Below are 50,813 nucleotides of genomic sequence, written 5' to 3'. Positions count from 1 at the left end.
GCTCTCCTTGCCTGGGTCATGGATCGTGAATGATCCGGGAGCCAGGCTTATAGCGAGTGGCGTGCCAATTAATTTAATTTCAATAAAATCAGTAGCTTGTCGTGACCAGGTAGGCGTGCATGGTCATATTGAGCGGCGTCGCACAGATTGTTGCGCAACAAATTGCGCACTGCTGTGCAAGTTTTTGCGCAAAGACCTATAGCCTAGAAAAGACGCCGCTTACAGGGATTTAAGTCGCTGAAAGTCACCGTACTGGTGAGCAAAAAGCTGCGCAGCTGGGGCGATTCACATCCTGCTCGCAGCGCTATTGCTCAAGCAGCTCTCTAAGTGGATCGTAGTGCAGCGCATTAGGCACGCTACAGCGCCAGCGATGACGCTGCTATGGGGCATATACGGCACGCTGATGCGATCAATGGGTGCCGTCTCCAACCCCCGTGCAGACTGCTTTCCGGGCCAACGAAGTGCCGCCCCCTTTTATCTTGCCCTCCGCTTTTTCCGTGCCTTTGTGCTCCTGAGCAGGGTAATCAGGTTGGGGGATACTAAGGACCTCGACGTCGCTGGGCGGCAGCCGAGGGCAGACGTATCTGCAGCTCCGCGCTGCTTGAATACGCAGTCTGAGCATACGCTATCGATATCATGATCGACGCGATATTGGACAGCTCATAGACCTGAGCCCGATCACAAGAGCTGCACCCGAACGATCATCTCATCGACAGACACTGTGCCGAAGTGGCGACTGTCGAATGACTTCTGGTTGGTGCGCTTGAGCAGGAGTATTTCAGCGCCAGCCAGGCGCCGACAGGCCTGCCAGACTGGCAGCGCGCGCCGCTGTCGTTACCACCCCCAAGCGTCTGGCAGCTAGGACGCCATTGATGCGTATCGTCTCTGACGACCTTGTATGCAAACGTGCTGCGGCACCATCGTCGCCACAGCCTCCAACAACGGTGCCTTCGCCAGCAGGAAGCCGTGCTGCCAGCCATTGCATTAGGTGAACCAGCATCAGATCGCCAGGCCCCAATGAATTGGCCGGCGAAGTGCGATACCAGCCGGCAGGCACGTTATAGGAGGTTGTAGACCTGCCGTGGTGGCGACGTTGCGAGTGCTGCCCAGCCCAAGGCGAATATGCTGCCTGCGAGTAGTGTCAGCGGTCGCCATGCCTGGTGAGTCCCCAGCGTCATGACGTGGCCTGCTGCTTTAGCACCTCGCGCAGTATTTTCGCCATGGTCACGCCGGGGGCGAAGGCCGCCAGCTTGAGGCGCGTGCGCAGTGCTGGCGTCACGTCTAGAGTCAGCCGAGTGCTGTAGCGTTCGACCTTTCCGTTGTCGATGATAGCGCCCTGGCGTACCCAGACTTCGGCCCGTGGATCGGCCAGCGGATGTGCACCGAGACCGATGCGTTTGCCGCTCATGGCGACCACTTCAGCAGCTCGTCGATCAGGCTGCTGACCTAGCGCGCGGCGACGCTGTCCGGTGCCAGTTCGCACGCCAGGCGACCGGCTGCCACGCTCCCGGCGAAAGCGATGCGCTGGCATACGTCGGCCTGCAGCGCTGGCAGCGGCTGGTCGGCCAGGGCGCTGCGTGGTTCTCGGCCGATCACCTTAGTACTGACGCGGCGGTTGATGGCAAATACCGCGCGCAGCGTGGGCCTGAACACCTGCGCTTCGCGGATCAGGTTGACCATCTCCGCGCTGGCCCACAGGTCGTAGGGGCTGGGCTGCACCGGGATTAACACGCGATCTGCCGCCAGCAACGCCGAGCGGGCGAGGGAGGCGATGGCGGTGGCCCGTCGATGATCACGTGATCGGCACGACGAGCCAGCTCCGGGGCCTCCTGGTGCAGCGTCTCGCGCCAGGCCGACGGCGCTGAACAGCCTGGGCAAGCCCTGCTGGCTGCGCTGCTGTGTCCAGTCCAGCGCCGAGCCCTGCGGGTCGGCATCGAGCAAGATGACGTTCTGTCCGCGAAGGGCCAGTTTGCCGGCGATATGGGTGGCTAGGGTGGTCTTGCCCACCCCGCCTTTTTGGTTGAGCAGGGCGACGATCATGGCCGTTTCTCCCCGGCCCAATCGCCCCGTTCGGCACCTGTCCACAATTGGGCGCGGCCCCAATAACAAGTTAGAGCTTTTAAGTTAGTTAAGTTAAGGGAGGCTGAAAGCCACGCCAGCCGTGGGCTGCAGAGGAGTTCGTGCGCCTGATGGCACGTGCGGCGTGCTCCTGATAGCACGGGCCGGCGTACGCCTGAAAGCACGTCGCGATTCACAGCTTTTCCCGAAGTTATCCCCGTGCCGTTTACGGCACGCGCCGGAGACCCGGTCGCCTAGGGTGCAAGCGCTGCGATGTTTCATCGGTTTCCTAGGCTGGGGTTGGCGCCGATCCCGGAGCTGGGTGCGGGCAGGCTCGAGATAACTGCGCTCAGGAGAGGCGTCACGATCTGCGGCGCATCATTCTCGTGCTGGAGTTAGCGCCGATGGTCGCCCTCCGGGCCTGTGCGCGCTTGCCGGAAACGGTCCAGGAGCGCGTTGAGGTGCTTCAGGTGACTTGGGGGAGGGCGCAGGTGTGGTAAAGCGGCTGGAGCCTTCTAAGGGGCTCTGGAGGCGTTTCTGGCCGCTGTCGTTGAGCGTGACTCAAGGGTGAACAGGCGGGCCTCATTGGTAGCCCCTGGCCTGTTCGTGTGCGAACTCGCGTCTCGCAGTCTCGCCCAACGGGCGGCACGTGGCGTGAGTGGCTGCAGTCTCCGAAGGTGCGGTTCTACGGTTTTCCGTAAATCCGTAAAAGCGTAAATCCGCGTCCCCACCAATCCGTAATTCCGTGGATACGGATCGCCGGATTTGGGTAAAACCGTAAGACCGTAATCGTCTTAGTCAGCAGGCGGCACAACGCGGCTGCAGCAGTCTGATCGCTGGCTGCGCGCGACTTTGCATCAGTCTTGCGGGTGGGGCGCGCGGGTGGCCGGCAGGGCAGGGGCGCAAAAAACAGGCACCGGGTCGCCCTGGTGCCTTCCGCTGGGTTAGCGATTCCAGAACACGTGCACCTGCTCGAAGCCGGTCTCCAGGGTGAACACGTCGCCGTTGTACTCCATGTCGCGAGCCATGGCGCGGTAGTCGATGTACATGGCCAGGTGCTGCGGAATGCTGGTGGTTTCCTCGGTCAGTTCCTGGGCGTAGTCGGCCAGCGAGCTGTAGCAGCCGCAGTAATTTTCCTCGGCCGCCTTGCGCGCCTGCTGCAGGTCGTTGAAGTGAGCGAGCAGGGCGCCGCCGAACTCGGGGTACTCCTCGATGAAACAGGCGATCTCGTGGGCGTTATCGAGGCCCTCGTACTCGCCGAGGCGGTAGCCGTCGAAGCCCTCGAAGTCGTGGATGGCATACTCCTCCGCACCCTCGACCGGCGAGGCCGCCAGCATGGCACTGACCTGCGCCTGGATGTCGTCCAGTTCCAGGGTGGCATCGATCCAGACGCCATGCAGGTGACCGGCGTTGTAGGCGGCCAGGTCGGCAACGTAGATCCTGATTTCTTCGCTCATGACTTTCGCTCCTTCGTCTTCAGGGTTCTGCGCTTGCGCTGCGCATGAACCCCTGCCGACTAGGGCGACTAAGGCGGTCGTGAAAAAATCAGGAAAAATCGCGGAGGCTCCACCCAGCGCAGCGGTCGGGTGGAAACCGTCTATTTTTATTGATTTTGAGGGGGCAAGAACCCCTGCGTTTGGAGCAGGGAAAGCGTCACCATGGGGGGGATGGCATGCGTGTTTCGTCAGTCGACAACTGGCCGGAGGCGACCAAAAGCAGACTGATCCGCAGAGACTTAGAAGGCCGTCTTTAGAACCTGGAGGCCTCCAGAGCAGAAGGGCCTATCCAGCACGTAGTAGCGCTCCTCAAAGAAGCCTGACCCAATCGCTAAGCTGCAGCGGTGCAGCTTTTTCCGGCCCAATCTGATGGAAATGCCGCTCGCACTGCAGCTAAAGATCAGTTAAATTTTTGATTTATAAATCAAAAGAAGCATGGAACGAGTAATGCAGAGCTTGAGTCAGCTGGGAGAAGCGGTAGCACAGCGCCGGCACGCCTTGGGCGTCAAACAAGGACAGGTCGCCGAGAAAGCCGGCATAACCCAAGAGTCTCTTTCCAGATTTGAGCGTGGTCGTGCTGCTGAGTTTGGAGCTCGAAAACTACTAGCGGTACTCGCTGTATTGGGAATGGAGATTCGATTTTCTGAGACAGTCCCAAGCCTCCATGCTAGGACGGAGCAAGTAGATTGAGCATTAATGTATTTGTAGAGGATCCGCGCCTGGTTAGCGTGGATAGTCATAATAGTCCTACTAACACTGCTCCTAGTAATGCGTTTGACTACTCTTGTGCCGCTGAATCGCCTCTATATCAGCAACTGGGTTTATCCTGCCTAGACAATGATGAAGTGCTTGCTCTAATGGAGCTAAGCCCGGTAGAGCGAAAGCATCAAGGAGTTTTTTTTACACCTGCCGAATTGTCAAGGCTAGCAGTAGAGAAATTTAGCTACTCTTTGGGCGACGGTGCGATACTCGACCCAGCCTGTGGGTCAGGAAATTTACTTGTAGCGTTGGCCGAAACCTTCGAAATATCACCAAGTTTAGAAGTTACATTGTCAGAGTGGAACTCCAGGCTGTACGGAGTAGATATAAACGAAAGCTTTGTAAAGATCGCCAGGAAGAAATTAGTAAAATTGGCACTGAGCAAAGGAGCCGTACCATCTGGCGAGAAGACTCCCGGTGAAATACTATCAATACTTTCTAATGTTAAGGTCGGAGACTTTCTAAAGGAGTACAAGTCCTATTGCGGAAAAATTGGAGGGGTAATAATGAATCCTCCCTTCTGTCACATAGATGCAAGTGGCGAGATTGCCTGGACCTCGGGTAGGTTTAATGCCGCATCACTTTTTGTTGTTTATGCTGCTGAAATACTACCCGCCAGTGGTAGGTTTTTAGGCATTTTACCTGATGTTCTTCGTAGCGGGACAAGGTATGCACAATGGCGCAGTCGTTTATTGAAAACAGCTGACTGCACAATGGAAACATTCGGAAGCTTCGAGCCTGGAGTCCAAGTTGATGTTTTTATTTTGCAAGGCAAAATAAAATATGCTCAAGAAGAGGTCATTGTCGAGCAGGTGGCAGCAAAGAGCTCGCCCATCACCTTATTGATGGAAAAGTTTGATGTTTCGGTTGGTCCGGTTGTACCTCACAGAGACAAAGTTATTGGTACAGAGGCGCCATTTGCGCACGCAAAGATTCTTCCAGCATGGGAAACCGTGGACTTACTACCTGAGCGAATCTGCCACGCCGGAAGAAAAGCACAGCCACCCTTTGTGGCTATTAGGCGCACCTCAAGCCCTAAAGATAAATATAGAATAGTTGGTACTGTGGTTAACTGCTCAGAGCTTGTAGCGGTCGAGAACCATATCATAATACTCGCGCCAAAAGATCGAAGCCTGCTTTCTTGTCAGAGAATTTTAGATTTTTTTAGAACTGAGCATGTAAATAATTATATAAATGAAAAAATTAGATGCAGGCATCTAACAGTGGGTGTAGTTAAAGGAATTCCCATAGGGGGAGCGGCTGATGGAAACTAGAAAGAAGATAGGCGACCACCCATTCACTGTGGAGGCTCGAGTCGCAATTCAGCTAGGTCGTGAAAGTATATCTAGTTCGTTAGTGGCTATCAGTGAGCTTGTTAAAAACGCTTATGATGCTGATGCAGAGATTGTTGAGATATCCTTTGAAGGGCTGGATACTAAGACTCCTAAATTAACCATCACTGATGACGGTGATGGTATGGATAAAACTCTCTTGCTCACAAAGTGGATGCGTATAGGTACAACCCATAAGAGTGAATTGGGGCTAAGCAATAAAAAGCGCGTCTATACCGGTGCCAAAGGACTGGGGCGCCTAGGTATTGACCGGCTGTGCAATAACTTGAAGCTTTATACAAAGACTGAGGCTTGCAAGAGTATTTATGAGGTAGATGTAAATTGGGATAAATATAATCAAGTAAAGAGCGCGGAGTTAGACAGTATCAGGCATGATGTGTTTGAGATAGATAGGTGCACTATGCCTAGTATAAACTTTCCTATGAATGATAAAGGGAAAGGCTCAAAATACGTCTTGACAGGGCTAAAAGATTCTTGGGGTGAGGAGTTCTTAGAAGAACTTAGGAAGGAGCTTTCGCTGCTTGTTTCTCCTTTTTCAAAGAATCTAGACTTTAAGGTAAAATTCAATACAAATGGTAGGTTTCCTAGTCTAGACGGGTTTGTTTCCTCCGAGCACTTTCTTGAAGCGGCAGAGTGGCGGCTGGAGTCATCGATCTCTGCTAGTAATGAAGTTCTTGTTTCAATATATGATGGAAATGGAGAGTTGAGTGAGCCAGCGATCCCTGTTAGTTGGGAAAGCTGGATGCCGGGAGGGGAAAAAGTACCTCGCTGCGGACCGTTAAGCTTTACTTTGTATTTCATGAGAAATATAGCTAGTCGAGAGATAAATACTGACAAATTCAAACCTAAAGACATTAGAGGCTTTCTGAAGAGTAACCAAGGCGTCAGGATCTATAGGGATCATTTCCGAGTCAAACCCTATGGCGACCCTAGTGGCGAAGGGGACTGGCTGGGATTAGCCATGCGCCGGGTCATCAACCCGGAAAGTATAACTATGGACAACTGGCGTATAGGCTATAACCAGGTAGTAGGCGCAGTGTTCATTGGGCGTAATCAGAACCCCAATCTTGTTGATCAGACTAACCGAGAAGGCCTGACAGAGACACCAGCCTACTTTGAATTGCGCAAGTTTGCCTTAAAGTGCGTTGAGCTTTTCGAGAAGCATATCCAAACCAAGGCCAAGGAAGAAAAAGAAAAAAGACCACTAGTGGTTGGGTTGTCGGAGCATGTTGACAAAAGCTTCAATACATATAAAGACGTAATTGAGGCTATCAAGCGAATCAAATCAGAATCAAATCAGGTTCAAGTCAAGCAGCAGCTCGAAGAAATCGAAGCGACCTTGAGCGAAGAAAGTGAGCGCACTGCGCGTGTCAAAGAGAAAGTTGATCAACTGGAAGCAGAGAAAGACACGCTGGCAAATTTGGCGTCGCTTGGAATTCTATCTGTCTCATTTGGGCATGAAACTCTCGCAGCCATATCCAATGCAATTACCAATGGCTCACTGCTCAGAACTAGAGTCAATGATGGCTTTTTCATGCTGCCTGTAGACGTTGTTGAGTTTGCAAACAAAAGATTCGACCAGATCGAGAAATCGCTCAATTACATAAAAATTTTCGGAAATTTCTCTCTAGGTAACGTTAGGCGAGACAAAAGGACTCGCAGGACATTTAACCTGGCGACTGTCGCTTCAAATGTAATCAACAGCTTCGAAGATGTACTGGCCAATAGGAAGACAACTGCGGAATTAGTGCTGTCTAGTCCTTTGCCGCCTTTAATAAAAGCATTCGAAATTGATTGGGAAAGCATATTTGCTAACCTAATAACTAATTCTTGTTGGGCATTACAGGATACGCCAGCAAGCGAAAGGAAAATTCGTATAACTGTCGCCGTGGATGATGGTAACTGCATAGTCTTCTTCGAAGACAGCGGCTGCGGTATTGAGGCAGGAGTAGAGTCGCATATCTTCAAAGCGACTTTCTCTACGAAGCGCAACCAGAGAGGTGACACAGTAGGAACGGGTATGGGGCTTTCTATTGTCAGGACTTTTGTGGAGGAGCACTCTGGCGGAACAATTGAACTCGCTAATAAAGGAGCGCTGGGCGGGGCTCGATTCCTAATAAAAGTGCCACTTGCAAAGTCCGGAGTTCAAGAATGAAAATACTATTCGTCGATGAAAATGAAGATCAGCGCGAAACGTATGCCTTGATGCTTCAGGACTGTTTTCCCAAGGGGGAGGGAGTCCCTGAGGTTTTCGGGGTCGAGCCAAAACCTCATGTGGGTGATATGAGTTTTTTAGTTGAGGATCCAAGCGTAGTAGCCATTATCCTTGATGAGCAGCTTAAAGAATCTGGCGTGGCGCAGTATTACGGTATTGAGCTTGCGGCGTACCTTCGTACCTTAAATAACAAAATGCCCATCTATATACTCACCAGCTTTGTTGACTCTGAAGAGCTGCTGGAAGGGGAGATGCAAGTCGAGGATATTCTGAATAAGCAGGATCTTTCCGCTAAGAAACATGTAGTTGGCGCTAGGATACTTCGTAGAATAGATTCGTACCTAGAAATCATGGGTAATCGGAATGTACGCTTTGAGCTGCTCTTAAGAAAATCTGTAAGAGGAGAGTTAGCTGAAGACGAAAAGGAGGAACTCAAAGAGCTGGGTTATCTAAGAGACTCTTCATTCGAAGTGGAAGAAATAATTAGCGAGGAAAAGCTAAAGAAACTTGAGGCTTTGGAGGAAAGGATTTCTCAAATAGAAAGTGGGCTCTCTAAAAAAATATGAAGCACCTATTCTTCCCCCAAATTGTTCGAACCGAAAACTATAGAGCCAAGGCCTGTGGCGACTTCTACGCTTATGCGTCATACAGTGAAGTAATTCATGCGGACTGTCAAAATAGATGCGTTTACTGTGATGTCACATTAGAGGAAAATGGGCACGAAGGTTTTGCTCTTGATCATTTTCGCCCTCAAGAGCACTTTCCCGACCTAAAAAATAATCCTAACAATTTAGTGTTATCATGCGGGAAATGCAACAGAAATAAATCTTCTCATTGGCCTGTCGGGACGAGTACAACAGCCACTCACGACGGTGCAGTAGGGTTTATAGATCCATTTCGGTGCGATAGACACCAGTACTTTCAAGTTGAGCTAGCAGGAACTCTTTATCCTCTTCAAGGGCCATCCACCTATTTAATTGTGCTGCTTGGGTTAAATCGCGCTAGCAGGGTTCTTGTAAGAAAACATCGTATACTTCATGCGAAGATAAACACCCTCATCTCCATGGCAGAAGAAAGCATTGATTGCGCTCTATCTCTCTTGGAGGCGGGGCAGGAAATAGACAGCGCACTACAGGCATTGAGTTCTGCAAAAGCAGCAATTGCTAGTATCAAAGAGATTCGTAATGAAATTCACCCGATCTAGATAGCAGCCAGCATGCTTGTGTACGCAGACGACCTGCCTCTTTGTATCGGCTGGCTGTACTGCGCTCAGTGGGTGAGGAGAGGGCTCAGTCGATAGATTCTGCCGCCGTAGAGTTCTACAAACCACAGCGCATTGGGGGCTGTCCTCGTGTGGCCGTTCTCGGCCTGTTTTAGGGCGCCCGCGTTATCGGGGCGTCCCCAAAATTTGACGGCATGTGAAGGTTAGCGCGAGCCGGCAAGGCCGGCTCGCGAACATCCGCTTTACAGTTCCAAGGAAACAGGTTTAGCCGCCTGGCCGCAGCACCTGTGAGAGCATATGCGCTGGTGGACCCGGCTGAGGAAGCCCACTTCGAAGGCTCTTCGTTCTATCGCACATGGCAGTAAGTCACGCTCGGCGATCATGACTGCCCAGAGCCAGCCGCTGCGGGCGTTGTCGAGCCAGTTCTGGGCAAGCTTCACGCCCTGGTTGAACGCTTCCCTGCAGTCGGCAGCCCAGATGATTTCGACACCTGGGTGGCCATCGTGAGGTGGCAGGCACGTCATAACGCCCTTGCTCATCTGGCACCTCCTCGTACTTCGGAGAGAGCGCGGCGATAGAGCACCACCATCTCGTCCAGCAGATCCAAGGCTGAATATGCGGCGATCCGTACGCGTAGATCTGCCGGCTGCAGCCCATCAGGTTCAGCCAGTTGATCCAGCAGATTGCTGAGCATTACGCCGCGTAGTTCAGCCGCAGCTTCAGAGGGGTGGGGAGAGCGCTCGGATTCATGCAGCGGGCTTCGCTGCAGCGGAAAAGGTACGACGCAGGATTCGAACTCAGCCATGGCACACCTCCTGATCAGAGGTGGACAGCAAGACCAGCAGCCCAAGGCGGAGCTCTCGGGTAAAAAAGGGGTAGCGCATTTTCCTTATGCTCCTTGGTTCGATTAAGGAGCCGCCACCAATCGTTGCTACACAATATGGAGGCGGACCGCACGGGGGTAGCAACCCGGGAACCAAGGGAACCGGCCAGGCAAAAGCCTGCCCCGTACGGCCCACCATAGAGACGCGGTAACGCAGTGCCGGGGCACTGGCTACACGCTATGACGCTGCCGCATCTTGGTATCCCGGGTTGCTACACCCGGTCGTGGGATTGACCACGACGGGCGCACTCTAGCCCGAGGGTTTCAGGATGGCAACCTACTGTGGCGTAGGTGAGATTGAGGACGGGTAACTCCTCGGCCCCTGATTCGGCGACGGCATGTTCGGGCTCGTCCCGGGGGCGGGGTGCGGATAATATGAAGGCTGATTGATGATGGCGTTGCCAGTTCCGTCGCCCCACAAATCGATCTATCTCCCGCGTCAGTAAAAGCTCTGCGCGATTGACGGTAGAGGTGACGGTAATGCCCATTTCAATTTCAGCCTATCCCTTAAGCCAAGCGGGCTCGGGAGGCTTGTTGATGATCGAGTGGGTTTCCGTCTGGCCGACCTGCAGGAGCGCCAGCAACAGTTGATCTTGGTCTGCGGCGGTTTTCGCGTGCAGCTGCAGGCCGATCCCCTGCTCAGAACCAAGCTGCGCCAGGCCGACGCCGCCGGCGCCATGCTTGGCGGCCTGTGGAACGGCGCCTACTTAATCGCCGAGGCGGGGCTGCTGGACGGCTACGAGTGCGCCTTTCATCCCGATGGCTGGGTGATGATGGCCGAGCTGTTTACCAAGGTAAAAGTGACGGGGCATTCGCATGTGGTCGACCGGCGGCGGATCAGTTGCGCAGGGGCCAACAGCTCCTTGAGCATGATGCTGAAGGTGGTGCGCCGCGGCACGCGGCAGGAACTGGTGAGCGCGGTGGAGGAGGTGCTGAGTTGCGACAAGATGCGCGAAACCTTTGACGTTTCCGTGGTTTCGATCGATATCGACCCGACTTTGCCGCAATCGCTGAAAACCGCACTGGAGCTGATGAACAGCAATATCGAAGACCCTATCGGGGTCGACGAGGTCGCGCAGTATGCGGGCATTTCCAGGCGCCATCTGAAGCGCCTGTTCTGCCAACATGTGAAGGCGACGCCACCGCGTTACTACCTGGAGTTGCGGCTGACCCACGCGCGTCAGTTGCTGCAGTACACTAATAAACCCCTGCTTGAAGTCGCCATTGCCAGCGGTTTTGTGACCTCCTCGCATTTTCAGCGGCGCTTCCGCGAGATGTTCGACATCGCCCCGGGACAGTTTCGTAAGCGCACCAACCGTTGAAAATGTCAGGGCTGAGGAGTCATCTACATGTTGACAACCTCTCACCTCCGAGTCGGCCGCGCTTAAGGCCCGAGGGAGCTCGATGCCTGAGTACAATGACAGGAGCGCCTTAGCGCCTAAGCTCGAAAACCCAGGCTCTATATTGGCCTTCCGCGATGTTCGTGAGTAATGAGGGGGCAGGGCTGCCAAGTCAGTTGTCCTGGATTGGCCCTAGCCTGGCGACCCGCATCCGATTTCCGCACGCAGAGTCGCCGCAGATGGCGTCGCCGCCATGAGCGATTCCGAGCGTTTGCGCCAGAGTGACCGGGATGGCGCCTGGCTCGCACCATCCCCGCCACCTCCCGGAAGTTGCCGCTCTAGAAATGCCACTCGGCATGCAACGTCGGGGCATAGGTGTTGACCCCAGGTTTGTTAACAGCGCCGTATTTGTGCCGCCAGTATTCATAGCCGGGGCCGAACCAGAGCTTGTTCTTCTGGCCGAATGCCAGCTTGCCGACATCGACCATCAGGGCGGTGCGGATCAGGCTTTCCTCGCCGGTGTCGCGGCGGAAGTAGTCCTCACCCTTTTCCGTCTTGTAGCTGGCGAAGCCATGGAACTTGAACGGCACGTCCAGCAGCTCGAAGGGCAGCCCCCAGGCCAGGTGCACGACGTAGTAGGGATCGAACTGGATGTTCTCGGTCTGGCAGGCGGGCAGCCCGCAGTGGTTCCACTCCATGGAGTAGAAGAGGCTGAGGTCCAGGTAGCCCGGTACGTCGAATTTCAGGGTCGGGCCCAGCAGAACCTGGCGCTTGCGGGTCGAGAAGTCGGTGTTCTTGTAGTTCAGTTCGAAGCCGCTGCTGAAGGCGACTTCCTTGACCGGGCCGAAGGCGAAGGAACGGTCGAAGACCTTGCTCAGGTACAGCTGGTGGCGATAGACGAGGTAGGCCTCGAGCGCGCCGGAGTCGCTGTCCTTCTTCGGGTCGTTGGCGTCGGACTTGAGGATGTCGAGATTGAAGATGTGCTGGCCATGGGAATAGCCGCTGGCATGGCCGAGCTGATAGATCTCCTTCTGGACCTTCTTGCCCACCGCGGGTTCGGTGAAGTGTTCGCCGTAGCGGAAGCCGACGAAGGTGTCGCTCCAGTCCATGGCCTGGGCGCCCGCGGCCAAGCCGAGCGTGCCAGTGATCAGTACCTTGCAAAAGCGTTTTTGTAATTGTTGTGTGTTCATCGAGGTCTGGTTCCGAGTTGACTGGCGCCCGGAGGGGAACCCTCCGGGCGCCGAGGGGGCAGGGTGGCTGCCGGTTGCTTACTTCATGGTCGGCATGACGAAGTCGGCGCCGCCGCGGATGCCGCTCATCCAGCGTGAGGTGACGGTCTTCAGGCGGGTGTAGAAGCGCACGCCTTCGGGACCGTGCATGTGGTGGTCGCCGAACAGCGAGTTCTTCCAGCCGCCGAAGCTGTGGAAGGCCATGGGCACCGGAATGGGGACGTTGATGCCGACCATGCCGACCTGGATCTCGTGGGCGAACATGCGCGCCGAATCGCCGTCGCGGGTGAAGATGGCGGTGCCGTTGGCGTACTGGTGGGCGTTGATCAGCTCGACCGCCTCCTTGTAGGTCTTCACCCGCACCACGCCGAGCACCGGGCCGAAGATCTCGTCCTGGTAGATGCGCATCTCGGGGGTGACCTGGTCGAACAGGCTGCCGCCGAGGTAGAAGCCGTTCTCGAATCCCAGTCGCTGCATGCGGAATTCGCGGCCATCGACCACCAGGCTGGCGCCTTCCTCGACGCCGATGTCGACGTAGCTGCGCACGCGGTCGCGATGCTCGCGGGTGATGAGCGGTCCCATTTCCGCCTGGGGGTCGGTGCCCGGGCCGATCCGCAGCGCCTTCACCCGGGGGGCGAGGCGTTCGATCAATGCATCGGCGGTGGCATCGCCAACGGCCACGGCGATGGAGATCGCCATGCAGCGCTCGCCGGCGGCGCCATAGGCCGCGCCCATGAGCGCGTCGGCGGTCTTGTCGAGATCCGCGTCGGGCATCACCACCATGTGGTTCTTGGCGCCGCCCAGGGCCTGCACGCGCTTGCCGTTGGCCGCGCCGGTGGCATAGATGTGGCGGGCGATGGGGGTGGAGCCGACGAAGCTCACCGCCTGGATGTCGGGGTGGGCGAGGATCGCGTCCACCGCCTCCTTGTCGCCGTTGACCACGTTGAACACGCCGGCGGGCAGGCCCGCTTCCTGCAACAGTTCAGCGAGGAACAAGGCAGCCGACGGGTCGCGCTCGGAGGGCTTGAGCACGAAGGTATTGCCGCAGGCCAGGGCCACCGGGAACATCCACAGGGCGACCATGGCCGGGAAGTTGAACGGGGTGATGCCGGCGACGACCCCGAGCGGCTGGCGCAGCGAGTGGGAGTCGATCGAGCTGCCGATGTTCTCGCTGACTTCTCCCTTGAGCAGGTGGGGGCCGCCGCAAGCGAATTCCACGACTTCCAGGCCGCGCACCACCTCGCCCAAGGCGTCGGAATGCACCTTGCCGTGTTCCGCGGTAATCAATGCCGCCAGCTTTTCGGCGTTTAGCTCCAGCAGCTCCTTGAAGCGGTTCAGCACCCGCGAACGGCGTAACGGGGTGGTAGCCGCCCAGGCTGGGAAGGCGGCTTGGGCTGCCGCCACCGCTGCGTCGAGTTCGCTGCCTGTGGCCAGAGGCACCGTGCCGCTGACCTGGCCGGTTGCCGGGTTGCGGACATCGGCAAAGCGCCCGCTGCGGCCTTCGACCAGATGGCCATCGATGTAATGCTGCAAAGTTGTGGACATGGGTAATCTCCGAAAAATAAAGTCCCGGCCAGGTAACTGGGCGTTGCCCAAGTAGTGCCTGGTTTAAACTGAACGTTGTTTGGCTGCTATCAATCGCGCGTCATTCAAGTTCGTATGACTTGGAATTACGCGAAGCGTTAAATCATCAAACTAATCGAGTTGCCTGCCAGGCAATTAATTGCCAGCCCTCCCTGCGTTTTGCCCAGACGCCGAGGGCGCGGCTGGTCATGGCCAGGGCCTGGCCGGCGATCACGACATTCATCTGCATGAGTCCGCTGACCACGCCGCAGTCGCCTTCGATACGAACAGCCTGTGCGTGGCATTCGATCCTCTGGTAGCGCCATTTTTGTGAGCGCAGACCCTGGAGATAGGCCTGTTTGCCATCGCATGTACCATCCGAATGGATATACAGCAGATCAGGGGCCAAGAGCTGTTCCAGCGCGGCGCTGTCGGCCTCGCACATGGCCCGGTGGCGCAGGGCTTCCAGCTCCGTTATCAGCAGTTCGAGGTTTTGCTCGGTCAATTCAGGCATCTCCCATGGGCACGCTGGCGCAGTCGAAGGGGGCTCAGAGGACTTCGCACTGGCCGGTTGAGTAGCTGACGCGCACGGTCATGCTGCCTTCATTCACCAGCCAGGGACGGACGCAGTAGGTTCGCGCGCCGCTGCGGTGCATGGGGTCGGAGGCGGCGATACGTTCGGCATCGGCCAGGGATGCCGCGCGAACGATCACTAGCCCTTCGCCGAGCCAGGCACTGCCGTTATCGGCAAATATCGGGCCGGCCGCAAACATGATGCCTTCGCGTTCGAGTTCAACTTGAAAAGCCAGGTGTTCTTCAACATGTTCCATCACTTTGTCGAGGTTGCCGGCCGAATGGGTGCTGATGGAGAACAGTTGCTTGGCGAGGAATCCCTTGTTTCGGCAAAGTTCCACAATGTCCCGACTGTCAATTTTCTTGTTGTTCATGTAAAGCGCTCTCTTGTGGGGGGGGTCAACGAACCAGTGCGGTGCTGATGCCGGGTATGGCGATCATCAGGGCCAGAAGTAAGAACATGCAGCCGATGAAGGGCAGCACGCCGATGAAGATGTCCTTGATGCTGATGCTGCGATCATCCAGGGCGGCTTTCACCGTGTAGACGGAGATGCCAAACGGCGGCGTGATCAGACCGATCTCCACCGCCACCACGGTGATCAGGCCGAACCAGATCGGATCCATGCCGAAGGCCTGGGCGATGGGTAGCGCGATGGGCACCAGGATCAGCAGGATGGATACCGAATCGAGGATGCAACCCAAGATCAGCAGCACGGCGATGTACATGAGCAGAAACTGGTAGGGGCCGAGGGCATGGCCGCTCATCAATTCGGCAATGCCACCCGGCAGCCCCGTCATCGCCAGCATCCGGCTGTACAGGCTGGCCGCCATGATCAGAAACAGCACGGCCACCGAGACGTGCCCGGTTTCGACCAGCACCTGCCAGAATTTCGCCAGGGTCAAGCGCCGCCGCGCCAGCGCCAGGCAGAACGCCCCCAGCGCGCCCACGGCGCCGGCTTCGATGGGGGTGAACACGCCGCTGTACAGGCCACCCAGCACCAGCAGAATGAGTGTGGCAATGGGCAGCGCCTTCTTGCTCGCCGAGGCGACGGTCTCCGTGTTCCGCAGGCCCTCGGCGACCTGCGACTGTCCGACGAAGCTCGGCCAGTAGCGGGTCATCAGCACGATCAGCAGGCAGAACAGGAACGTCAGCAGCAGCCCAGGAATGAGGCCGGCGATGAACAGCTTGCCGATCGACTCTTCGGCCAGCACGCCATAGACGATCAGCAGCAGGCTGGGCGGAATCAGCATGCCGAGGATCGAGCTGGCGGCGACCACGCCCACCGAGAAGCGCGCGGTGTGGCCATGGCGCATCATTTCCGGCACGGCGATCTTGGTGAACACGGCAGCCGAGGCGATGCTGACGCCGGTGATGGCGGCGAACGTGGCGTTCGAGCCGACAGTCGCCATGCCCAGGCCACCGCGAATCCGTCGCAGCAGCCATTCGGCGACGTCGAAGGAGTCCTTGCCGACGCCGCAGATGGCCACCAGCATGCCCATCAGGACAAACAGCGGCACCACCCCGAACAGGTAGTCGCTGATCGAGTCGTTGACCGCCGCGCCGACCATGCGGGTGGCGATTTCCGGGTCGCGCAGCACCGCCACGCAACCGAACGAGATCATGATCAGGGCGATGCCGATATGCATGCCAAGGTAGATCGCCACCAGCATCAGGGCGATTGCGAGCAGGCCTATCTCAATAGGTGTCATGGCGCGGTTACTCCTCTTGTGCCTTGCCGACGACCAGGCAGGCTCGGCAGTCGGCAATGAGATGCAGCAGGTATTGAAGGGCCGTGACCAGCGCGCCGATCAGTACTATCAGGCGGATCGGCCAGATCGGGGCGGTGAACAGGCCCTGGACGCCGAGGTACTCGCCTTCGCTCCAGGCGGCGAGCAGCAGCGGCCCCGTCGCCGCGAACATGGCCCCACAAGCGGCCAGGCCGAGCAGGTTGAACAGCGCCTGCAGCAGGTGCCCGAGACGGGGTGAGCGCGCGATGAAGCCATCGATGAAGATGTCCGCGCGTGCCATCCTCTGGTGCCGCAGGGTGCTGCCCAGTTGCAGGAAGACAATCGCCACGATGGTCAGCGAGACGATCTCCGCGACCCCGTAAATGGGTTGGTTGAACAGCCAGCGTGCGCCCACGTCGCCGCAGATCAGCAGCATCATCGCGAAGATCAGCAGCGAGCCCAGGCCGTTCAGGCCGTCGACCAGGCAGGCGAAGAGCGAGGGCTTGCGCTTGGCCGCATGGCCGATAGCCGTCTGGTCGGGCGCGGCGACCATCTGCCGGGGATTCAAGGTACTCATAGTTCCTGATCCCAGTTGCGCAGCGGCTGTGCCCCGCGCTGACGCATGGCATTCATGTAGGCGCTCAGCACTTCGCGGGCGGGCAAGCCTTTGGCCTCGTTGTCGCGGACCCACTCGGCGGCAATGTTGGGCATCTGGCTGATCCAGGCCAGGCGCTGTTCGCGGGTCCACTCGCTGATCACCAGTGGCGGCTGGCTGCTGGTCGCGTTGGCCTGCATCTGCTGCATGCCCTGCGCATACAGACCCAGCACGGCCTCGCCCATTTTCTGCGAATACTCGCGGCCGACGTCTTTCAGAATCTGGCGAACCTCTGGTGGCAGGCGCTTCCAGCTGTCCTTGTTGATGGCAAGGGCGCCGAAGTAGGTCGAGCCGAGGTTGACCTTGGTGACGTAGGGCGCCACCTCATAGAGCTTGATGCCCATCACGCCCGAGGTGAGAGACAGCGCGCCCTCGGAGAGGCCGGTCTGGATGTCGGTGTAGTAGCTGGGCAGTGCGCCTTGCACCGCGACCCCGCCGGTGCCGCGCATCCATGAGGCGAGCACGCCGGGCGTCGATATCTTGCGGCCTTTGAGATCCGCCACCGAGTTGAGCGGGAAGGTGGTGAACAGGTGGTAGGGGTCGCCACTGCAGGCCCCGAGAAACACCAGGTTGTTCTTCTCCCATTCGGCCTTGAGGGCGGGCAGCGTTTCGTTCAGCTCGTTGAACACCGCCATGACCAGTTGCGGGTCGTCACTCACGGCGGGGGTGTAGATGGTCACCTGGCTGAGCGGCTGCTTGGAGCCTTCGAGGTTGCTGAACACCCAGCCTATGTCGACGATCCCGTCGGCGACCGAGCTCAGCGTGGCATTGGCCTTGTACAGCTGGCCGCCGTAGGTTTCGTTCCACTGAATGGAATAGCCCTTGCCGAGGGCCTCGACCCGGCGATTGACTTCGGGAATGAAGTGCTCGGGAATCACACCTACCCAGGGCAGGCTGGTGGGGTGGCTGGCACCGACATTCAGCTTGAAGGTTTCCCCGGCCTGGGCGGGGAGGCTCTGGGCGATGACCAGGCAAGCGGTCAGGCCGACGGACAGCAGCGATTGATGCCACATGGTGTTCTCCTTTTGTTCTTGTTGGCCTGGCGGGTGGTCGGGAGCGGCGGGGCCGCAGCCGATACAGCGGGCCAGGTGGATCGATTGAAGCAATGGCTTTGCACGGGTTCTCAGAGCAGCAGGCAGGCCTCCTCGAAGGAGAGCCGCGGGCTGCGCGGGAACAGCTTGTCGGGGTCGCCGTAACCCAGGTTGCAGAGGAAGTTGGCTTTCACCTGCATGCCGGGAAAACAGCCGTCGTCGGCGAAGAACTCGCGGTCGACCAACTGATGGTCGAAGCCGGACATGGGGCCGCAATCCAGCCCCAGGGCACGGGCGGCGAGGATGAAGTAGCCGCCCTGCAACGAACTGTTGCGCAGGGCCGTGGGTTCGATCAGCTCGGGCTGCCCGGCGAACCAGTCGCGGACCTCCGGGTTGTGCGGAAACAGCTTGGGCAGTTGCTCGTGGAAGTTGGCGTCGTAGCCGATGATGGCGGTCACCGGCGCGCCCAGGACCTTGCCCACGTTGCCCGGGCTGAGGGCGGGCAGCAGGCGCTGCTTGGCGGCGGCGCTGCGCAGGAAGACGATCCGTGCCGGACAGCTGTTGACGCTGGTCGGTCCCCAGCGCACCAGGTCGTACAGCGCCGCCAGTGTCTCGTCGTCCACTGCCCGGTCGCGCCAGCCGTTCTGGCTGCGTGCCTGGCGGAACAGCAGGTCCAGGCCCTGCTCGGAAAGCCGTTGGTTGTTCATGTCGTGGTCCTCGTGGTTACTGAACGCTGCGTTTGCGCAGGGAGTCCGGGCGCGGGGCAAGGGTTTCCCTCTCGCCGCAGCCGCCGAGGAAGTACTCCACGGACATCGGCGGCCCCCACTGATAGAGGCTGGAATCGCAGGCCTGGATGTGGTTCATCGGCGAGGCGTGGTTGAACAGGTCGCCGTCGGTGAAGTGCTCGATCAGGTTGCCCGAGGGGTCCCTCCAGTAGTCGAAGATCTGGCTGCCGAGCACATGCCGGCCGACGCCCCAGAACGGGTTCCAGCCCCGCTCGGTCATCCACTGGTGGCCGATGCACTGGGCGTCGAAGTCCTGCACCTCGAAGGAGGCGTGGTGGACGACGTCCTTGCCCGCCTGGAACAGCGCGATGGTGTGGTGGTCGGTCCATTGGCTACCGCGATCCAGGCGCAGGAAGGCGGCGGCCGGGCAGCTGTCATCGTCCCCTTCGACGATCAGGTCCGATGGCAGCATGCCGAGCACGCTGCGGTACCAGCGCAGCATCCTGGCCATGTCGGCCACGCCGATGGCGACATGGCCGAGGCGCATCACCTGGGCCGGCCCCTTGGCTGGGCGCTGCACGTCGCCGAAGCGCCGTTTCTCCTCGGCGGAGTTGAGGGTCAGGGCGGCGCGCTGGGGCAGCGCTTCGACGCTTTCTATCCCGTGCACCAGGTCGATCCTGCGCCCCGCCGGGTCGTGCAGCGTCACGCAGTACCCGCCGCCCGGATGCGCCAGCGGCTGGATAGCGGACGCCCCCGGAAAGCGTGTGGCGGTCTGCAGGTCGTCCAGGCTTTCCACGGCGAACGCGATGGCGCTGAGCCCGGTCGATGCGGCCCGCTCGACGATGTACACATAGGGCAGCGGACCGGTGCCGCGCAGGTAGATGCGGTGCTCGGTGCGATGAGCCACGACCAGGCCGAAGTCGGTCAGGAAATGCTCGATGGCGTCGAGGTCCTGGTGCTGGTAGATCACGTGGTTGATGTCTTTGATGCGCAGCATGGCTGCTCCTCCTTGGCCGGGCGCGGCAGGTATCCGGCAACGAATGCGTTGATCTGGCGTTCGCCGGGAAGGACGGGCTGGCTCTTTTCCGGGACGGCCGGGCCCGCGGGCCCGGCAGCGGGGCCCGAACGGGTGTCGGCGGTCAGCGGGTGTCGAGCCGGCCGGCACCCCCAGGGGTGCCGGCGCGATCAGTCTTCCTCGTGCGAACGGCGCGGAAGGTCGTCAGGCCTGCGGGGCTTCGTTGGCAATGGGATTGCTCAGCATGCCGAGGCCTTCGATCTCGACCGTGCACAGATCGCCGGCCTGCATGAACAGCATCGGGCGCCTGGCCCAGCCGATGCCGGCCGGGGTGCCGGAGACGATGACATCGCCCGGTTCCAGGGTGACGGCTTCGCTGAGGGTGGCGATCAGCTCGGCGACGTCGAAGATCAGGTCGGCGGTGTTGCCCTGCTGCTCGATCTTGCCGTTGAGGCGGGTGGTCAGGCCGAGGCCGCGCGCGCCGGGCGGCAGTTCGTCGGCGGAGACGAAGGTCGGGCCGAAGGCGCCGGTGGCATCGAAGTTCTTGCCGATGGTCCATTGCGGCGACTTGAACTGGTAATCGCGCACCGAGGCCTCGTTGAAGATCGAGTAGCCGGCGACGTGCTCCAGGGCGCGGGCCTTGCCGATATGACGGCCGCCGCGACCGATGATCACCGCCAGTTCGCCTTCATAGTCCAGCTGCTCGGAAACGTTCGGGCGGATGATGGGTTCGCCGTGGCCGACGAGGGTGGTGGAGAAGCGCGGGAAGAAGGTGGGATAGGTGGGCTGCTCGTACGGGCTTTCCTTGGTGTGATCGGCGTAGTTGAGCCCTACGCAGACGATCTTGCCGGGGCGCTCAATGGGGGGCAGGTAGCGGATCGCAGCCGGGTCCAGCTCGCGGGCCTGGCTCAGGCACCGATGGGCGGCCGCTAGGGCGTCCGGACCGGCCTTGAGCAGGTCGTGCAGCGTGCCGGGAAAACCGTCCTCCTGTTCCGCGAGGCCATACAGCTTGCCGGACAGTTCGACGGCCAGCCCCTTGTGGGACCCTTCCAGGAATTGGGTGAAACGCATGGCGAGTTCCTCTGTTGTTCTTGTTTGTTGGAGAGGTACGGTACGGTACCGTACCCTTTGAGTGAAATTTGATCTCTAAACCCCACTCGGTCAAGAGGGAAATCAAGATTCATGAGGAATAAAAATTCTGATATTTATGCTCATTCGTCGAATAAGCTCGCTGGAAGCCTTGAGTGGCGCGGGTTAGGCTATGGCGCCCCGCAGCCTTGGAAACGCCCATGACCCAGTTGGAAAGCCCCCGCCAGGCCGCCAAGCGACGGCACATTCTCGATGTCGCCACCGAGATGTTCCTGGAGGACGGCTACGCAGGCGTGAGCGTGGACGGCCTGATCGCGCGGATCGGCGGTTCGAAGCGCACCTTCTACGCCTACTTCGGGGGAAAGGACGGCCTCTTCGCGGCGATCATCGCGCGACTGTGCGAAGAGATCGTCAACCCGCTGACCCATATGGATCTCAAGCGCAAGCCCCTGCGCGCAGCCCTGGCGACCATCGCCGAGACCTTCCTCGATGTGGTGCTGGCGCCTCGCACCACGGCGTTGCACCGCTTGATCGTCGCCGAGGCGCCGCGCGCGCCCGAGGCGGCCAGGTCGTTCTTCGACGCCGCGCCGGGCACCGCCTACCGATGCCTCGCGGAGTACTTCAGCTGGGCCGAAGGCGCCGGCCTGGTGGCGCCCGGCAGTGCCGAGCGGCGGGCCGTGATCTTTCTCGATGCGCTGACCGGGAAGTTCCAGTTGCAGTGTCTGCTCGGCCTGATCGAGTCCCCCTCGCGCGCGGAACGGCAGCAACTGATCGACGAGGCCATCGCCATCTTCATCGACGGCCTGGAGCCCTGAGAAACCCGTCGATGGCTATGGCCTGATGTGCTCAGCCAGGAAGTCGATCAGCGTCCGAACTAATGGCAGCAGGCCCCCGGCGGGACGGGAAGAAGGCGTGGACAATGTCGCTGCGGGGCGATCTGGCGACTGCAGAAGCACTTTCCATTGGCCTTCCCGGTCAATCCGGCCCCCAAGGTTCCGCTGAAGAAGGGGCATTCTCAACGATGCCGAGCAACACCTGGAGCTGCTCGGAATATCCAGCGAACAGCTCAAGTAGGGCATCGCTACCTGGTGCTGAGGAAGTCGGTACTGGGCATACATGACAGAGAATGCGCCGCGCTTGAACTTGAGCGGCCAGGCAGTTGGCATGGTGACGGCGGCTCAGACGCTGCATGCGAAGCAGCAGGCTAAGCGGCAGCGCGGACAAGCACGGCGTAATCAGGCAAAAGCAACCTTTAATCGAGTCGATGATTCCATCTGGCATATGCTCTAGAGATGGGCAAAGCGCAGGCATCCCGCCAAAAGTGCAGGGTGGATCAGGAAGCGGTACTTCCAGACGATCGGAGACCGAAATGGTGACTTCTCCACGAAAGGCTCTGCTGACGGCAAGACTGTCGGCCTTCTGCTGTTTCGTGCGATGACGGTGGCAATCACTCGCCACGTCAAAGTCCCTGGAACGGCCAATCCGTTCGATCCGACATGGGCCGAATACCTGGCCCGCCGTCGAGCCTCGAAACGCTCTGTCAAACTGTTCGGTGCCAAGCTCTGGTACTGAAGAATGGCTTGAGCCGGATGCGGGGTGACTCGCACGTCCGGTTCTCAGGGGCGGCGGCGCAGCAATGCGCCGCCGCTACTCGAGGCCATGATAGGGCGGGAGGAAACAGCAGGACCGTTATTCCGCTGATCTCACAGGCGTTACCAGCAAGCGGGGCGCGCAGGCTTCTGTTGTGTCAGCGGTAAACGCCTTCAATACATTACACGCCACGCTTTGCTCCTGATTGCGAAGCGATTTCGTGGGGTAAATTTGGGGTAAATCACCCGCCAAAACACGCTATTTCAGGCCCGATTCGCGCTATGTCGCAGGTCAGCGTTATTGATTTAAGTTTTTGATTTTTAAGAGTTTTATTATGATTTTGTGGCTGCGCGCCAGCAGTCTAATTACACAATCGGGGTGTGCTGGGAGAGGTCCGTCATGGTCTCGACTGTCCGGCTTAAATCGCAAAAGCGCCTAGTGTAGGGTATCGGCCTGGCCCGTTTCACCCCGGAGAGCATATGGATTCCATCAGTCACCTGGCCGCGCAGCTCGGCCGGCAGTTGCAAGCCGCCGGTGCCCAGGTCAGCACCGCCGAGTCCTGCACTGGCGGCGGCATCGCCGAGGCAATCACCCGTATCCCCGGCAGTTCGGCTTGGTTCGAAGCCGGCTACGTCACCTATTCCAACGCACAGAAGAGCAAGCAGCTGGGCGTGCCGGCCGAGTTGTTCGGCACCGTCGGCGCAGTCAGCCGCGAGGTGGTCGAGGCCATGGTGCGCGGCGCCCAGGCCCGCAGTGGGGCGCGCTACGCGGTGGCGGTCAGCGGCGTGGCGGGGCCCGACGGCGGTTCGGCAGAGAAACCGGTGGGCACCGTATGGCTGGCCTGGGGCGACGGCGAGCGCCTGTACAGCATGCGCAAACACTTCCCCGGTGATCGCGGCGAAGTGCGCCGACAAACGGTCGAGGCCGCACTGGCGGGGCTTTTGCGCTTGCTGGCCGAGGAAAATCCGGTAATGGGGTAGGCGGGCGACTTGCCCTGTGGAATAATACTGTCTACTTATACAGTTGTCGGCGGCCGCTGAGGCCTTGAGCACGTGAGGATACAAATGGACGAGAACAAGAAGCGCGCCTTGGCGGCTGCCCTGGGTCAGATCGAGAAGCAGTTCGGCAAGGGCGCGGTAATGCGCATGGGCGACCATGAGCGCCAGGCCATTCCGGCCATCTCCACCGGCTCGCTGGGCCTGGACATCGCCCTGGGCATTGGCGGCCTGCCGAAGGGCCGGATCGTCGAGATTTACGGGCCGGAATCCTCCGGTAAGACCACCCTGACCCTGTCGGTGATCGCCGAAGCGCAGAAGATGGGGGCCACCTGCGCCTTCGTCGACGCCGAGCACGCCCTCGACCCCGACTATGCCGGCAAGCTCGGCGTGAATGTCGACGACCTGCTGGTGTCGCAGCCGGATACCGGCGAGCAGGCGCTGGAAATCACCGACATGCTGGTGCGTTCCAATGCCGTCGACGTGATCATCGTCGACTCCGTGGCAGCCCTGGTGCCCAAGGCGGAAATCGAAGGCGAGATGGGCGACATGCACGTCGGCCTCCAGGCCCGTCTGATGAGCCAGGCGCTGCGCAAGATCACCGGCAACATCAAGAACGCCAATTGCCTGGTGATCTTCATCAACCAGATCCGCATGAAGATCGGCGTGATGTTCGGCAGCCCGGAAACCACCACCGGCGGTAATGCGCTGAAGTTCTACGCCTCGGTGCGCCTGGACATCCGCCGCACCGGCGCGGTGAAGGAAGGCGAGGAAGTGGTGGGCAGCGAAACCCGCGTGAAGATCGTCAAGAACAAGGTGGCGCCGCCCTTCCGCCAGGCCGAGTTCCAGATCCTCTACGGCAAGGGCATCTACCGCAACGGCGAGATCATCGACCTGGGCGTGCAGCAGGGCCTGGTAGAGAAGTCCGGTGCCTGGTACAGCTACCAGGGCAACAAGATCGGCCAGGGCAAGGCCAACGCGGCCAAGTACTTGGAAGACAACCCGGAAGTGGCGCGCGCCATCGAGGGCCAGGTTCGCGAGAAGCTGCTGGTCGGCGGTGCACCGGTGAAAGCCTCGGTCGATGACCTGGCCGACGCCGAAGTCGACTTCTAAGCCTACGCAGCATGTCCGTGGTGCTGGATAACCCGCTCGCCGTCAGGCGGGCGGCCATGGATCTGCTGGCGCGGCGCGAACATGGACGGGTAGAGCTGACGCGCAAGCTGCGCAAACGCGGCGCCCCCGAGGCGCTGATCGAGGCTGCGTTGCAGCGTTTGGCCGAAGAGGGCCTGCTCTCGGAGGCGCGTTACCTGGAAAGCTTCGTCGCCTACCGCGCCCGCGCCGGCTATGGCCCGCAGCGCATTCGCGAAGAGCTGGGCCAGCGCGGTCTGGCGCGCGGCGACATCGACCAGGCGCTGCGCGACAGCGGCATCGACTGGTTCGAACAGCTGCGCGAGACCTGGCAGCGCAAGTACGGCGGCCAGCTGCCGGGCGATGTTCGCGAGCGCGCCCAGCAGGGGCGCTTTCTCGCCTATCGCGGTTATTCCCTGGAGATGATCGGCCGTCTGCTGCGCGGCTGCGATGAGTAAGTCAGTGACCCGTTCGCGTGGTGGCGCACCCTATGAGGCGACAATCCCATGGTGCGTAACCCATGATCGGGACAATTCGGTGGATCCCTTGGTGTGTTACGCGGTGCACGACTTTCGTCTGCGCCCGCGCAACCAAGGTTCGGCGCCGCTAATCCAGTCTGCGGCGAAGTGACACTTATGGTTGCGCCTGGCTGAAACGCTGCCCGGACAGCGCCGGGTGGTACAGCGGCTGCACCTTGTTGCCGGCCGGATCGAGCAGATGGAAGCTGCGCGCCCCGTCGCCGTGGTCGAAGGGGCGATCCAGCAGGGTCACGCAGCGGGCCTTGAGGTACTGGTACCAGGCTTCCAGCTCCTCGACGCTGTCGACGATGAAACCGTAATGATCGACCAGCGGCACGCCATGGCTCTCGGCATAGGCGCGGCCGAGCGACAGGTTGTCGTTGCCGCAGGTCAGGTAGACCAGGTCCTGGTTGGCGCGGTGCAGCACCTGCATGCCCAGCACCTCGACGTAGAAGCGCTCGCATTCCTCCAGATTGGGCACCAGGAGCGCCAGGTGGCGCAGGCCATTGAGGCGGGAAGGACGTTCGAGCATGTGCGGGCACTCCATTATGTATACAATTTGTCTATCAATATAAGACATAAAGGAGTTCGCTGTGTACTGCCTGCTGCTCAAGACCCAGCTCAAGCCGGGTAGCTTCGCTGCCTTCATGGACGCCATGCGCGTCAACGCCGCCGCCTCGGTGCGCGACGAGCCCGGCTGCCTGACCTTCGATGTGCTGCGCGACCGCAGCGACCCGGATCTGGTCTGGCTGTACGAGGTCTACGTCGACGAGGCGGCTTTCGAGGCGCATATGCGCACGCCGCATTTTCTCGCCAGCCGGCCGCTGGTCGAACCGCTGATCGAACGCCAGGACGCCATCGAGGCCGACCTGCTGGCGCTCAATCCGTTACGCTGACGGCGCGGCGGCCGGGTGCGCCGCGCGCCGACCCCGGCGGGCTCAACCCAGATGAAAACCGCCGTCGATGGGGATGATGGCGCCGGTCATATAGGCCCCGGCGCTGCCGGCCAGACTCAGGGCCAGCGCCGCCATCTCGTCCTCGCGGCCCCAGCGCTGCATGGGAATGACCGCGGTATCGGCGGCCAGCGCCGCCTCGTCCTCGGCGATAAAGCGGGTCATCTTGCTCGGGAAGCGGCCGGGGGCGATCACGTTGACGTTGATGTGCTCGCCCACCAGCTCCTTGGCCAGCATCCGCGACAGCTGGTGCAGCGCCGCCTTGCTCGGGCCGTAGGCATAGGCCTGCTCGCCCATGGCGCTGATGCCGGCCACCGAGCCGATATTGATCACCCGCGCCGGGCAGTCGGTCGAGCCGGCCTTGCGCAGCAGCGGCAGCAACTGCTGGATGCAGCCGAACACCGAGGTGACATTGAGCTGCATGACCTTTTCCCAGCCCTTGGCCGGGTAGCTTTCCAGCGGTGCGCCCCAGGTGGTGCCGGCGTTGTTGACCAGGATGTCCAGGTGCTCGATACGTTCGCCCAGCTCGCGGGCCAGCGCCTGCACGCCTTCCTCGCTGGCCAGGTTGGCGGCGAGGCCCTGGCAGTGGCCGAACGCCGACAGCTCGGCGGCAGTCTGCGCGCAGGCCTCGCCGTCGCGGGCGCAGATATAGACCTGGGCGCCGGCCTCGACGAAGGCCTTGGCGATCATCAGGCCGATGCCGCGGGTGCCGCCGGTGACCAGGGCGGTACGCCCGGCAAGGGAGAAATAGCGATGCATGGAGGAGGCCTCGGAGTTGGCTGATCGGGTCTCCAGCCTAGGGCCGCGCGTGGCAGAACGCAGGCATCATTGCCGGGCGAAATGCTGCCCTATGCGCAGGCTGCGTCGTGCGTGCGGATCGAGGCGCGCTGCAAGCCTGTCCCCGATGCGCTCCGACGCGCCCATCGTGCGGACAGAAAAAAGCCGGGCAGGCGCCCGGCTCTCGTGTTTCGCTCGAAGTCAGTCGCGGCGGCCTTCGACCGGCTTGCCGTCGACCGTGCCTTCTTTGAGCATGATCTGGTATTCCTTGCCGTCCTTCTCCACCTGGTGCAGGCGCACCAGCAGGTGGCCCCAGTCCTTGGCGAACCACAGCACGGTCTTGCGCGCGCTCTGGGTGGGGTCGCGCACCCGCTCGACCTTGATCGCGTCGATCAGGCCGGCCTTGGTGCGCACCACTTCCTCGCCGAGCACGCGGAAGTCGTAGGTCTCGATCTCGTCGCCGTCCACCACCTGGTAGCTCATGCTCTGCTTGCCGGCGGCGACGTCCTGCTGCAGGGCGAGCTGGTAGGTCGACTTGTCCTGCAGGCCGCGGTTGAGCGGGAAGCGCACCGCGTCGCCGCGGTCGTTGCCGAGCACCTGCTTCTGTTCCCAGTCGAAGTCCTGCTCGACGGTCTTGCCCTTGCCCAGGCCGCTGCGGTTGAAGCGGTAGGTCAGCGGCAGCAGGGCCTGGTTGTCGACGCGGAAGGTGCTTTGCTCGGTGAGGCTGGCGACCAGCATCGAGGCCTCGAAATTGAGGGTCCAGCGGCCGTCGTCCTCGCGCTTGAGGCTGCGCTCGGCGCTGCCGCTGACCGGCAGCTGCTTCCAGTCCGCGGTGTAGCTGGCGGAGAAGGGTTGCAGCTCGCTGGCGAGGGCGGGCAGGCTGAGCAGGGTCAGGGCGAACAGCAGGGCACGACGCATAGAGTCTCCTAGGTTCGAATCAGGTGGCCGCTGGCGGGCAGCGGCTGGCCATCCAGCATTGCGCCTTGGGCGCCAAGACGCAAGCGGCCCTCGGCGAACCAGCGCACGGCCAGCGGATAGATCTGGTGCTCCTGGCGGTGCACGCGTTGGGCCAGGCTGTCGGCGCTGTCGTCTGCGGCAACCGGCAGCACAGCTTGTACGACCAGAGGGCCGCCATCGAGTTCCTCGGTGACGAAGTGCACGCTGCAGCCGTGCTCGGTGTCGCCGGCCTCCAGCGCCCGCTGATGGGTGTGCAGGCCCTTGTGTTTGGGCAGCAGCGAGGGATGGATATTCAGCAGGCGGCCGGCGTAGTGCTGGACGAAGCCCGGGGTGAGGATGCGCATGAAACCGGCCAGCACCACCAGCTCGGGCTGGTGGGCGTCGATGGCCTGGATCAGCGCCGCGTCGAACGCCTCGCGGCCGTCGAACTGCTTGTGATCGAGCACCGTTGTGGCGATCCCGGCGGCCTGCGCGCGCTGCAGGCCGTAGGCATCGGCGCGGTTGGAGATCACCGCGGCGATGCGCGCCGGATTGCCGTCATCGGCGCTGCTGTCGATCAGCGCCTGCAGGTTGCTGCCCGATCCGGAGATCAGGACGACGACGTTGCAGGGCATCAGTGGGCTTTCAGGTTGTTCAGCTGAACCTGGGCCGCGCCTTCGCCGGCCACGGCGATCTGGCCGATCACCCAGGGCGCTTCGCCGCTGGCGCGCAGGCTGGCCAGGGCGGTCTCGACCTGGTCCTGGGCGACGCAGATGACCATGCCGACGCCGCAGTTGAGCACGCGGTGCATCTCGTGCTCGTCGACGTTGCCTTGCTGCTGCAGCCAGTCGAACACCGCCGGGCGCTGCCAGCTGGCCACGTCGACCACGGCCTGGGCGCCTTGCGGCAGTACGCGCGGGATATTGTCGAGCAGGCCGCCGCCGGTGATGTGGGCCATGGCCTTGACCGCGCCGGTGTCCTTGATCAGCTTGAGCAGCGGCTTGACGTAGATGCGCGTCGGCGTCATCAGCAGGTCGGCCAGGGCCTTGCCGTCCAGTTGTACCTGTTCGATGTCGGCACCGGAGACTTCGATGATCTTGCGGATCAGCGAGTAGCCGTTGGAGTGCGGGCCGGAGGAGGGCAGGGCGATCAGCGCGTCGCCGGCGACCACCTTGGAGCCGTCGATGATCTCGCTCTTCTCCACCACGCCGACGCAGAAGCCGGCCAGGTCGTAGTCTTCGCCTTCGTACATGCCCGGCATCTCGGCGGTTTCACCACCGACCAGGGAGCAGCCGGCCAGCTCGCAGCCGGCGCCGATGCCGGTGACCACGGTGGCGGCCACGTCGACGTTGAGCTTGCCGGTGGCGTAGTAGTCGAGGAAGAACAGCGGCTCGGCGCCGCACACCACCAGGTCGTTGACGCACATGGCGACCAGGTCCTGGCCGATGCTGTCGTGCTTGTTCAGGTTCAGCGCCAGGCGCAGCTTGGTGCCGACGCCGTCGGTGCCGGACACCAGCACCGGCTGCTTGTAGCCGGCCGGGATCTCGCACAGGGCGCCGAAGCCACCCAGGCCCCCCATGACTTCCGGACGCGCGGTGCGCTTGGCCACGCCTTTGATGCGTTCGACCAGGGCCTCGCCGGCATCGATGTCGACGCCTGCGTCCTTGTAGCTGATGGAGGGTTGCTTGCTCATAGATCCGGGCCTTTGGATGGGGAGTTCGTGTAGGCGCCGATGTGGCGGGGCCCGTGCAGGGGCCCGGCGCATGCACCGGCTGGCGAAGGCGCGCGATTTTATCAGGCTTGCCCGGTAGCGGCCACTCGCGTGCATGCGCTTCGTCGCGGGCAAGCGCTCAGGTTGCCGGGGCTGGAGCGGCTGTTTAAGGTATACGCCTTTGCGCACGGACTCCGTGCCATCACCCGTCTGCGAGAGCCCGTCATGCGCCTGTCCGTCCGCCCGATCCTGTTCTGTCTGTCGCTGCTGTGCCTGCCGGCCCTGGCCGCGCCGGTCGCCGGCCTGTATCAGGTGCGCGAGGCGGTGGCCGACCAGCAGCCGGAGACCCGCGACGCGGCCATGCAGCGTGCCCTGCAGACCCTGGTGCAGCGCCTGACCGGCGATGCCGAGGCGCTGCAGAGTGCCAAGCTGGAGGGCCTGCGCCAGGATCCGCAACAGATCGTCAGCCAGTACGGCTACGAGGGCGATGTGCTGCTGGTGGAGTTCGACCCGGCCAGCACCGAGCGCCAGCTGCGCCAGGCCGGGCTGGCCCTGTGGGGGGCCAATCGCCCGGCGATTCTCACCTGGTGGCTCGCCGAGTCGGCCGAGGGCAGCCAGTTGATCGGCGAGAGCCAGGGTCCCGCGACGATGCTGCGCGACGCCGCCCAGCACCGCGGCCTGCCGCTGCGCCTGCCGCTGGGGGACCTCAGCGAGCAGCTGCTGGCCACGCCGGAGGCCCTGGCGGCCAACGATCCGCAGGCGCTGCGCGAGGCCTCCGAACGCTACGCCGCCGACGCCCTGCTGGCGGTGCAGGCGAGCGAGAGCGGCGGCACCTGGCAGGCGACCTGGCGCCTGTGGCTGGGCGACGAGCGCGAGCAGGGCAAGGCCGAGGCCGCCGATCCGGCAGCGCTGGCCGATGCGGTGCTGCTGGCGGTCAGCCAGCGCCTGGCCCCGCGTTTTCTGGTCAAGCCGGGCGCGGCCGAGAGCCTGACCCTGGTGATCGAAGGCGCCGACCTGAGCCGTTTCGCCGCCCTGGAGCGCCTGCTCGAGCCGTTCGCCGCGCGCCTGCAGTCGATCGACGGGCAGCGCCTGACCTACCAGGTCAGCGCCAGCCCGGAACAACTGCGTGCGCAACTGGCCTTGGGCCAGTTGCAGGAGGTGGCCGAGCCGCAGGGCGCCGCTGTGCCGGTCGACAGCGCCGACGCCGGCACAGCAGCGGCGCCGCAGGTGCTGCCGCGCAGCAACCAACTGCGTTTCCGCTGGTAAACTGCAGCGCCCTGGCCATGTGCCGCGCCAGGGCCCCATCCGCGGCGCCGGTCGGGCGCCGTTTCGCATCGAGGAAGCGAGCATGACCGATTCCACCCGCTGGCTATGGATGGCTGGGCTGTTCCTGCTCGCCTGGCTGCTGTACCTGCTGCAACCGATTCTCTCGCCCTTTCTGATCGGCATCCTGCTGGCCTACCTGGGTGATCCGCTGGTCGATCGCCTCGAACGGCAGCGCCTGTCGCGCACCGCCGGGGTGACGGTGGTGTTCGCCCTGTTCGGCCTGGCGCTGCTGGTGCTGCTGTTGGTGCTGGTGCCCATGCTCGGCCGCCAGCTGGCGCGGCTGTACCAGCTAGCGCCGGAAATACTCGACTGGCTGCAGGGCACCGCCTTGCCCTGGACGCAGGCACATTTCGGCCTGAACGACGACTTCTGGCAGTTCGACCAGCTCAAGGCGGCCTTCTCCGAGCACCTGGGCAAGACCACCGACGTGCTCAAGACGGTGCTGGCCCAGGCCACGTCCTCGGGCCTGGCGCTGCTCGCCTGGCTGGGCAACCTGCTGCTGATCCCGGTGGTGAGCTTTTACCTGATGCGCGACTGGGACCTGCTGGTCGAGCGCTTGCGCCGCCTGCTGCCGCGCCAGCGCGAGGCGCTGGTGGTCAGGCTGGTGGGCGAGTGCCACGAGGTGCTCGGCGCCTTCCTGCGCGGTCAGTTGCTGGTGATGCTGGCGCTGAGCGTCATCTACGCCGCCGGGTTGATGCTGGTGGGTCTGGAACTGGGCCTGCTGATCGGCGTGCTGGCCGGTCTGGCCAGCATCGTGCCCTATATGGGCTTTATCGTCGGCATCGGCGCGGCGGTCACCGCGGCGCTGTTCCAGTTCGGCCTGGAGCCCTATCCGCTGCTCGGTATCGCCGCCGTGTTCATGGTCGGCCAGTTGCTCGAAGGCATGCTGCTGACCCCGCTGCTGGTGGGCGACCGCATCGGCCTGCATCCGGTGGCGGTGATCTTCGCCATCCTCGCCGGCGGCCAGCTGTTCGGCTTCACCGGCGTGCTGCTGGCCCTGCCGGTGGCGGCGGTGATCATGGTTCTGCTGCGCCATGCCCATGATTTGTATAAACTTTCCGGCCTTTACGGAGAGTCCAACAGCGGTTCCGACGAACCGCCGAGCCCGGCATGAAACCAATCCAGCTTCCCCTCGGCGTACGTCTGCGTGACGACGCCACCTTTGCCAACTACTACCCCGGCGCCAATGCCGCGGCGCTGGGCTATGTCGAGCGGCTGTGCGAGGCCGACGCCGGCTGGACGGAAAGCCTGATCTACCTCTGGGGCGCCGAGGGCGTCGGCCGCAGCCATCTGCTGCAGGCCGCCTGCCTGCGCTTCGAGCAGCGCGGCGAGGCGGTGGTCTACCTGCCGCTGGGCGAGGTGGTGCAGCACGGGCCTGAGCTGCTCGACAACCTGGAACTGTGCGAGCTGGTCTGCCTCGACGATCTCGACGCGGTGGCCGGGCGCAGCGACTGGGAGGAGGGCCTGTTCCACCTGTTCAACCGCCTGCGCGACAGCGGTCGGCGCCTGCTGCTGGCCGGCACCGTGTCGCCGCGCGAACTGCCGGTGCAACTGCCGGACCTGAAGTCGCGGCTGACCCTGGCGCTGGTGTTCCAGCTGCACGAGCTGGCCGACGAGGACAAGCTGCGCGCCCTGCAACTGCGCGCCTCGCGCCGCGGCCTGCAACTGAGCGACGAGGTCGGGCGCTTCATCCTCACCCGTGGCGAGCGCAGCATGAGCGCGCTGTTCGAACTGCTCGAACGCCTCGACCAGGCCTCGCTGCAGGCCCAGCGCAAGTTGACCATTCCCTTCCTCAAGGAAACCCTGGGCTGGTAGACGCCCTGGCCCGGATGCATTCCGCGGCCAGGACCCCGTCATTCCCGGATTGCATCCGGGCTACGCCTCGAGTTGCGCCTATTCCCCGGCCAGCTTGCGGTCGTACTGGAAGCGCCAGCGGGTGTAGAGCAGGGCGCTGCAGAACAGGCCGAGGCTGATCACCGCTTCCAGGGCGCCGAACACTGCGCGGGCCGGGTCGATGGCGGCCAGCACGCCCTGGATGAAGTAGAGATTGACCACGAAGCAGGCCCAGGCGTGGGTGCGGGCGTTGCCCAGCAGCAGGCCGGGGGCGAGCAGCGCCAGCGGCAGCAGCTGGATCGCCAGGACCACGCCGATGCGGGCGCCGTGCAGGTCGGCGAAGGCCAGGTTCCACACCAGCAGCAGCGCCAGCAGGGCGAAAAAGCTCAGCAGGCTGAGGGCGCGGCTGAGCTTCAGCCGGGGTTGCAGCCAGTCGAGGCTGGGCAGCGGTTTCTTCGCGCGGGCCACATCAGTTCTCCAGTTTGCCGGCGGTTTGCGCCAGGCGTTGGCCGAGTGCGCGGCACAGGGCGATCTCGTGTTCGTCCAGCGGCCGCTTGCCGTCGCCGCCGGCGTGGTGGCTGGGGCCGTAGGGGGTGCCGCCGCCGCGGGTATCGAGCAGCGCCGACTCGCTGTAGGGCAGGCCGCAGACCAGCATGCCGTGGTGCAGCAGCGGCAGCAGCATCGACAGCAGGGTGGTTTCCTGGCCGCCGTGCAGGCTGGCGGTGGAGGTGAATACGCCGGCGGGCTTGCCCACCAGTTCGCCGGTCAGCCACAGGCTGCTGGTGCCGTCGAGGAAGTATTTCAGCGGGGCGGCCATGTTGCCGAAACGGGTCGGGCTGCCCAGGGCCAGGCCGGCGCAGTGCCTCAGGTCGTCCAGGGTCGCATAGGGCGCGCCCTCGTCGGGAATGGCTGGGGCCACCGCCTCGCATTCGCTGGACACCGCCGGCACCGTGCGCAGGCGTGCCTCCAGGCCGGCCAGCTCGACGCCGCGGGCGATCTGCCGGGCCATCTGCGCGGTAGCGCCGTGGCGGCTGTAGTAGAGCACCAGGATATAGGGCGCGCTCATGCCAGCAGCTCCAGCACCTTCTCCGGCGGACGGCCGATCACCGCCTTGTCGCCGGCCACCAGGATCGGCCGTTCGATCAGTTTCGGATGGCGCACCATGGCCTCGATCAGCTGTGCCTCGCTGAGGCTGGCATCGGCCAGACCCAGGGTCTTGTATTCGTCCTCGCCGCTGCGCAGCAGCTCCCGCGCGGCGATGCCCAGCTTGTCCAGCAGGGTCTTAAGTTCGTCTGCACTGGGCGGGGTTTCCAGGTAGCGCACCACGGTCGGCTGCAGGCCGCGGGCTTCGAGCAGCTCCAGGGCGCCGCGGGATTTCGAGCAGCGCGGGTTGTGATAGAGGGTCAGGTCGGTCATGGTGGGTCGCATCCGGCTTGAAGTGGCGGCTATTCTAACCGGGTCGGTTGGCTGTGGTTAGCTAAGGAGAGGGCATGCACCATCGCGTGAAGGATTGGCTGGAGTTCTGGCTGACCCTGTCTCGGCGTTTCGTCCAGAATCGCGGTGCCGGCAGCGCCGCGGCGTTGACCTACACCACGCTGTTCGCGGTGGTGCCGATGATGACCGTGACCTTCGCCATGCTCTCCGCCGTCCCGGCCTTTCAGAACGTCGGCGAGGATATCCAGGGCTTTATCTTCCGCAACTTCGTGCCCTCCACCGGCGAGACGGTGCAGCAGTACCTGCGCGAGTTCACCGTGCAGGCGCGGCAGTTGACCTGGCTCGGCGTGGGGCTGCTGGCGGTGACCGCCTTCCTCATGCTGGTGACCATCGAGAAGACCTTCAACCACATCTGGCGGGTGCGCCAGCCGCGCCGCGGCATGTCCAGCTTCCTGCTGTACTGGGCGATTCTCAGCCTGGGCCCGCTGCTGCTCGGCGCCGGCTTCGCCGTCAGCACCTACATCACCTCGCTGTCGCTGATCTCCGGGCCGGATGCGCTGCTCGGCGCCAAGACGCTGCTCGGCTTCATGCCGCTGCTATCCAGCGTGGCGGCCTTCACCCTGCTCTATGCGGCGGTGCCCAACACCCGCGTGCCGCTGCGCCATGCCCTGCTCGGCGGATTGTTCAGCGCGCTGCTGTTCGAGCTGGCCAAGTCGCTGTTCGGCCTCTATGTCAGCCTGTTCCCCGGCTACCAGTTGATCTACGGCGCCTTCGCCACGGTGCCGCTGTTTCTGCTGTGGATCTACCTGTCCTGGTTGATCGTGCTGCTCGGCGCCGAGCTGGTCTACGGGCTGTCGCAGCCGCGTCACTGGCGGCGTCAGCCGTTGCCGCGCACATTGGTGCTGCTGGGCGTGCTGCGCCTGTTGCTGCAGCGCCAGCAACGCGGCGAGGCGCTGCGCCATGCGGATATGCAACGCGCCGGCTGGAGCTTGCCGGAAGACGAGTGGGGCGAGGTGCTGGATTTTCTCGAGCGCGAGCAACTGGCCTGTCGCGCCAGCGGCGGTTGGGTGCTGTGCCGCGACCTGCATCGCTTCAGCCTGCAGCAGCTGCTGGAGCGCAGCCCCTGGCCGCTGCCGCGCCTGGCGCAGTTGCCGGCGCAGCTCGACGAGCCCTGGTTCCCGGCGTTGCGTCAGGCGCTGGAGCGCTTGCAGGCCGAGCGCGCCGAGCTGTTCGGCGCCAGCCTGGCGGACTGGCTGGCAGGGCCGGGGTGACAAAAATGCCGGGAGCATTTTTGCGCGCAAGCCCCGCAGGGGTGAGGCACATGGGTGTGCCGAACACAAAGAATTTCCGGGAGAAATTCTTGGCGTCGCGCAGCGACGGCCCGAAGGGGCACCGCCAGGGATGGCGGGTGACAAAAAACGTCAGTTTGCGGCGTCCGTCTTCCGCAGCGCTGTCATGGCGATGGCCTGGACGCCAGGCGATGGGGCTAAGGATGGGCTGGCACGCTTCTGGCTAAGGCAGTATCAGTTGCTATCGAACTGCCAGCAGGGCAGGGGTCGCTAAGGGTATTGGCAGTAATGACGGGTCGCAAAGACAAGGTAATCCATCTGCATCGGCGTGACCCGCAGGGGGCGCTGACGCGGCTCAACCGCATCACCGGGCTGCACTTCGCGCGCTGGCCGGAGTCGCTGCTGGCGCATGCCGAGCAGGATGCGCAGCCACCGGCCGAGGCGTCGCCGCCGTTACCGGCCAGCCCCGGGGTTTCCTCCGGTTGAAACGAAAACCCCGCGACTGAGCGCGGGGTTCGGCAGCCATTCGTCAGGCGCTCAGGCCATGGCCTGGCGGTTCTCGCTGCTGGCCAGTTCGACGGCCTGGACGAAGAACTCCTCGACCACCAGGCTCTGTGCCGGCACCGCCGAGCGCAGGCGTACCTGCATGTCCTCGATCTTCTGCTTGACCGGCATGCGGGCGATGCCCGACAGCAGGATCTTGCCCTGGGCGCTGACCTTGCCGTGGTCGACGTTGACCTCGCGGCGCTTGTCGCCGTCGCGGTAGCTGACCAGCAGCGACACCGGCAGGTTGGCCAGGCCCGGCAGTTGCAGCCAGGCCGCGACATTGTATTCGGCCACCCGGCCCTCGTAGGGCGTGACCTGCAGGCGGGCGACGTCGACGATGCGCGAGGGCACGGAGCCGATCAGCTTGTCTTGTGCTTGGGACATGACGGGATTCCAGGCTGATAGCGAATTAAATGAAACACCAGTGCCATGAATTATAAGCAGGCCGCCACGGCCGAAACTGTGCACTCTGCAGACAGGCGGCGTGACTGGCCTCGCAGTTTCGCGTATCGGAACCTGCTCAAGGCCTCGCGAGCCAGAGGCATGCAATACCGATGGCGGCCCCGCAAGAACAGGCGAGATCCGCTCGGAGTCGCGCTCGACTTTCCGAGTAAGCAGTCCGAGCCTGTTTTTAACGCAGCAGGCTTTGCGCTGGTTTTCAGGCCAGTTTCAAGGGATGACGGCTGACCGAGGGCGTCTCCAGGTTGCTCGCCGGCAGCGGCAGGATCGCCTGGTTGTGCACGCTGGCCAGTTGCAGCCAGAGGTGCTCGCCGGCGGCGAACTGGCCGTTGGGCAGCCACACCCCGTGGTGCCAGCCGTTGCCCGGCGCCGGGGTGCTCTGCAGCACGCCGGGGTGGGTCTGGGCATTGGGCGCGCGGCGCAGCCAGACCGGGCGCGGCAGGCCCTTGAGATAGCGCAGGCCCAGGTGCAGACCCTCGCTGTTGAGGTGGCGCCAGCGCACCAGGGCCAGGGTCGGGGTGCCGTTGGTGAGCAGCAGCACCAGTTGGCCGACCTGCAGCTGACCGCCCTCGTCGGCATTGCACAGCAGACGCGCGCCGCCGGGACTGGCGTCGAGGATATGGGCTTCGGTGCGCTGCGGCAGCTTGTCCAGCAACTGGGCGTGGATGGCCGGCAGGCCGATCACCAGGCTGCACTGGCCGTCGAGCTCGGCGCGTTCGTGGCGGCGTTGCTGGCGCCCCAGCCAGTGCTGGCGCACCTGTTCGAGCAACTGGCGCTCGGCCTGGCTCTGCAGCGGTGCCGGCTCGTGCAGGGCGATCAGCAGGGCGCCCAGCTCGAAGCGGCGCAGGTAGGCCTTGTCGCCCTCGATGCGCTGCTCGAACGCCAGGCAGGCCTGCGACTCGCTGAGATCGACTATCGGGCCCTCGGCCTCGTCCTCCTCGTCCCAGGACAGCAGGCGTGCCAGGCCGGCCAGGGGTGCGAGGGCGGCGAACAGGGTGGCGCACTCGCCTTCGGCCAGGTGGAAGGGGTTGCTCAGGGCCAGCAGCAGCATCTGCTGGTACAGGCCGCGCAGGGTGTTGGCCGGCCTGGGCTGGAAGGCGGCGGCGACCGGTTCGTCCAGGCACTGCTGGTGTTCGCCGATCCAGTACAACAGATGGCTGTCGCGCCACAGCGCCGTCGGCGGCTCCCGGTACAGCTGGAAGTGGCGCAGCAACTGCTGGGCGAGGAAGTGCTGGGCCATGTACAGGCACCAGGCCAGGTGCGGGCGCGATGGCTGGCGCCCCTGGAGGATCTGCAGCAGCAGGCGCTTGAAGCCGATCGCCAGCTCGCCGCACAGGCGCACGAACAGTGTGCTCGGCGCGTAGCCGCGGCCTAGCAGGGCGGCGTAGTGGCGGTATTCGTCGCTGAAATTTTGCAGCGCGCGCTGCCTTTCCAGTAAGGTCAGGCCGCTGCGGTTGAGCGTGAACAGCAGGCCGAGCACCTGTTGCAGGCCGTGTTCGGGCTCCAGGTGGCGGGCGGCGGCGAGCTGTTCGGCGATTTCTGCCGGCGCGGCGGCGCCGTCTTCTTGGATGTCGGGTACTTCCAGGCGCAGGGCATCCAGCGTCATATCAACCCCGGGTGGACGAGGATCGAATACATGGGCTTACGGCTCCGGATGGTCTGCAAGGCTGTTTCAGGTATCTGCGCCGGTCTGCTGCTGGCTGGCTGCGCCGAGGACTTCGGCCTCGACCAGCATGGACGAAAGGTACCGGCTGACAGTCTCGATGGCCAGTGGCTAGTCATTAATTATTGGGCCGAGTGGTGCGCCCCCTGCCGCACCGAGATTCCCGAACTCAACGCCCTGGCCAAACAGCTCGAGGGGCGCTCGGCGCGGGTGCTCGGGGTCAACTTCGATGGCCTTGCGGGCGAGGATCTCAAGCGCGTCTCCGAGGCCTTCGGCATCGCCTTCACCGTGCTCACCGTCGACCCGGCGCCGCGCTTCCAGTTGCCGCGCAACGACGTGCTGCCGGTGACCTATATAGTCGACGCCGACGGCAAGCTGCGCGAGCGCCTGGTCGGCGAGCAGACCGCTGCCGGCCTGCTGGCGCATCTCGAGCGCTTGCGCGGCGAATAAGGGCGCGTTGCCCCAAGCAACTTGGGCGCTGGTCGTAGGTTGGCGCTGAGCGCAGCGAAGCCCAACAGGGAGCACGCAGTGCTCCGCACGACGCTCTTTGACTCGTTGGGCTTCGGCGCTGCGCGCCTCAACCCAACCTACGGCTCGGTGCGCGGTGCGCGCGGCCCCGCGCGCCCCAGGTTGTGGCCGGCTCGTCGGTAGGTTGGCGCTGAGCGCTGCGAAGCCCAATGGGGAAACACGCAGTGCTCCGCGCGACGCTCCTTGATTCGTCGGGCTTAGGCGCTACGCGCCTCAACCCAACCTAATCGAAATATTGCGCCCGCTCACCAACCCGGCACCCCGCTCATGTCCGGCAGCTGGTGGGCGATGCCCTTGTGGCAGTCGATGCAGGTGGCGGAGCCGTCGGCCAGGGCGCTGGAGTGCATCTGCCGGGCGCGCGGGCTCTGCTTGGTGAAGTCCATGTAGTCGAAGTTGTGGCAGTTGCGGCACTCCAGCGAGTCGTTGGCCTTGAGCCGCGCCCATTCGTGCTCGGCCAGCTCGCGGCGCATGGCGAGGAACTTGTCGCGGGTGTTGATGGTGCCGAAGATCTTGCCCCAGACCTCCTTCGACGCCTGCATCTTGCGCGCGATCTTGTCCGTCCACTGGTGCGGCACGTGGCAGTCCGGGCAGGTGGCGCGCACCCCGGAACGGTTGCTGTAGTGGATGGTGTCCTGCAGCTCGACGTAGACGTTGTCGCGCATCTCGTGACAGGAAATGCAGAACTGCTCGGTGTTGGTCGCCTCCAGCGCGGTGTTGAAGCCGCCCCAGAAGATGATCCCGGCGATAAAGCCGCCGAGGGTCAGAAAACCCAGGCTGTAGTGCACGCTCGGGCGACGCAGGATGCCCCAGTAGTCCTTGAGCAGGGCCAGTAATGACTTCATGAATTCTCCTCAGGGCTGCGCCGCGCCGGCCGCTTCACCCTGCAGCAACTGGTCGATGTTCTGGAAGCTGTTGCCCACCAGCGGCTGCACTTCCTTCTGCGGCACATGGCACTGGTTGCAGAAGTAGCGCCGCGGCGACACCGCCGCCAGTGCCTGGCCGTCGCGATCCATGTAGTGGGTGATGCTGATCATCGGCGCCTGGCTGCGCGCGCTGTTGGCGCGGCTGTGGCAGGCCAGGCACTTGTTGCCGTTGGCGTCGACCTGGTAGCCGCGGATGCTGTGGGGGATGGTCGGCGGCTGTTCGGGGTAGTTGCGCTCGCGCTTGAGGTCCTTGTTTTCCTCGTTGGCGATCACCGGTGCCGGTAGCGTCTGGCTGAGGGTGCCGCCGGGACGGCGGCCGTCCGGCGCCGGGGCGTCGAGGGGGTAGTCGAGCTCGGCCGCGACGGCCAGGCCGAAGGCGGCGAGCAGTAGCAGGGGCAGATGACGCAGGCTCATGGCGATGCTCCTCAGGCCAGGCTGACCAGTTCGATCTTCACCGCACACTTCTTGTAGTCGGTCTGCTTGGAGATCGGGTCGGTGGCGTCCAGGGTGACCTTGTTGATCAGCTTGTTGGCGTCGAAGAAGGGCACGAACACCAGGCCGCGCGGCGGTTTGTTGCGCCCGCGGGTTTCCACCCGGGCGCGTATCTCGCCGCGCCGGCTGACCAGCTTGACCTCGCTGCCGCGCCGCGCGCCGAGGGTCTTGGCGTCGTCCGGGTGCATGTAGACCAGGGCGTCGGGCACCGCGCCGTGCAGTTCCTCGACGCGCTGGGTCATGCTGCCGGTGTGCCAGTGCTCCAGCACCCGGCCGGTGCTGAGCCAGAACGGGTAGTCGCTGTCCGGTGCCTCGGCCGGCGGCTCGTAGGGCAGGGCGAAGATGATCGCGCGCTTGTCCGGGTGACCGTAGAACTGCACGCCGCTGCCTTTCTCGACATAGGGATCGAGGCCCTCGCGGTAGCGCCAGCGGGTTTCCGCGCCGTCCACCACCGGCCAGCGCAGGCCGCGCTCGGCGTGATAGGCGTCGAACGGCGCCAGGTCGTGGGCGTGGCCGCGGCCGAACTGGGCGTATTCCTCGAACAGGCCCTTCTGCAGGTAGAAGCCGAAGGCCTCGGCCTCGTCGTTGGCGTAGCCGGCCTCGATCTGCTCGCGCGGGAACTGGTCGACCTGGCCGTTGGCGAACAGCACCTGGTACAGGGTCTTGCCTTTGTAGGCCGGCGCCTTGGCCAGCAGCTCGGCGGGCCAGACCTCGTCGGTGGTCAGGCGCTTGGAGAATTCCACCAGCTGCCAGAGATCGGATCTGGCCTCGCCCGGCGCCTTGACCAGCTGGTGCCAGAACTGCGTGCGGCGCTCGGCGTTGCCGTAGGCGCCTTCCTTCTCCACCCACATGGCGCTGGGCAGGATCAGGTCGGCGGCCTGGGCCGAGACGGTGGGGTAGACGTCGGAGACCACGACGAAGGCCTGCGGGTTGCGCCAGCCCGGCAGCACCTCCTGCATGATGTTCGGCCCGGCCTGCATGTTGTTGCTGGCCTGGGTCCAGTAGACCTTGAGCACGCCGTCCTTCAGCTTGCGGCTCTGCTCGACGGCGTGGAAGCCGACCTTCTCCTGGATGGTGCCCGGCGGCAGCTTCCAGATCTTCTCGGCGGTTTCGCGGTGCTTGGGGTTGCTCACCAGCAGGTCGGCCGGCAGGCGGTGGGCGAAGGTGCCCACCTCGCGCGCGGTGCCGCAGGCTGAGGGCTGGCCGGTGAGCGAGAAGGGGCTGTTGCCCGGCTCGCTGATCTTGCCGGTGAGCAGGTGCAGGTTGTAGATCAGGTTGTTGGCCCACACCCCGCGGGTGTGCTGGTTGAAGCCCATGGTCCAGAACGACATGACCTTGCGCTTGGGATCGGCGTACAGCTCGGCCAGGGCCTTGAGCCGCTCGGCCGGCACGCCACTCTCTTTGGCGGTGCGCTCCAGGGTGTAGGGCTTGACGAAGGCGGCGAAGGCCTCGAACGACATGTCGCTCCAGGTGTTGGCCTTGGCCGCGTTCTTGGCCTGCTGCTCCAGCGGATGGTCGGCGCGCAGGCCGTAGCCGATATCGTCGGTGCCCTTGGCGAACCTGGTGTGCCGGGCGACGAAGTCCTGGTTCACCGCGCCGCTTTCGATGATGTGATTGGCGATGTAGTTGAGGATCAGCAGGTCGCTCTGCGGGCTGAACACCATGGGGATGTCGGCCAGGTCGAAGCTGCGGTGTTCGAAGGTCGACAGCACCGCCACCTGCACATGCGGATGGCTCAGGCGGCGGTCGGTGACCCGGCTCCACAGGATCGGGTGCATCTCGGCCATGTTCGAGCCCCACAGGACGAAGGCGTCGGCTGCCTCGATATCGTCGTAGCAGCCCATCGGCTCGTCCATGCCGAAGGTGCGCATGAAGCCCATCACCGCCGAGGCCATGCAGTGGCGCGCGTTGGGGTCGATGTTGTTGCTGCGCAGGCCGGCCTTCATCAGCTTGTTGGCGGCGTAGCCTTCCCACACCGTCCATTGCCCGGAGCCGAACATGCCGACCGCCTCGGGGCCGTGCTCGGCGATCGCCTGCTTGGTCTTCTGCGCCAGGATGTCGAAGGCCTGCTCCCAGCTCACCGGCTGAAATTCGCCCTGCTTGTGGTAGGCGCCGTCCTGCATGCGCAGCAGCGGCTGGGTCAGGCGGTCGACGCCGTACATGATCTTCGACAGGAAGTAGCCCTTGACGCAGTTCAGGCCGCGGTTGACCTCGGCCTTGACGTCGCCGTGGGTGGCCACCACGCGGTTGTCCTTGGTCGCCACCATCACGCTGCAGCCGGTGCCGCAGAAGCGGCAGGGCGCCTTGTTCCAGTCCAGGCGGGTCATGTCCGCCTCGGTGACCAGGTTGCTCGCCGTGCTGGCGAGCGGCAGGCCGGCGGCGGCCGCGGCGATGGCGGCGGCATTGGCCTTGGCGAATTGACGGCGGGAAAGCTTCATTGTTGGTCCCCTTCGGCGGCGAGGAGTTCGTGATAGACCAGGGCGGCGTTGAGCACGCCGGGCAGGGCGTTGATCTGCTCGATGCGTTCGAGAATCTGCCGCTCGTGCTCGGCCTCCAGCACCACCACCAGCTTGCCCAGCGGGCTTTCCTGGTGCAGTTCGAGGCCGTCGAGGCGGCGCAGGTTGGCCTTCACCGCCTCGAACAGTTCGGGGCGGACCTGTACCAGCAGGCTGGCGATGTGCAGGGCTTTGGCCATGTTCCGTGGCTCCAGGGGTAGTCGGGGTCAGCTGGGCGGGCCGGGCGGCCCCAGCAGCATCTGCATGAACCAGATGAAGAAGCCGTAACCACCGACCAGGGCGATGGACAGCAGGGGAAAGAGGCAGACGACCAGGAACAGGAACAGGCGGGTTTCCTTGCCCTTCGGGGTGGCTTGGGCGGCGGGTTTGCGCATGCGGTCGACTCCGTTCTCGCGTCGCTTTCAGGCTAGACCCTACAAGCAGTGCGGGCAAAAGCCGTTGAGCTGGATCAAGGCAGATGGCTTGCGTCCGCCCGCGCGGCGCGCAGCGCTTGTGCCAGTGCGGCGCAGCCAGGTTGATAGGTAGCGTGCTAAGCTTTTTACCGGCCGTTCCGGCGCCCTGCTTCCTGAGTCCGTTCCATGTCCGCTACCCATCTCGCTCGCGGCACCGCCGCCTACCGGCGTGCCACCCTGGCGCTGTTCTGCGCCGGCTTCGCCACCTTCGCCATGCTCTATTGCGTGCAGCCCCTGCTGCCGCTGCTGGCGGCGCATTTTCGCGTGTCGGCGGCCAGCAGCAGCCTGGCGCTGTCGCTGACCACCCTGAGCCTGGCGCTGTGCCTGCTGGTGTCCGGCGCGCTGGCCGAGAGCTGGGGGCGCAAGCCGGTGATGGCCGGCGCCCTGGGCCTGGCCGCGCTGCTCGGCATCGCCTGCGCGCTGGTGGAGAGCTGGAACCACCTGCTGTGGCTGCGCGCCTTGCTCGGCCTGGCCCTGAGCGGCCTGCCGGCACTGGCGATGGCCTACGTCGGCGAGGAGTTCGACCCGGACGCGCTGCCTGCGGCCATGGGCCTGTACATCGGCGGCACCGCCCTGGGCGGGCTGCTCGGGCGTCTGCTGGCCGGCCTGCTCAGCGACCTCGGCGGCTGGCCCTGGGCGCTCGGCGGCATCGCCGGCCTCGGTCTGCTGGCGCTGGCGCTGTTTCTCTGGCTGCTGCCGCCGTCGCGGCATTTCCGCGCCCAGCCGCTGTCGCTGCGCGGGCTGCTCGGCAACTTCGCCCTGCACCTGGGCAACCCGCGGCTGCGCCTGCTGTTCGCCCTGGCCTTCCTGCTCATGGGCGGCTTCGTCGCCCTGTTCAACTACGTCGGCTTTCGCCTGGCCGCGGCACCGTTCAACCTCTCGGCCACGGTGATCGGCCTGCTGTTCACCGTCTACCTGCTGGGCATCTTCAGCGCCGGCTGGTCCGGCCGGCTGGTGCCGCGTTTCGGCGCGCGTCAGGTGCTGCTCGGCGGCATCGCGCTGATGCTGCTCGGCGTGGCTCTCTGCGCAACGCCCTGGCTGAGCGCCGCGGTGGCCGGCCTGGCGCTGTTCACCCTGGGCTTCTTCGCCGCCCATGCGGTGGCCAGCGGCCAGGTCGGCGCCCACGCCCAGGGCGCCAAGGCGCAGGCCTCGGCGCTGTACCTGTGCGCCTACTACCTGGGTTCCAGCCTGGTCGGCTACGGCGGCGGCTACGTCTGGGAGCACGCCGGCTGGCTGGCGCTGCTGGCCGTGCTGGCGACCCTGTTCCTCCTCGCCGCGGCCCTGGTGCGGCGGTTGTAGGCGCTCTGTGAGTCGTTCAGGCGAGGTTCAAGGAGGGTTCAGTAGGGGTTCAGTGGCCCTCGGGCAGACTGCCTGTCGAGTCAGTCAACAACCGATCCGCGAGGCAATCCCGATGAAACCCACCCTGAACCGCATCGCCCTGGCCACTCTGCTTTCCTGCGCCGCCGTCGGCACCCAGGCCGCCGACAGCTTCGTCGGCCTGAGCTGGGGCCAGACCAGCAACAACATCCAGAAATCCAGCGCGCTGAACGCCAACCTCAACGATCCCAAGCTCGACAAGGCGATCCACGACAGCGGCACCTGGGGCGTGCGCGCCGGCCAGCAGACGGCCGACAGCCGCTACTACGCCACCTACGAAAACGTCTCCGACAGCCACGGCGGCTACAAGCTGCGCCTGCAGAACCTGCTCGGCAGCTACGACCTGTTCGTCCCGCTGGGCGACAACAATACCAAGCTGTTCGGCGGCGTCAGCGCCGGCCTGGTCAAGCTGGAGCAGGAGAGCCGCGGTTTCTCGCGCGACAGCGACATCGGCTACGCCGCGGGCCTGCAGGCCGGTATCCTGCAGGAACTCAACCGCAATACCTCGATCGAAGCGGGTTATCGTTACCTGCGCAGCAACGCCAGCACCGAAATGGCGCCGCACGGCGCGGCCAAGGCCGGCTCGCTGGACCTGCACAGCAGCTCGCAGGTCTACCTCGGCGCCAACTATGCCTTCTGAGGTTCACGCCATTAACCGCGGCCGGGCCTCTTGCCCGGCCCGTCAACCAATAGGGGATGCGTCATGAAATTGTTGGTGGTGGAAGACGAAGCGCTGCTGCGCCACCATCTGTTCACCCGTCTCAGCGAGCAGGGCCACGTCGTCGACGCCGTGCGCACCGCCGAGGAGGCGCTGTACCGGGCCGAGTCCTACAACCACGACCTGGCCCTGGTCGACCTCGGCCTGCCCGGCATGAGCGGCATCGACCTGATCCGCCAGCTGCGCAGCCAGGACAAGAACTTCCCGATCCTGATTCTCACCGCCCGCGGCAACTGGCAGGACAAGGTCGAAGGGCTGTCCTGCGGCGCCGACGACTACGTGGTCAAGCCGTTCCAGTTCGAGGAACTGGAGGCGCGCCTCAACGCCCTGCTGCGGCGCTCCTCGGGCTTCACCAAATCGACCATCGAGGCCGGCGGCCTGGTGCTCGACCTGAACCGCAAGCAGGCCTCGGTGGACGAGCAGCCGTTGCAGCTGACCGCCTACGAGTACCGCATCCTCGAATACCTGATGCGCCATCACCAGCAGGTGGTGGCCAAGGAACGGCTGATGGAGCAGCTCTACCCGGGCGACGAGGAGCGCGACCCCAACGTCATCGAAGTGCTGGTCGGACGCCTGCGCCGCAAGCTGGAGGCGGCCCTAGGCGGCAAGCCGATCGAGACCGTGCGCGGCCAGGGCTACCTGTTCAACGAGCGCTGCAAGTGAGCCGCAGCCGCGCCTACCTGCGCCGGCTGCGGGCGCGCCTGGGCTCGCTGCGCCTGCGCCTGATGCTGGGCACCGCCGTGCTGGCGGTGCTGTTCATGCTGGTGCTGCTGCCGGTGCTGCAGGGCGTGTTCAACATGGCCCTGGAGCAGACCGTGGAAAAGCGCCTGGCCTCCGACGCCGCCGCGCTGATCTCCGCCGCGCGTATCCACGACGGCCAGCTGCGCATGCCGGAGAAGATGCCGGACGAGGAGTTCGACAACCTCGACTCGCACTTGCTCGGCTTCATCTACGACCGCGACGGCCGCCTGCTGTGGCGCTCGCGCTCCTCCGAGGACGAGGCGATCCGCTACCAGCCGCGCTACGACGGCCGCGGCCACGAGTTCGCCCGCGTGCGCGACGAGCACGGCGAGGAATTCTTCCTCTACGACATCGAGGTCGACCTGCTGCGCGGCAACGCCGCCGCCTTCAGCATCGTCACCATGCAGCCCACCAGCGAGTACCAGAAGCTGTTCGACGGCTTCGTCTGGCGCCTCAAGCTGTGGCTGGGCATCGCCCTGCTGGCGCTGCTCGGCCTGCTCTGGTTCGGCCTGACCTGGGGCTTTCGCAGCCTGCGCGGCCTGAGCGACGAGCTGGACGGCGTCGAGGCCGGCACCCGCCAGCACCTGAGCGACCAGCACCCGCGCGAACTGCTGCGCCTGACCGGCTCGCTCAACCGCCTGCTGGACAGCGAGCGGCGCCAGCGCGAACGCTACCGCGACTCTCTGGAAGACCTGGCGCACAGCCTGAAAACCCCGCTCAGCGTGCTCCAGGGCCTCGGCGAAACCCTCGCCGGCCAGCCGGCCAACCGCGACCAGGCGCAACTGATGCAGGCGCAGATCGAACGCATGAGCCAACAGATCGGCTACCAGCTGCAGCGCGCCAGCCTGCGCCGCAGCGGCCTGGTGCGCCACCGCGAGGCGGTATGGCCGCTGCTCGACGGCCTGTGCCTGTCGCTGGACAAGGTCTACCGCGACAAGCGCGTGCAGGTGGACGTGCAGGTGGCCGAACACAGCCAGATCAGCATGGAGCGCGGCGCGCTGATGGAACTGCTCGGCAACCTGCTGGAAAACGCCTACCGCCTGTGCCTGCACCGCGTGCGCGTGAGCCTGGAGGAACTGCCCGACGGCTGCCGCCTGACCATCGAGGACGACGGCCCTGGCGTGCCCGCCGACCAGCGCGCCCGCGTGCTGCGACGCGGCGAACGGCTGGACGCGCAAAACCCGGGGCAGGGCATCGGCCTGGCGGTGGTGCAGGACATCATCGACAGCTACGACGGCGAACTGAGCCTGGAGGATTCGCCGCTGGGCGGGGCCTGCTTCAGGGTGCGTTTATATGACTGAGGCAGATCCAGAGCGCCGCCGTACGCAGCAGCTGCCAAGAATGGTGGGTGCCTATGGCGCACCTCTCGGCTTGCCCTGCTTAACAGCGTTCTCCGCCCAATAGCACCCGGCCGAAGCTCGCCCCGTCGTCCTGCGGGGTGATCGCCAGCAGGCGATCCAGGCGCAGGCGCCGCTCGCCATCGGCGCAGCGCAGGAGCAGAAATTCCTCCTTGCTCGCCGTGGTCTCGGTGGTCAGCGCCTGGCCTTGCAGGCGCGTGCCGTCGAGCAGTTCGATCTCCAGGCGGTAGCGGTGCAGGCAGGCGATTTCCAGGTAGTCGTACAGGTCGCAGGCCAGGGGTTGGTAGTCGCTGTCCATCGAATCGTCCTCCGCGTCGATCTGAGCCTAGCCGAACGCCCAGACCAGCAAAAGCGCCGCGACTCCGTAAGCAGAGTGGCAGCGCTTGGGGGCTCGCAGGCGGCCTTACATCAGCGGGATGGTGTAGCTGACGATCAGGCGGTTTTCGTCGAGCTCGCCCAGGGCATCGGAACGCAGGGTGGCGTTGCGCCACTTGAAGCCCAGGTTCTTGAAGGTGCCCTCCTGGACGACATAGGTGATGTCCATGTTGCGCTCCCACTCTTTGCCGTCCGAGACGCCGGGGCCGCGGTCGATATTGTCGCCGTTGAGGTAACGGGTCATGAAGCTCAGACCCGGCAGGCCGAAGGCGGAAAAATTGTAGTCGTAGCGCACTTGCCAGGATTTTTCGTCCTTATTGGCGAAGTCGCCGATCTGCACATAGTTGACCAGGAAAGGATCGGTGCCGTTGATGTAGGCGTAGCCGGTGTCGCCGCTCATGCTCTGGTAGCCCAGGCCGAACGCATGGCTACCCAGGGCGTAGGTGAACATGGCGCCAAAGGACTTGTTGTCGATATTGCTGTGGCCGTCGTCGGTGGTGCGTGCATAGCGCACGTCCGATTTCAGCGATTGCTTGTCGGCGATCGGCAGGACATGGACCAGGTTGAAGATGTGCTGCTTGTACAGGTCTTCCAGCTCGCCGTAGTGGTAGCTGGCGGTCAGGTCCTTGGTCAGTTGATAGGACAGACCAGCGAAGTTGAAGTCATCGCCGACGTTGCCCTTGCCGTTGAACGTGAAGCCGCGAATGCCGCCACCTGCGTTGACGCTGAGGTCTTCGAAGTTGGTGGAGTCGCGCTGGTTCTGTTCCTTCAACTGGCCGGCGTGCAGGGTCAGGCCGTCGATTTCGTTGGAGGTCAGATGGCCGCCAAGAAAGGTCTGCGGCAGCAGGCGCGCGTCGTTGGAAGAGACGCTGGGTAGCTTCGGCATCATGCCGCCGACCTTGGCGACGGTCTTGGATATCTTGACCTTGGCTGCGCCGGTGGCCTCGGAATACTCGCCCGGGCCCTCGTCGCCGAAGGCATTGGGCAGCAGGTTGGTGCCGGCGCGCTCGTCCGAGGAGTCGAGCTTCACGCCCAGAGCGGCATAGGCGTCGAGGCCGAAGCCCACAGTGCCCTCGGTAAAGCCGGATTCGGCCTTGAAGATAAAGCCCTGGGCCCATTCTTCGCGTTTGGACTGCTGCGCCGAGGTGGTATGGCGCAGGTCGCGGTTCATATAGAAGTTGCGCAGCTCCAGGGTGGCCTTGCTGTCGCCGATGAAGTCGGCCTGAGCCATGCCTGGCAGGGTGAGGCTGGCGCCCAGCGTGGCGAGGGCCACGGCGCGGGCGAGGGGAGTCTTACTCATTATTGTTGTCTCCTCGTTCTTATAGTTGGGTCGGCCACGATGTGACCGGCCAGTTACGGCGTTGTGAAATAAAGCATTTCAGTGGCGAGTCGACTGTAAGACTTTAGTCTGGACGGACGAGCGGTAGCTGGCGCCTGGCCGTCTATTGCAGCCACTGCGGGTAGACCGGCAGCGCCTGCTGGGCGAGCGCATCGTGCGCTGGCAGCACCTTCAGCTCGGGCTGTTGCTGCATCAGCCGGTGCACCTGCTGCAGGACGTCGGTGGTGGCGGCGCGGTCGTGATCGACCAGTCGGCGGCTGATCCAGAACTTCTCCCGCGGTCCGGTGAAGCCCTCCAGGCGCCAGCTGGCGTCGCCGGTGAAGAACAGGCGGCGACCGTCCTCGAGGGTGACGAACAGGCCGACCGAGCCGGGGGTGTGGCCACGCAGCGGCACCAGCACCAGGGCGCCGTCGCCGAACAAATCCAGGCTCTCGGCGAAGCCGAGAAAGGGCTGCGGCGCGAAGTCGTACGGCACCCAGCGCACGCCGTGCTCGAACTGGCTGGGCAGGATCGCCGGCGGTGCGGCGATGCGGCTGAACTCGATTTCCGCGTAGGGCGCCCAGACCGGCACTTCGGGGAAGTCGGCCAGGCCCGAGGCATGATCCCAGTGAGCGTGGGACAGCAGGATGCGATCGACGCGGATGCCGTCGCGCTGCAGTTGGTCGCGCACCGGCCGCACCGCGCCGTACTGCATCAGCTGCCGGCTGTGCCAGGGCATCTCGGCGAACTGGCGGTCCACCTGGCGGCCGAGGCCGGTGTCGAACAGCAGGGTGGCGGCATGGTGCTCGATCAGCACCGCCACATGGTTGGCGGTGGCGCTCTGCGTCCACTTGCCGCCGGCCACGGTGAAGGCGTCCAGGGTCGTGGTCGCGGAGGTCTTGACCAGGCTCAGGCGCAGCTCGGCCTGGGCGCCGAACGCGAGGCCGGCCAGCAGCAGGGCGAAGGCGTAGCGGCAGCGGCGCACAGGTTCGCTGTCCTTGGGGGCGGGAAGGGACTGATCATGCCGCCGTCCAGGGGTAGCGCGGCGCAGCAGCGCGCGGCCGATCAGGCTGGCGAACGAGCGCCCCTGGTAGCCGTTGGCGGGCAGGTTGAGTTCGAACCGCGTCATGGCGAATGCTCCAGGGCTGGGGTGAATGGATGTTAGACAGACAGGTCTGTATATTTCAAGCGACGATTTTCTCCCCGCCGCGGTCGACCTTTGCCGCACCTTGCGCATAATGGCCGCCTCTGGAGGTTGCACATGGCTTCGAACAAACGCGAACAGCTGCTCGCCACCGCGCTGCAGCTGTTCTACCGCGAGGGTTACCACGGTACCGGCATCGACCGCATCCTGGCCGAATCCGGGGTGGCGAAGATGACCCTGTACAAGCATTTCAAGTCCAAGGACGAGCTGATTCTCGCGGCCCTGCAGCTGCAGCATGAGCAGCTCGGTGCGCGCATGCAGGCGGCCCTGGCCGGTCTGGCGCCGCGCGAGGCGATCCTGGCGACGTTCGACGGGCTGCAGCAACTGCTCGGCGAGGCGGATTTCTGCGGCTGCCTGTTCCTCCATGCCACGGCGGAGTTTCACGACCGCGCGCACCCCATCCACCGCCAGGCGGCGGCGCACAAGCGCGCCTTGCTCGAGCACTTCCGTCGGGCGCTGCAGGCTCTGGGGGCGACGGATACCGATGCGCTCGCCGCGCAGCTGCAGTTTCTCTTCGAGGGGGCGTTGAGCATGGCCCATGTCTACGGGCCGGGCGATCAGGCGCGCCAGGCGCGGGCGGCGGCCGTGCGTCTGCTGCAGACGGCGGGGCATTGACTGGCAGACCGTTGGTCGTGTGCGACTAAAGCTTGCGCGGCGGCGGCCGCTAACCCGGCAGATGTCCTGCCCCGGTACCCTGCCATGAACAGCCTGGCCTCGCTC

General features: G+C 63.5%; 57 protein-coding genes and 1 pseudogene (1 of these 58 running past the window's edge). 24 read left to right on the top strand and 34 right to left on the bottom strand.

All coding sequences use genetic code 11. The annotated features are described in order from the left end of the window. Window positions 1-678: 678 nt before the first annotated feature. The 4 genes from EA796_RS23435 to EA796_RS10990 form a co-directional block, all read right to left on the bottom strand. A complete protein-coding gene (locus EA796_RS23435) occupies window positions 679-771 on the bottom strand; it encodes a hypothetical protein (protein ID WP_256679206.1) in 93 nt (30 codons plus the stop codon). 403 nt (window positions 772-1,174) lie between these two features. Continuing rightward, window positions 1,175-1,408, bottom strand: a complete 234-nt coding sequence (locus EA796_RS11000) for a hypothetical protein (protein ID WP_122108648.1) — start codon at window positions 1,406-1,408, stop codon at window positions 1,175-1,177. Window positions 1,409-1,446: 38 nt separating this feature from the next. After that, window positions 1,447-2,040, bottom strand: a complete 594-nt coding sequence (gene parA, locus EA796_RS10995; RefSeq protein WP_256679204.1) for a ParA family partition ATPase — start codon at window positions 2,038-2,040, stop codon at window positions 1,447-1,449. A gap of 962 nt (window positions 2,041-3,002) precedes the next feature. Further along, window positions 3,003-3,515: an antirestriction protein ArdA gene (locus tag EA796_RS10990; protein WP_122108647.1), complete on the bottom strand. Its 513-nt coding sequence runs from the start codon at window positions 3,513-3,515 to the stop codon at window positions 3,003-3,005. Window positions 3,516-3,989: 474 nt separating this feature from the next. Here EA796_RS10990 and EA796_RS23715 point away from each other — a divergent pair, with 474 nt between their 5' ends. Genes EA796_RS23715 through EA796_RS23710 form a run of 5 tightly spaced genes read left to right on the top strand, consistent with a single transcriptional unit; the run spans window position 3,990 to window position 9,084 of the window. Continuing rightward, a complete protein-coding gene (locus EA796_RS23715) occupies window positions 3,990-4,244 on the top strand; it encodes a helix-turn-helix transcriptional regulator (protein WP_122108646.1) in 255 nt (84 codons plus the stop codon). Then, window positions 4,241-5,587, top strand: coding sequence for an N-6 DNA methylase (locus tag EA796_RS10980; protein ID WP_122108645.1), 1,347 nt, complete (start codon window positions 4,241-4,243; stop codon window positions 5,585-5,587). The genes EA796_RS23715 and EA796_RS10980 overlap by 4 nt, the downstream gene beginning before the upstream one ends. Next, window positions 5,577-7,820, top strand: coding sequence for a sensor histidine kinase (locus EA796_RS10975; RefSeq protein WP_122108644.1), 2,244 nt, complete (start codon window positions 5,577-5,579; stop codon window positions 7,818-7,820). The genes EA796_RS10980 and EA796_RS10975 overlap by 11 nt, the downstream gene beginning before the upstream one ends. Then, window positions 7,817-8,446, top strand: coding sequence for a hypothetical protein (locus EA796_RS10970; RefSeq protein ID WP_122108643.1), 630 nt, complete (start codon window positions 7,817-7,819; stop codon window positions 8,444-8,446). The genes EA796_RS10975 and EA796_RS10970 overlap by 4 nt, the downstream gene beginning before the upstream one ends. Further along, window positions 8,443-9,084, top strand: coding sequence for an HNH endonuclease (locus tag EA796_RS23710; RefSeq protein ID WP_122108642.1), 642 nt, complete (start codon window positions 8,443-8,445; stop codon window positions 9,082-9,084). Before EA796_RS10970 ends, EA796_RS23710 begins: the two co-directional genes overlap by 4 nt. 260 nt (window positions 9,085-9,344) lie before the next feature. Here the strand turns inward: EA796_RS23710 and EA796_RS10960 are convergent, their stop codons facing one another. Both EA796_RS10960 and EA796_RS10955 read right to left on the bottom strand, forming a co-directional pair. Then, window positions 9,345-9,641, bottom strand: a complete 297-nt coding sequence (locus tag EA796_RS10960) for a LasR-specific antiactivator QslA (RefSeq protein ID WP_122108641.1) — start codon at window positions 9,639-9,641, stop codon at window positions 9,345-9,347. Then, a complete protein-coding gene (locus tag EA796_RS10955; protein ID WP_092377142.1) occupies window positions 9,638-9,907 on the bottom strand; it encodes a hypothetical protein in 270 nt (89 codons plus the stop codon). The genes EA796_RS10960 and EA796_RS10955 overlap by 4 nt, the downstream gene beginning before the upstream one ends. A gap of 623 nt (window positions 9,908-10,530) precedes the next feature. Between EA796_RS10955 and EA796_RS10950 the strand changes: the two genes are divergently transcribed. Next, window positions 10,531-11,307, top strand: coding sequence for a GlxA family transcriptional regulator (locus EA796_RS10950; protein WP_305955989.1), 777 nt, complete (start codon window positions 10,531-10,533; stop codon window positions 11,305-11,307). 356 nt (window positions 11,308-11,663) lie between these two features. Here the strand turns inward: EA796_RS10950 and EA796_RS10945 are convergent, their stop codons facing one another. From EA796_RS10945 to EA796_RS10900, 10 genes are all read right to left on the bottom strand, one after another. Then, window positions 11,664-12,515, bottom strand: a complete 852-nt coding sequence (locus EA796_RS10945; protein ID WP_122108639.1) for a hypothetical protein — start codon at window positions 12,513-12,515, stop codon at window positions 11,664-11,666. A gap of 78 nt (window positions 12,516-12,593) precedes the next feature. Next, the gene (locus tag EA796_RS10940) at window positions 12,594-14,099 is read right to left on the bottom strand and encodes a CoA-acylating methylmalonate-semialdehyde dehydrogenase (protein ID WP_122108638.1); all 1,506 of its coding nucleotides are present in this window, start codon (window positions 14,097-14,099) and stop codon (window positions 12,594-12,596) included. A gap of 145 nt (window positions 14,100-14,244) precedes the next feature. Beyond that, entirely contained in the window at window positions 14,245-14,631 is a 387-nt protein-coding gene (locus EA796_RS10935) for a nuclear transport factor 2 family protein (protein WP_122108637.1), read from the bottom strand. 34 nt (window positions 14,632-14,665) lie between these two features. Then, window positions 14,666-15,064: a YciI family protein gene (locus EA796_RS10930; protein ID WP_122108636.1), complete on the bottom strand. Its 399-nt coding sequence runs from the start codon at window positions 15,062-15,064 to the stop codon at window positions 14,666-14,668. 25 nt (window positions 15,065-15,089) lie between these two features. After that, the gene (locus EA796_RS10925) at window positions 15,090-16,400 is read right to left on the bottom strand and encodes a TRAP transporter large permease (RefSeq protein WP_122108635.1); all 1,311 of its coding nucleotides are present in this window, start codon (window positions 16,398-16,400) and stop codon (window positions 15,090-15,092) included. Window positions 16,401-16,407: 7 nt separating this feature from the next. Next, window positions 16,408-16,986, bottom strand: a complete 579-nt coding sequence (locus EA796_RS10920; protein ID WP_158603096.1) for a TRAP transporter small permease subunit — start codon at window positions 16,984-16,986, stop codon at window positions 16,408-16,410. Window positions 16,987-16,991: 5 nt separating this feature from the next. Beyond that, a complete protein-coding gene (locus EA796_RS10915) occupies window positions 16,992-18,086 on the bottom strand; it encodes a C4-dicarboxylate TRAP transporter substrate-binding protein (protein WP_122108633.1) in 1,095 nt (364 codons plus the stop codon). 110 nt (window positions 18,087-18,196) lie between these two features. After that, the gene (locus tag EA796_RS10910; RefSeq protein WP_122108632.1) at window positions 18,197-18,811 is read right to left on the bottom strand and encodes a malonic semialdehyde reductase; all 615 of its coding nucleotides are present in this window, start codon (window positions 18,809-18,811) and stop codon (window positions 18,197-18,199) included. A 16-nt stretch (window positions 18,812-18,827) separates the two neighbouring features. After that, window positions 18,828-19,826, bottom strand: a complete 999-nt coding sequence (locus EA796_RS10905) for a 2,4,5-trihydroxytoluene oxygenase (RefSeq protein ID WP_122108631.1) — start codon at window positions 19,824-19,826, stop codon at window positions 18,828-18,830. A 222-nt stretch (window positions 19,827-20,048) separates the two neighbouring features. After that, window positions 20,049-20,915, bottom strand: a complete 867-nt coding sequence (locus tag EA796_RS10900; protein WP_122108630.1) for a fumarylacetoacetate hydrolase family protein — start codon at window positions 20,913-20,915, stop codon at window positions 20,049-20,051. A 218-nt stretch (window positions 20,916-21,133) separates the two neighbouring features. Between EA796_RS10900 and EA796_RS10895 the strand changes: the two genes are divergently transcribed. From EA796_RS10895 to recX, 5 genes and pseudogenes are all read left to right on the top strand, one after another. Continuing rightward, window positions 21,134-21,748: a TetR/AcrR family transcriptional regulator gene (locus EA796_RS10895; RefSeq protein ID WP_122108629.1), complete on the top strand. Its 615-nt coding sequence runs from the start codon at window positions 21,134-21,136 to the stop codon at window positions 21,746-21,748. 117 nt (window positions 21,749-21,865) lie between these two features. Next, window positions 21,866-22,223: pseudogene (locus tag EA796_RS10890) on the top strand (ProQ/FinO family protein); the annotation flags it as partial. 779 nt (window positions 22,224-23,002) lie between these two features. Beyond that, window positions 23,003-23,503, top strand: a complete 501-nt coding sequence (locus EA796_RS10885) for a CinA family protein (RefSeq protein ID WP_122108628.1) — start codon at window positions 23,003-23,005, stop codon at window positions 23,501-23,503. Window positions 23,504-23,587: 84 nt separating this feature from the next. After that, on the top strand, window positions 23,588-24,631 hold the full coding sequence (gene recA, locus EA796_RS10880) for a recombinase RecA (RefSeq protein ID WP_122108627.1): 1,044 nt from the start codon (window positions 23,588-23,590) through the stop codon (window positions 24,629-24,631). An 11-nt stretch (window positions 24,632-24,642) separates the two neighbouring features. Continuing rightward, window positions 24,643-25,104, top strand: coding sequence for a recombination regulator RecX (gene recX / locus EA796_RS10875; RefSeq protein ID WP_021441849.1), 462 nt, complete (start codon window positions 24,643-24,645; stop codon window positions 25,102-25,104). A 175-nt stretch (window positions 25,105-25,279) separates the two neighbouring features. Here the strand turns inward: recX and EA796_RS10870 are convergent, their stop codons facing one another. After that, window positions 25,280-25,696, bottom strand: coding sequence for a VOC family protein (locus tag EA796_RS10870; protein WP_122108626.1), 417 nt, complete (start codon window positions 25,694-25,696; stop codon window positions 25,280-25,282). A gap of 61 nt (window positions 25,697-25,757) precedes the next feature. On the opposite strand from EA796_RS10870, the gene EA796_RS10865 reads away from it, so the two are divergent. Next, window positions 25,758-26,060, top strand: a complete 303-nt coding sequence (locus tag EA796_RS10865; protein ID WP_122108625.1) for a putative quinol monooxygenase — start codon at window positions 25,758-25,760, stop codon at window positions 26,058-26,060. Between the two features lie 42 nt (window positions 26,061-26,102). Here EA796_RS10865 and EA796_RS10860 read toward each other — a convergent pair whose 3' ends face one another. The 4 genes from EA796_RS10860 to purM form a co-directional block, all read right to left on the bottom strand. Beyond that, the gene (locus EA796_RS10860; protein ID WP_122108624.1) at window positions 26,103-26,876 is read right to left on the bottom strand and encodes an SDR family oxidoreductase; all 774 of its coding nucleotides are present in this window, start codon (window positions 26,874-26,876) and stop codon (window positions 26,103-26,105) included. 219 nt (window positions 26,877-27,095) lie between these two features. Beyond that, on the bottom strand, window positions 27,096-27,812 hold the full coding sequence (locus EA796_RS10855) for a DUF3108 domain-containing protein (protein WP_122108623.1): 717 nt from the start codon (window positions 27,810-27,812) through the stop codon (window positions 27,096-27,098). 8 nt (window positions 27,813-27,820) lie between these two features. After that, window positions 27,821-28,465, bottom strand: coding sequence for a phosphoribosylglycinamide formyltransferase (gene purN / locus EA796_RS10850; RefSeq protein WP_122108622.1), 645 nt, complete (start codon window positions 28,463-28,465; stop codon window positions 27,821-27,823). Continuing rightward, window positions 28,465-29,523: a phosphoribosylformylglycinamidine cyclo-ligase gene (purM, locus tag EA796_RS10845; RefSeq protein ID WP_122108621.1), complete on the bottom strand. Its 1,059-nt coding sequence runs from the start codon at window positions 29,521-29,523 to the stop codon at window positions 28,465-28,467. The genes purN and purM overlap by 1 nt, the downstream gene beginning before the upstream one ends. A gap of 243 nt (window positions 29,524-29,766) precedes the next feature. Here purM and EA796_RS10840 point away from each other — a divergent pair, with 243 nt between their 5' ends. From EA796_RS10840 to hda, 3 genes are all read left to right on the top strand, one after another. Continuing rightward, the gene (locus EA796_RS10840) at window positions 29,767-30,807 is read left to right on the top strand and encodes a DUF2066 domain-containing protein (protein ID WP_122108620.1); all 1,041 of its coding nucleotides are present in this window, start codon (window positions 29,767-29,769) and stop codon (window positions 30,805-30,807) included. Between the two features lie 82 nt (window positions 30,808-30,889). Beyond that, the gene (locus EA796_RS10835) at window positions 30,890-31,981 is read left to right on the top strand and encodes an AI-2E family transporter (RefSeq protein ID WP_021446438.1); all 1,092 of its coding nucleotides are present in this window, start codon (window positions 30,890-30,892) and stop codon (window positions 31,979-31,981) included. After that, entirely contained in the window at window positions 31,978-32,682 is a 705-nt protein-coding gene (gene hda / locus EA796_RS10830) for a DnaA regulatory inactivator Hda (RefSeq protein ID WP_031304327.1), read from the top strand. The genes EA796_RS10835 and hda overlap by 4 nt, the downstream gene beginning before the upstream one ends. Before the next feature lie 78 nt (window positions 32,683-32,760). Here hda and EA796_RS10825 read toward each other — a convergent pair whose 3' ends face one another. Genes EA796_RS10825 through arsC form a run of 3 tightly spaced genes read right to left on the bottom strand, consistent with a single transcriptional unit; the run spans window position 32,761 to window position 34,116 of the window. Beyond that, the gene (locus EA796_RS10825; protein ID WP_122108619.1) at window positions 32,761-33,168 is read right to left on the bottom strand and encodes a DUF2069 domain-containing protein; all 408 of its coding nucleotides are present in this window, start codon (window positions 33,166-33,168) and stop codon (window positions 32,761-32,763) included. Between the two features lies 1 nt (window position 33,169). Beyond that, window positions 33,170-33,766, bottom strand: a complete 597-nt coding sequence (wrbA, locus tag EA796_RS10820) for an NAD(P)H:quinone oxidoreductase (protein ID WP_021446435.1) — start codon at window positions 33,764-33,766, stop codon at window positions 33,170-33,172. Next, complete coding sequence (gene arsC, locus EA796_RS10815; protein WP_122108618.1) at window positions 33,763-34,116, bottom strand: arsenate reductase (glutaredoxin); 354 nt, start codon at window positions 34,114-34,116, stop codon at window positions 33,763-33,765. Before arsC ends, wrbA begins: the two co-directional genes overlap by 4 nt. A 74-nt stretch (window positions 34,117-34,190) precedes the next feature. On the opposite strand from arsC, the gene EA796_RS10810 reads away from it, so the two are divergent. Both EA796_RS10810 and EA796_RS10805 read left to right on the top strand, forming a co-directional pair. Further along, a complete protein-coding gene (locus EA796_RS10810; protein WP_122108617.1) occupies window positions 34,191-35,405 on the top strand; it encodes a virulence factor BrkB family protein in 1,215 nt (404 codons plus the stop codon). Between the two features lie 306 nt (window positions 35,406-35,711). After that, the gene (locus EA796_RS10805; RefSeq protein WP_021446432.1) at window positions 35,712-35,909 is read left to right on the top strand and encodes a hypothetical protein; all 198 of its coding nucleotides are present in this window, start codon (window positions 35,712-35,714) and stop codon (window positions 35,907-35,909) included. Between the two features lie 51 nt (window positions 35,910-35,960). Here EA796_RS10805 and EA796_RS10800 read toward each other — a convergent pair whose 3' ends face one another. Together EA796_RS10800 and EA796_RS10795 are read right to left on the bottom strand one after the other, a co-directional pair. Further along, window positions 35,961-36,353 carry a hypothetical protein gene (locus tag EA796_RS10800; RefSeq protein ID WP_122108616.1) on the bottom strand — a complete coding sequence of 131 codons (393 nt, stop codon included), beginning with the start codon at window positions 36,351-36,353 and terminating at the stop codon, window positions 35,961-35,963. Window positions 36,354-36,627: 274 nt separating this feature from the next. Beyond that, the gene (locus EA796_RS10795) at window positions 36,628-38,034 is read right to left on the bottom strand and encodes a PilZ domain-containing protein (RefSeq protein WP_122108615.1); all 1,407 of its coding nucleotides are present in this window, start codon (window positions 38,032-38,034) and stop codon (window positions 36,628-36,630) included. Window positions 38,035-38,082: 48 nt separating this feature from the next. Between EA796_RS10795 and EA796_RS10790 the strand changes: the two genes are divergently transcribed. Continuing rightward, the gene (locus tag EA796_RS10790) at window positions 38,083-38,541 is read left to right on the top strand and encodes a TlpA disulfide reductase family protein (protein WP_021446429.1); all 459 of its coding nucleotides are present in this window, start codon (window positions 38,083-38,085) and stop codon (window positions 38,539-38,541) included. Between the two features lie 323 nt (window positions 38,542-38,864). Here EA796_RS10790 and EA796_RS10785 read toward each other — a convergent pair whose 3' ends face one another. The 5 genes from EA796_RS10785 to EA796_RS10765 are packed head-to-tail and all read right to left on the bottom strand — an operon-like array spanning window position 38,865 to window position 42,924. Beyond that, the gene (locus tag EA796_RS10785; protein WP_021446428.1) at window positions 38,865-39,461 is read right to left on the bottom strand and encodes a cytochrome c3 family protein; all 597 of its coding nucleotides are present in this window, start codon (window positions 39,459-39,461) and stop codon (window positions 38,865-38,867) included. Window positions 39,462-39,470: 9 nt separating this feature from the next. Further along, window positions 39,471-39,956, bottom strand: coding sequence for a nitrate reductase cytochrome c-type subunit (locus tag EA796_RS10780; RefSeq protein ID WP_021446427.1), 486 nt, complete (start codon window positions 39,954-39,956; stop codon window positions 39,471-39,473). Window positions 39,957-39,967: 11 nt separating this feature from the next. Then, window positions 39,968-42,472, bottom strand: a complete 2,505-nt coding sequence (gene napA / locus EA796_RS10775; protein ID WP_122108614.1) for a nitrate reductase catalytic subunit NapA — start codon at window positions 42,470-42,472, stop codon at window positions 39,968-39,970. Beyond that, window positions 42,469-42,729, bottom strand: coding sequence for a chaperone NapD (locus EA796_RS10770; protein WP_122108613.1), 261 nt, complete (start codon window positions 42,727-42,729; stop codon window positions 42,469-42,471). Before EA796_RS10770 ends, napA begins: the two co-directional genes overlap by 4 nt. Window positions 42,730-42,756: 27 nt before the next feature. Next, window positions 42,757-42,924, bottom strand: coding sequence for a periplasmic nitrate reductase, NapE protein (locus EA796_RS10765; RefSeq protein ID WP_122108612.1), 168 nt, complete (start codon window positions 42,922-42,924; stop codon window positions 42,757-42,759). Window positions 42,925-43,128: 204 nt separating this feature from the next. Here EA796_RS10765 and EA796_RS10760 point away from each other — a divergent pair, with 204 nt between their 5' ends. From EA796_RS10760 to EA796_RS10745, 4 genes are all read left to right on the top strand, one after another. After that, the gene (locus EA796_RS10760) at window positions 43,129-44,301 is read left to right on the top strand and encodes an MFS transporter (RefSeq protein WP_122108611.1); all 1,173 of its coding nucleotides are present in this window, start codon (window positions 43,129-43,131) and stop codon (window positions 44,299-44,301) included. A 112-nt stretch (window positions 44,302-44,413) separates the two neighbouring features. Beyond that, on the top strand, window positions 44,414-45,019 hold the full coding sequence (locus EA796_RS10755; protein ID WP_122108610.1) for an outer membrane beta-barrel protein: 606 nt from the start codon (window positions 44,414-44,416) through the stop codon (window positions 45,017-45,019). A gap of 63 nt (window positions 45,020-45,082) precedes the next feature. Beyond that, window positions 45,083-45,760, top strand: coding sequence for a response regulator (locus EA796_RS10750; protein ID WP_021445708.1), 678 nt, complete (start codon window positions 45,083-45,085; stop codon window positions 45,758-45,760). Further along, on the top strand, window positions 45,757-47,139 hold the full coding sequence (locus tag EA796_RS10745; RefSeq protein ID WP_021445709.1) for an ATP-binding protein: 1,383 nt from the start codon (window positions 45,757-45,759) through the stop codon (window positions 47,137-47,139). The genes EA796_RS10750 and EA796_RS10745 overlap by 4 nt, the downstream gene beginning before the upstream one ends. A gap of 79 nt (window positions 47,140-47,218) precedes the next feature. Here EA796_RS10745 and EA796_RS10740 read toward each other — a convergent pair whose 3' ends face one another. From EA796_RS10740 to EA796_RS10730, 3 genes are all read right to left on the bottom strand, one after another. Continuing rightward, window positions 47,219-47,494: a Rho-binding antiterminator gene (locus tag EA796_RS10740; RefSeq protein ID WP_122108609.1), complete on the bottom strand. Its 276-nt coding sequence runs from the start codon at window positions 47,492-47,494 to the stop codon at window positions 47,219-47,221. Between the two features lie 105 nt (window positions 47,495-47,599). Beyond that, a complete protein-coding gene (locus EA796_RS10735) occupies window positions 47,600-48,871 on the bottom strand; it encodes an OprD family porin (RefSeq protein WP_122108608.1) in 1,272 nt (423 codons plus the stop codon). Window positions 48,872-49,013: 142 nt separating this feature from the next. Continuing rightward, on the bottom strand, window positions 49,014-50,018 hold the full coding sequence (locus EA796_RS10730) for an MBL fold metallo-hydrolase (RefSeq protein WP_122108607.1): 1,005 nt from the start codon (window positions 50,016-50,018) through the stop codon (window positions 49,014-49,016). Window positions 50,019-50,150: 132 nt separating this feature from the next. On the opposite strand from EA796_RS10730, the gene EA796_RS10725 reads away from it, so the two are divergent. Then, window positions 50,151-50,708 (top strand): TetR/AcrR family transcriptional regulator, encoded by a 558-nt coding sequence (locus tag EA796_RS10725; RefSeq protein ID WP_122108606.1) that lies wholly within the window; start codon window positions 50,151-50,153, stop codon window positions 50,706-50,708. An 84-nt stretch (window positions 50,709-50,792) separates the two neighbouring features. Continuing rightward, window positions 50,793-50,813, top strand: partial view of a DUF5610 domain-containing protein gene (locus EA796_RS10720; RefSeq protein ID WP_122108605.1) — the 5' portion only. The gene runs 1,116 nt beyond the window's last position; 21 of the gene's 1,137 nt are visible here — the first part of the coding sequence; the start codon lies at window positions 50,793-50,795; its stop codon lies off the right edge, out of view.

Origin of the sequence: Pseudomonas sp. AOB-7 (genome assembly GCF_003696305.1) — a bacterium.
Taxonomy (GTDB): domain Bacteria; phylum Pseudomonadota; class Gammaproteobacteria; order Pseudomonadales; family Pseudomonadaceae; genus Aquipseudomonas.
This window is presented reverse-complemented; position numbering and strand designations above follow the sequence as displayed.

Excerpts from the sequence above, each read along its gene's own strand:
- EA796_RS10930 (WP_122108636.1), bottom strand. The coding sequence starts at position 15,064 with ATGAACAACAAGAAAATTGACAGTCGGGACATTGTGGAACTTTGCCGA.
- EA796_RS10970 (WP_122108643.1), top strand. The coding sequence starts at position 7,817 with ATGAAAATACTATTCGTCGATGAAAATGAAGATCAGCGCGAAACGTAT.
- EA796_RS10805 (WP_021446432.1), top strand. The coding sequence starts at position 35,712 with ATGACGGGTCGCAAAGACAAGGTAATCCATCTGCATCGGCGTGACCCG.
- wrbA (WP_021446435.1), bottom strand. The coding sequence starts at position 33,766 with ATGAGCGCGCCCTATATCCTGGTGCTCTACTACAGCCGCCACGGCGCT.
- EA796_RS10990 (WP_122108647.1), bottom strand. The coding sequence starts at position 3,515 with ATGAGCGAAGAAATCAGGATCTACGTTGCCGACCTGGCCGCCTACAAC.
- EA796_RS11000 (WP_122108648.1), bottom strand. The coding sequence starts at position 1,408 with ATGAGCGGCAAACGCATCGGTCTCGGTGCACATCCGCTGGCCGATCCA.
- EA796_RS10790 (WP_021446429.1), top strand. The coding sequence starts at position 38,083 with ATGGTCTGCAAGGCTGTTTCAGGTATCTGCGCCGGTCTGCTGCTGGCT.
- EA796_RS10910 (WP_122108632.1), bottom strand. The coding sequence starts at position 18,811 with ATGAACAACCAACGGCTTTCCGAGCAGGGCCTGGACCTGCTGTTCCGC.
- purN (WP_122108622.1), bottom strand. The coding sequence starts at position 28,465 with ATGCCCTGCAACGTCGTCGTCCTGATCTCCGGATCGGGCAGCAACCTG.
- EA796_RS10960 (WP_122108641.1), bottom strand. The coding sequence starts at position 9,641 with ATGAGCAAGGGCGTTATGACGTGCCTGCCACCTCACGATGGCCACCCA.
- EA796_RS10780 (WP_021446427.1), bottom strand. The coding sequence starts at position 39,956 with ATGAGCCTGCGTCATCTGCCCCTGCTACTGCTCGCCGCCTTCGGCCTG.
- EA796_RS10885 (WP_122108628.1), top strand. The coding sequence starts at position 23,003 with ATGGATTCCATCAGTCACCTGGCCGCGCAGCTCGGCCGGCAGTTGCAA.
- EA796_RS10940 (WP_122108638.1), bottom strand. The coding sequence starts at position 14,099 with ATGTCCACAACTTTGCAGCATTACATCGATGGCCATCTGGTCGAAGGC.
- EA796_RS10770 (WP_122108613.1), bottom strand. The coding sequence starts at position 42,729 with ATGGCCAAAGCCCTGCACATCGCCAGCCTGCTGGTACAGGTCCGCCCC.
- EA796_RS10870 (WP_122108626.1), bottom strand. The coding sequence starts at position 25,696 with ATGCTCGAACGTCCTTCCCGCCTCAATGGCCTGCGCCACCTGGCGCTC.
- EA796_RS10755 (WP_122108610.1), top strand. The coding sequence starts at position 44,414 with ATGAAACCCACCCTGAACCGCATCGCCCTGGCCACTCTGCTTTCCTGC.
- purM (WP_122108621.1), bottom strand. The coding sequence starts at position 29,523 with ATGAGCAAGCAACCCTCCATCAGCTACAAGGACGCAGGCGTCGACATC.
- EA796_RS10750 (WP_021445708.1), top strand. The coding sequence starts at position 45,083 with ATGAAATTGTTGGTGGTGGAAGACGAAGCGCTGCTGCGCCACCATCTG.
- EA796_RS23710 (WP_122108642.1), top strand. The coding sequence starts at position 8,443 with ATGAAGCACCTATTCTTCCCCCAAATTGTTCGAACCGAAAACTATAGA.
- EA796_RS10740 (WP_122108609.1), bottom strand. The coding sequence starts at position 47,494 with ATGGACAGCGACTACCAACCCCTGGCCTGCGACCTGTACGACTACCTG.
- EA796_RS10730 (WP_122108607.1), bottom strand. The coding sequence starts at position 50,018 with ATGACGCGGTTCGAACTCAACCTGCCCGCCAACGGCTACCAGGGGCGC.
- EA796_RS10855 (WP_122108623.1), bottom strand. The coding sequence starts at position 27,812 with ATGCGTCGTGCCCTGCTGTTCGCCCTGACCCTGCTCAGCCTGCCCGCC.
- EA796_RS10905 (WP_122108631.1), bottom strand. The coding sequence starts at position 19,826 with ATGCTGCGCATCAAAGACATCAACCACGTGATCTACCAGCACCAGGAC.
- EA796_RS10900 (WP_122108630.1), bottom strand. The coding sequence starts at position 20,915 with ATGCGTTTCACCCAATTCCTGGAAGGGTCCCACAAGGGGCTGGCCGTC.
- parA (WP_256679204.1), bottom strand. The coding sequence starts at position 2,040 with ATGATCGTCGCCCTGCTCAACCAAAAAGGCGGGGTGGGCAAGACCACC.
- EA796_RS10975 (WP_122108644.1), top strand. The coding sequence starts at position 5,577 with ATGGAAACTAGAAAGAAGATAGGCGACCACCCATTCACTGTGGAGGCT.
- EA796_RS10860 (WP_122108624.1), bottom strand. The coding sequence starts at position 26,876 with ATGCATCGCTATTTCTCCCTTGCCGGGCGTACCGCCCTGGTCACCGGC.
- EA796_RS10725 (WP_122108606.1), top strand. The coding sequence starts at position 50,151 with ATGGCTTCGAACAAACGCGAACAGCTGCTCGCCACCGCGCTGCAGCTG.
- EA796_RS10895 (WP_122108629.1), top strand. The coding sequence starts at position 21,134 with ATGACCCAGTTGGAAAGCCCCCGCCAGGCCGCCAAGCGACGGCACATT.
- EA796_RS10925 (WP_122108635.1), bottom strand. The coding sequence starts at position 16,400 with ATGACACCTATTGAGATAGGCCTGCTCGCAATCGCCCTGATGCTGGTG.
- EA796_RS10835 (WP_021446438.1), top strand. The coding sequence starts at position 30,890 with ATGACCGATTCCACCCGCTGGCTATGGATGGCTGGGCTGTTCCTGCTC.
- EA796_RS10945 (WP_122108639.1), bottom strand. The coding sequence starts at position 12,515 with ATGAACACACAACAATTACAAAAACGCTTTTGCAAGGTACTGATCACT.
- EA796_RS10955 (WP_092377142.1), bottom strand. The coding sequence starts at position 9,907 with ATGGCTGAGTTCGAATCCTGCGTCGTACCTTTTCCGCTGCAGCGAAGC.
- EA796_RS10800 (WP_122108616.1), bottom strand. The coding sequence starts at position 36,353 with ATGTCCCAAGCACAAGACAAGCTGATCGGCTCCGTGCCCTCGCGCATC.
- EA796_RS10795 (WP_122108615.1), bottom strand. The coding sequence starts at position 38,034 with ATGACGCTGGATGCCCTGCGCCTGGAAGTACCCGACATCCAAGAAGAC.
- EA796_RS10915 (WP_122108633.1), bottom strand. The coding sequence starts at position 18,086 with ATGTGGCATCAATCGCTGCTGTCCGTCGGCCTGACCGCTTGCCTGGTC.
- recX (WP_021441849.1), top strand. The coding sequence starts at position 24,643 with ATGTCCGTGGTGCTGGATAACCCGCTCGCCGTCAGGCGGGCGGCCATG.
- EA796_RS10735 (WP_122108608.1), bottom strand. The coding sequence starts at position 48,871 with ATGAGTAAGACTCCCCTCGCCCGCGCCGTGGCCCTCGCCACGCTGGGC.
- hda (WP_031304327.1), top strand. The coding sequence starts at position 31,978 with ATGAAACCAATCCAGCTTCCCCTCGGCGTACGTCTGCGTGACGACGCC.
- EA796_RS10935 (WP_122108637.1), bottom strand. The coding sequence starts at position 14,631 with ATGCCTGAATTGACCGAGCAAAACCTCGAACTGCTGATAACGGAGCTG.
- napA (WP_122108614.1), bottom strand. The coding sequence starts at position 42,472 with ATGAAGCTTTCCCGCCGTCAATTCGCCAAGGCCAATGCCGCCGCCATC.
- EA796_RS10765 (WP_122108612.1), bottom strand. The coding sequence starts at position 42,924 with ATGCGCAAACCCGCCGCCCAAGCCACCCCGAAGGGCAAGGAAACCCGC.
- EA796_RS23715 (WP_122108646.1), top strand. The coding sequence starts at position 3,990 with ATGGAACGAGTAATGCAGAGCTTGAGTCAGCTGGGAGAAGCGGTAGCA.
- EA796_RS10760 (WP_122108611.1), top strand. The coding sequence starts at position 43,129 with ATGTCCGCTACCCATCTCGCTCGCGGCACCGCCGCCTACCGGCGTGCC.
- EA796_RS10840 (WP_122108620.1), top strand. The coding sequence starts at position 29,767 with ATGCGCCTGTCCGTCCGCCCGATCCTGTTCTGTCTGTCGCTGCTGTGC.
- EA796_RS10785 (WP_021446428.1), bottom strand. The coding sequence starts at position 39,461 with ATGAAGTCATTACTGGCCCTGCTCAAGGACTACTGGGGCATCCTGCGT.
- EA796_RS10810 (WP_122108617.1), top strand. The coding sequence starts at position 34,191 with ATGCACCATCGCGTGAAGGATTGGCTGGAGTTCTGGCTGACCCTGTCT.
- recA (WP_122108627.1), top strand. The coding sequence starts at position 23,588 with ATGGACGAGAACAAGAAGCGCGCCTTGGCGGCTGCCCTGGGTCAGATC.
- arsC (WP_122108618.1), bottom strand. The coding sequence starts at position 34,116 with ATGACCGACCTGACCCTCTATCACAACCCGCGCTGCTCGAAATCCCGC.